General features: G+C 71.5%; 55 protein-coding genes and 1 pseudogene (1 of these 56 cut by a window edge). 37 read left to right on the forward strand and 19 right to left on the reverse strand.

What is annotated here, in order from left to right; all coding sequences use genetic code 11:
• Positions 1-182 precede the first annotated feature (182 nt).
• From ACFXPL_RS05165 to rpmB, 3 genes are read right to left on the reverse strand one after another with little or no spacing between them, the layout of a single operon-like run.
• Entirely contained in the window at positions 183-701 is a 519-nt protein-coding gene (locus ACFXPL_RS05165) for a hypothetical protein (RefSeq protein ID WP_384912689.1), read from the reverse strand.
• A gap of 45 nt (positions 702-746) precedes the next feature.
• On the reverse strand, positions 747-1,052 hold the full coding sequence (gene rpsN / locus ACFXPL_RS05170) for a 30S ribosomal protein S14 (RefSeq protein ID WP_384912692.1): 306 nt from the start codon (positions 1,050-1,052) through the stop codon (positions 747-749).
• A complete protein-coding gene (gene rpmB / locus ACFXPL_RS05175) occupies positions 1,052-1,288 on the reverse strand; it encodes a 50S ribosomal protein L28 (RefSeq protein ID WP_384912902.1) in 237 nt (78 codons plus the stop codon). Before rpmB ends, rpsN begins: the two co-directional genes overlap by 1 nt.
• Before the next feature lie 50 nt (positions 1,289-1,338).
• On the opposite strand from rpmB, the gene rpmG reads away from it, so the two are divergent.
• The 5 genes from rpmG (at position 1,339) to ACFXPL_RS05200 (ending at position 3,968) form a co-directional block, all read left to right on the forward strand.
• Entirely contained in the window at positions 1,339-1,503 is a 165-nt protein-coding gene (gene rpmG / locus ACFXPL_RS05180) for a 50S ribosomal protein L33 (RefSeq protein WP_384912695.1), read from the forward strand.
• Positions 1,504-1,593: 90 nt separating this feature from the next.
• Positions 1,594-1,857, forward strand: a complete 264-nt coding sequence (locus ACFXPL_RS05185; protein ID WP_384912698.1) for a type B 50S ribosomal protein L31 — start codon at positions 1,594-1,596, stop codon at positions 1,855-1,857.
• Positions 1,857-3,110, forward strand: coding sequence for a CobW family GTP-binding protein (locus ACFXPL_RS05190; protein WP_384912700.1), 1,254 nt, complete (start codon positions 1,857-1,859; stop codon positions 3,108-3,110). The genes ACFXPL_RS05185 and ACFXPL_RS05190 overlap by 1 nt, the downstream gene beginning before the upstream one ends.
• A gap of 83 nt (positions 3,111-3,193) precedes the next feature.
• Positions 3,194-3,385 carry a 30S ribosomal protein S18 gene (gene rpsR, locus ACFXPL_RS05195; RefSeq protein ID WP_384912905.1) on the forward strand — a complete coding sequence of 64 codons (192 nt, stop codon included), beginning with the start codon at positions 3,194-3,196 and terminating at the stop codon, positions 3,383-3,385.
• 340 nt (positions 3,386-3,725) lie between these two features.
• The gene (locus tag ACFXPL_RS05200) at positions 3,726-3,968 is read left to right on the forward strand and encodes a DUF397 domain-containing protein (protein ID WP_329822219.1); all 243 of its coding nucleotides are present in this window, start codon (positions 3,726-3,728) and stop codon (positions 3,966-3,968) included.
• A gap of 233 nt (positions 3,969-4,201) precedes the next feature.
• On the opposite strand, the gene ACFXPL_RS05205 is transcribed toward ACFXPL_RS05200, so the two are convergent.
• Positions 4,202-4,717 (reverse strand): ATP-binding protein, encoded by a 516-nt coding sequence (locus tag ACFXPL_RS05205; RefSeq protein WP_384912704.1) that lies wholly within the window; start codon positions 4,715-4,717, stop codon positions 4,202-4,204.
• Positions 4,718-5,034: 317 nt separating this feature from the next.
• Here ACFXPL_RS05205 and ACFXPL_RS05210 point away from each other — a divergent pair, with 317 nt between their 5' ends.
• The 5 genes from ACFXPL_RS05210 (at position 5,035) to ACFXPL_RS05230 (ending at position 10,161) form a co-directional block, all read left to right on the forward strand.
• Positions 5,035-5,916 (forward strand): helix-turn-helix domain-containing protein, encoded by an 882-nt coding sequence (locus ACFXPL_RS05210; RefSeq protein ID WP_384912707.1) that lies wholly within the window; start codon positions 5,035-5,037, stop codon positions 5,914-5,916.
• Between the two features lie 70 nt (positions 5,917-5,986).
• Positions 5,987-7,453, forward strand: a complete 1,467-nt coding sequence (locus ACFXPL_RS05215; RefSeq protein WP_384912710.1) for an aldehyde dehydrogenase family protein — start codon at positions 5,987-5,989, stop codon at positions 7,451-7,453.
• A 79-nt stretch (positions 7,454-7,532) separates the two neighbouring features.
• Positions 7,533-8,174, forward strand: coding sequence for a PadR family transcriptional regulator (locus ACFXPL_RS05220; protein ID WP_384912713.1), 642 nt, complete (start codon positions 7,533-7,535; stop codon positions 8,172-8,174).
• An 83-nt stretch (positions 8,175-8,257) separates the two neighbouring features.
• Positions 8,258-9,331 (forward strand): ATP-binding cassette domain-containing protein, encoded by a 1,074-nt coding sequence (locus tag ACFXPL_RS05225; RefSeq protein WP_384912716.1) that lies wholly within the window; start codon positions 8,258-8,260, stop codon positions 9,329-9,331.
• Complete coding sequence (locus ACFXPL_RS05230) at positions 9,328-10,161, forward strand: ABC transporter permease (protein ID WP_384912717.1); 834 nt, start codon at positions 9,328-9,330, stop codon at positions 10,159-10,161. Before ACFXPL_RS05225 ends, ACFXPL_RS05230 begins: the two co-directional genes overlap by 4 nt.
• 14 nt (positions 10,162-10,175) lie before the next feature.
• Here ACFXPL_RS05230 and ACFXPL_RS05235 read toward each other — a convergent pair whose 3' ends face one another.
• The 3 genes from ACFXPL_RS05235 to ACFXPL_RS05245 all read right to left on the reverse strand — a co-directional run bounded on the left by ACFXPL_RS05235 (position 10,176) and on the right by ACFXPL_RS05245 (position 13,515).
• The gene (locus ACFXPL_RS05235; RefSeq protein ID WP_384912720.1) at positions 10,176-11,612 is read right to left on the reverse strand and encodes a glutamate decarboxylase; all 1,437 of its coding nucleotides are present in this window, start codon (positions 11,610-11,612) and stop codon (positions 10,176-10,178) included.
• Positions 11,613-11,728: 116 nt separating this feature from the next.
• Positions 11,729-13,132: an ion channel protein gene (locus tag ACFXPL_RS05240; RefSeq protein ID WP_384912723.1), complete on the reverse strand. Its 1,404-nt coding sequence runs from the start codon at positions 13,130-13,132 to the stop codon at positions 11,729-11,731.
• Positions 13,133-13,143: 11 nt separating this feature from the next.
• On the reverse strand, positions 13,144-13,515 hold the full coding sequence (locus ACFXPL_RS05245; RefSeq protein ID WP_384912726.1) for a YbjQ family protein: 372 nt from the start codon (positions 13,513-13,515) through the stop codon (positions 13,144-13,146).
• Positions 13,516-13,717: 202 nt separating this feature from the next.
• Here ACFXPL_RS05245 and ACFXPL_RS05250 point away from each other — a divergent pair.
• A pseudogene (locus tag ACFXPL_RS05250) lies at positions 13,718-14,464 on the forward strand (DedA family protein); the annotation flags it as partial.
• A 728-nt stretch (positions 14,465-15,192) separates the two neighbouring features.
• Here ACFXPL_RS05250 and ACFXPL_RS05255 read toward each other — a convergent pair.
• Positions 15,193-16,884 (reverse strand): threonine/serine exporter ThrE family protein, encoded by a 1,692-nt coding sequence (locus ACFXPL_RS05255; protein WP_384912729.1) that lies wholly within the window; start codon positions 16,882-16,884, stop codon positions 15,193-15,195.
• A 307-nt stretch (positions 16,885-17,191) separates the two neighbouring features.
• Entirely contained in the window at positions 17,192-17,686 is a 495-nt protein-coding gene (locus ACFXPL_RS05260) for an inorganic diphosphatase (RefSeq protein ID WP_003968257.1), read from the reverse strand.
• 166 nt (positions 17,687-17,852) lie between these two features.
• On the opposite strand from ACFXPL_RS05260, the gene dacB reads away from it, so the two are divergent.
• From dacB to folE, 6 genes are all read left to right on the forward strand, one after another.
• Positions 17,853-19,319: a D-alanyl-D-alanine carboxypeptidase/D-alanyl-D-alanine-endopeptidase gene (dacB, locus tag ACFXPL_RS05265; RefSeq protein ID WP_384912732.1), complete on the forward strand. Its 1,467-nt coding sequence runs from the start codon at positions 17,853-17,855 to the stop codon at positions 19,317-19,319.
• Between the two features lie 95 nt (positions 19,320-19,414).
• Entirely contained in the window at positions 19,415-20,542 is a 1,128-nt protein-coding gene (locus ACFXPL_RS05270; protein WP_384912734.1) for a zinc-dependent metalloprotease, read from the forward strand.
• Between the two features lie 187 nt (positions 20,543-20,729).
• Positions 20,730-21,776 (forward strand): tRNA lysidine(34) synthetase TilS, encoded by a 1,047-nt coding sequence (gene tilS / locus ACFXPL_RS05275; protein ID WP_384912737.1) that lies wholly within the window; start codon positions 20,730-20,732, stop codon positions 21,774-21,776.
• A 93-nt stretch (positions 21,777-21,869) separates the two neighbouring features.
• Positions 21,870-22,430, forward strand: coding sequence for a hypoxanthine phosphoribosyltransferase (hpt, locus tag ACFXPL_RS05280; RefSeq protein WP_384912740.1), 561 nt, complete (start codon positions 21,870-21,872; stop codon positions 22,428-22,430).
• A 201-nt stretch (positions 22,431-22,631) separates the two neighbouring features.
• On the forward strand, positions 22,632-24,659 hold the full coding sequence (ftsH, locus tag ACFXPL_RS05285) for an ATP-dependent zinc metalloprotease FtsH (RefSeq protein ID WP_384912743.1): 2,028 nt from the start codon (positions 22,632-22,634) through the stop codon (positions 24,657-24,659).
• Positions 24,660-24,777: 118 nt separating this feature from the next.
• Entirely contained in the window at positions 24,778-25,383 is a 606-nt protein-coding gene (gene folE / locus ACFXPL_RS05290) for a GTP cyclohydrolase I FolE (RefSeq protein ID WP_384912746.1), read from the forward strand.
• A gap of 95 nt (positions 25,384-25,478) precedes the next feature.
• On the opposite strand, the gene ACFXPL_RS05295 is transcribed toward folE, so the two are convergent.
• The 6 genes from ACFXPL_RS05295 to ACFXPL_RS05320 all read right to left on the reverse strand — a co-directional run bounded on the left by ACFXPL_RS05295 (position 25,479) and on the right by ACFXPL_RS05320 (position 30,406).
• Positions 25,479-25,973 (reverse strand): DUF3180 domain-containing protein, encoded by a 495-nt coding sequence (locus tag ACFXPL_RS05295; protein ID WP_384912749.1) that lies wholly within the window; start codon positions 25,971-25,973, stop codon positions 25,479-25,481.
• 51 nt (positions 25,974-26,024) lie between these two features.
• On the reverse strand, positions 26,025-26,639 hold the full coding sequence (folK, locus tag ACFXPL_RS05300; protein ID WP_384912752.1) for a 2-amino-4-hydroxy-6-hydroxymethyldihydropteridine diphosphokinase: 615 nt from the start codon (positions 26,637-26,639) through the stop codon (positions 26,025-26,027).
• The gene (gene folB / locus ACFXPL_RS05305; RefSeq protein ID WP_329822203.1) at positions 26,636-26,995 is read right to left on the reverse strand and encodes a dihydroneopterin aldolase; all 360 of its coding nucleotides are present in this window, start codon (positions 26,993-26,995) and stop codon (positions 26,636-26,638) included. The genes folK and folB overlap by 4 nt, the downstream gene beginning before the upstream one ends.
• Positions 26,996-27,187: 192 nt before the next feature.
• The gene (locus tag ACFXPL_RS05310) at positions 27,188-27,676 is read right to left on the reverse strand and encodes a nuclear transport factor 2 family protein (RefSeq protein ID WP_384912908.1); all 489 of its coding nucleotides are present in this window, start codon (positions 27,674-27,676) and stop codon (positions 27,188-27,190) included.
• Between the two features lie 8 nt (positions 27,677-27,684).
• Positions 27,685-28,566, reverse strand: coding sequence for a dihydropteroate synthase (gene folP / locus ACFXPL_RS05315; protein WP_384912755.1), 882 nt, complete (start codon positions 28,564-28,566; stop codon positions 27,685-27,687).
• A gap of 49 nt (positions 28,567-28,615) precedes the next feature.
• A complete protein-coding gene (locus tag ACFXPL_RS05320; protein ID WP_384912909.1) occupies positions 28,616-30,406 on the reverse strand; it encodes a phosphatidylglycerol lysyltransferase domain-containing protein in 1,791 nt (596 codons plus the stop codon).
• 385 nt (positions 30,407-30,791) lie between these two features.
• On the opposite strand from ACFXPL_RS05320, the gene ACFXPL_RS05325 reads away from it, so the two are divergent.
• Positions 30,792-31,907, forward strand: a complete 1,116-nt coding sequence (locus ACFXPL_RS05325) for an alpha/beta hydrolase (RefSeq protein WP_384912758.1) — start codon at positions 30,792-30,794, stop codon at positions 31,905-31,907.
• Between the two features lie 108 nt (positions 31,908-32,015).
• Here the strand turns inward: ACFXPL_RS05325 and ACFXPL_RS05330 are convergent, their stop codons facing one another.
• Positions 32,016-33,200, reverse strand: a complete 1,185-nt coding sequence (locus ACFXPL_RS05330) for an ABC transporter ATP-binding protein (protein ID WP_384912761.1) — start codon at positions 33,198-33,200, stop codon at positions 32,016-32,018.
• A 152-nt stretch (positions 33,201-33,352) separates the two neighbouring features.
• On the opposite strand from ACFXPL_RS05330, the gene ACFXPL_RS05335 reads away from it, so the two are divergent.
• The 4 genes from ACFXPL_RS05335 to ACFXPL_RS05350 all read left to right on the forward strand — a co-directional run bounded on the left by ACFXPL_RS05335 (position 33,353) and on the right by ACFXPL_RS05350 (position 37,298).
• A complete protein-coding gene (locus ACFXPL_RS05335) occupies positions 33,353-34,045 on the forward strand; it encodes an ABC transporter permease (protein WP_384912763.1) in 693 nt (230 codons plus the stop codon).
• 2 nt (positions 34,046-34,047) lie between these two features.
• Positions 34,048-34,794: an ABC transporter permease gene (locus ACFXPL_RS05340; protein WP_384912912.1), complete on the forward strand. Its 747-nt coding sequence runs from the start codon at positions 34,048-34,050 to the stop codon at positions 34,792-34,794.
• Positions 34,795-34,954: 160 nt separating this feature from the next.
• Positions 34,955-35,944: an ABC transporter substrate-binding protein gene (locus ACFXPL_RS05345; RefSeq protein ID WP_384912766.1), complete on the forward strand. Its 990-nt coding sequence runs from the start codon at positions 34,955-34,957 to the stop codon at positions 35,942-35,944.
• A gap of 175 nt (positions 35,945-36,119) precedes the next feature.
• The gene (locus ACFXPL_RS05350) at positions 36,120-37,298 is read left to right on the forward strand and encodes a hypothetical protein (RefSeq protein ID WP_384912769.1); all 1,179 of its coding nucleotides are present in this window, start codon (positions 36,120-36,122) and stop codon (positions 37,296-37,298) included.
• A gap of 76 nt (positions 37,299-37,374) precedes the next feature.
• Here ACFXPL_RS05350 and ACFXPL_RS05355 read toward each other — a convergent pair whose 3' ends face one another.
• Both ACFXPL_RS05355 and ACFXPL_RS05360 read right to left on the reverse strand, forming a co-directional pair.
• On the reverse strand, positions 37,375-38,526 hold the full coding sequence (locus ACFXPL_RS05355; protein ID WP_384912772.1) for an NADH-quinone oxidoreductase subunit D: 1,152 nt from the start codon (positions 38,524-38,526) through the stop codon (positions 37,375-37,377).
• 154 nt (positions 38,527-38,680) lie between these two features.
• Positions 38,681-39,661 carry an SAM-dependent methyltransferase gene (locus tag ACFXPL_RS05360; protein ID WP_384912775.1) on the reverse strand — a complete coding sequence of 327 codons (981 nt, stop codon included), beginning with the start codon at positions 39,659-39,661 and terminating at the stop codon, positions 38,681-38,683.
• Positions 39,662-39,829: 168 nt separating this feature from the next.
• On the opposite strand from ACFXPL_RS05360, the gene ACFXPL_RS05365 reads away from it, so the two are divergent.
• From ACFXPL_RS05365 to ACFXPL_RS05425, 13 genes are all read left to right on the forward strand, one after another.
• The gene (locus ACFXPL_RS05365) at positions 39,830-41,029 is read left to right on the forward strand and encodes a sensor histidine kinase (protein WP_384912779.1); all 1,200 of its coding nucleotides are present in this window, start codon (positions 39,830-39,832) and stop codon (positions 41,027-41,029) included.
• A gap of 74 nt (positions 41,030-41,103) precedes the next feature.
• The gene (locus ACFXPL_RS05370) at positions 41,104-41,775 is read left to right on the forward strand and encodes a response regulator (protein WP_384912781.1); all 672 of its coding nucleotides are present in this window, start codon (positions 41,104-41,106) and stop codon (positions 41,773-41,775) included.
• Positions 41,776-41,780: 5 nt separating this feature from the next.
• Positions 41,781-42,383 (forward strand): AAA family ATPase, encoded by a 603-nt coding sequence (locus tag ACFXPL_RS05375; protein WP_384912784.1) that lies wholly within the window; start codon positions 41,781-41,783, stop codon positions 42,381-42,383.
• A gap of 291 nt (positions 42,384-42,674) precedes the next feature.
• Positions 42,675-43,628 carry a Rossmann-like and DUF2520 domain-containing protein gene (locus ACFXPL_RS05380; RefSeq protein ID WP_384912787.1) on the forward strand — a complete coding sequence of 318 codons (954 nt, stop codon included), beginning with the start codon at positions 42,675-42,677 and terminating at the stop codon, positions 43,626-43,628.
• Between the two features lie 173 nt (positions 43,629-43,801).
• Positions 43,802-44,839: a pantoate--beta-alanine ligase gene (panC, locus tag ACFXPL_RS05385; RefSeq protein ID WP_384912915.1), complete on the forward strand. Its 1,038-nt coding sequence runs from the start codon at positions 43,802-43,804 to the stop codon at positions 44,837-44,839.
• Entirely contained in the window at positions 44,836-46,734 is a 1,899-nt protein-coding gene (locus tag ACFXPL_RS05390; protein WP_384912790.1) for an L-aspartate oxidase, read from the forward strand. Before panC ends, ACFXPL_RS05390 begins: the two co-directional genes overlap by 4 nt.
• Before the next feature lie 2 nt (positions 46,735-46,736).
• A complete protein-coding gene (nadC, locus tag ACFXPL_RS05395) occupies positions 46,737-47,795 on the forward strand; it encodes a carboxylating nicotinate-nucleotide diphosphorylase (protein WP_384912793.1) in 1,059 nt (352 codons plus the stop codon).
• Positions 47,795-48,592 carry a type III pantothenate kinase gene (locus ACFXPL_RS05400; protein WP_384912796.1) on the forward strand — a complete coding sequence of 266 codons (798 nt, stop codon included), beginning with the start codon at positions 47,795-47,797 and terminating at the stop codon, positions 48,590-48,592. The genes nadC and ACFXPL_RS05400 overlap by 1 nt, the downstream gene beginning before the upstream one ends.
• Before the next feature lie 304 nt (positions 48,593-48,896).
• Positions 48,897-49,538, forward strand: a complete 642-nt coding sequence (locus ACFXPL_RS05405) for a hypothetical protein (protein ID WP_384912918.1) — start codon at positions 48,897-48,899, stop codon at positions 49,536-49,538.
• Between the two features lie 14 nt (positions 49,539-49,552).
• Positions 49,553-49,738, forward strand: coding sequence for a hypothetical protein (locus tag ACFXPL_RS05410; RefSeq protein WP_384912799.1), 186 nt, complete (start codon positions 49,553-49,555; stop codon positions 49,736-49,738).
• Between the two features lie 141 nt (positions 49,739-49,879).
• The gene (locus tag ACFXPL_RS05415) at positions 49,880-50,362 is read left to right on the forward strand and encodes a BlaI/MecI/CopY family transcriptional regulator (RefSeq protein WP_384912802.1); all 483 of its coding nucleotides are present in this window, start codon (positions 49,880-49,882) and stop codon (positions 50,360-50,362) included.
• Between the two features lie 9 nt (positions 50,363-50,371).
• A complete protein-coding gene (locus tag ACFXPL_RS05420; RefSeq protein WP_384912805.1) occupies positions 50,372-50,911 on the forward strand; it encodes an amino-acid N-acetyltransferase in 540 nt (179 codons plus the stop codon).
• Between the two features lie 143 nt (positions 50,912-51,054).
• The gene (locus ACFXPL_RS05425) at positions 51,055-51,390 is read left to right on the forward strand and encodes an Lsr2 family protein (RefSeq protein WP_384912808.1); all 336 of its coding nucleotides are present in this window, start codon (positions 51,055-51,057) and stop codon (positions 51,388-51,390) included.
• On the opposite strand, the gene ACFXPL_RS05430 is transcribed toward ACFXPL_RS05425, so the two are convergent.
• Entirely contained in the window at positions 51,369-52,109 is a 741-nt protein-coding gene (locus tag ACFXPL_RS05430) for an SCO3374 family protein (protein ID WP_384912810.1), read from the reverse strand. The two genes, ACFXPL_RS05425 and ACFXPL_RS05430, sit on opposite strands and share 22 nt — an antisense overlap.
• Before the next feature lie 434 nt (positions 52,110-52,543).
• Between ACFXPL_RS05430 and ACFXPL_RS05435 the strand changes: the two genes are divergently transcribed.
• Positions 52,544-55,066, forward strand: a complete 2,523-nt coding sequence (locus ACFXPL_RS05435; RefSeq protein WP_384912813.1) for an ATP-dependent Clp protease ATP-binding subunit — start codon at positions 52,544-52,546, stop codon at positions 55,064-55,066.
• A gap of 601 nt (positions 55,067-55,667) precedes the next feature.
• A protein-coding gene (locus tag ACFXPL_RS05440; protein ID WP_384912816.1) for a M23 family metallopeptidase crosses the window boundary here: on the forward strand, positions 55,668-55,928 show its 5' end (the start). The gene runs 408 nt beyond the window's last position; 261 of the gene's 669 nt are visible here — the first part of the coding sequence; its start codon is at positions 55,668-55,670; the stop codon falls past the right edge of the window.

The raw sequence follows: 55,928 nt of genomic DNA on the forward strand, positions 1-55,928 counted from the left end.
GTCCCCCGGGGGGACCGCGGCCCGCGCGCCGGAGCAGGGACCGTCGGCCTGACGAGGCAGCCGCGTCAGGAGCCGGCCACCCGCACAAACGTCAGCCGGTCAGCCGGTCGGAAGGCCAGTGGTCGGAAGGCCGGTCGGAAGGCCGGTCGGAAGGCCGGTCGGAAGGGCAGCCGGTCGGAACATCAGCCGGTCGGAAGATCCGTCGGCAGGCCCGACGGCAGCTCCGTCGGAAGACCGGTCGGCAGCGAGCCGGATTCCGCCTTCTTCAGCGTGTCCTTCTTGCCACCGGTCCAGGAGATCACCAGCGTCTTGCCGTCGTTGGACTCGATCGAGCCCATCGTGCGCTCGGTGTCGCCGTCGCCGCACTTCAGCGTGAACATCGGCGCGCCGCCCATGTCCTCCACCGCGCCCTGGCAGACGTGCTCGGCGGCCACGAGCGCGACCTTCCCCGAGGCGACGGCCAGGGCCACCGACTTGCCGTCCGTCAGCCCGGCCCACGACCCCTCGACGCTCGCGGCGTCCGCGCCGGAACCGGAGTCCGCCCCCGACTCCGAGGCGCTGCCGCCCGGCGCGGTGGCGCCGGCGTCCTTGCCCGCGTCGCCGCCGTCACTGTCGCCGCCGCACCCCGTGAGCGCGAGTGAGAGTGCGACGACGAGCCCGGCCGCGGCGGCGCTGGTTCGTACGAGCTTCTGCACGGTCATGTCCCCCTGGTCGTAGCCGGCCATGGGTGGCCGGACCGCGCCAAGCTACCAGGACGACTTGCGCACGCCCGGAAGGAATCCCGCGTGCGCCTGCTCGCGCAGCCGGACCCGGGAGAGGCCGAATTTCCGCAGGTGTCCGCGGGGCCGGCCGTCCACGCTGTCACGGTTCCTCACCCGGGTCGCGCTGGCGTCGCGCGGCTGACGTCGCAACTCGCTCTCCGCCGCGATCCTTTGTTCCAGCGTGGTGCCGGGGCGTCGCAGGATCTCCTTCAGTTCGGCGCGGCGTAGGGCGTGACGCTCGACGATCAGCTTGCGCCGCTCATTGCGGACGATCTTGCTCTTCTTCGCCATCAGACCTTCACCCCGCGGGTGCGGATCCGGGCGACGGCCGCCTCGATGCCGATCGTGTCGATGGTCTTGATCGCTTTCGTGGAGAGCGTGAGCCGGATGTACCTGCCCTCGCTCGGGAGCCAGTAGCGCTTGCGCTGGATGTTGGGGTCGAAGCGGCGGGAGGTGCGCCGGTGCGAATGGGAGATCTGATTGCCGAAGCCGGGTTCGGCCCCGGTGAGCAGGCAGTGGGCGGACAACGTCACACCTCTCTCTTTGAAAATGGAAACCATTTCCATATACTAGCCCCATGGCCCGCGACGAACTCCGCCCGATCATCAAACTCCGCTCCACCGCGGGGACCGGCTACACCTACGTCACCCGCAAGAACCGCCGTAACGACCCCGACCGCATGACGCTGCGCAAGTACGACCCGCTCCTGCGCCGGCACGTCGACTTCCGTGAAGAGCGCTGACACCGGCCTTCCTGCTGACACCGACCTTTCTGAAGAGCGCCGACACCCCCGCGCGGCGCGCCGACCATCACGACACGAGGACCGACTGAGATGAAGCCCGGAATCCACCCCGCGTACCGGCACGTCGTCTTCCGCGACAAGGCGGCCGACTTCGCCTTCCTGACCCGGTCGACCGCCGTCGGCGGCGGAAGAACGGTCGTATGGGAGGACGGCGACACCTACCCCGTGATCGACGTGGAGATCTCCTCCGCGAGCCACCCCTTCTACACGGGCACCGCCCGCGTCATGGACACCGCCGGCCGGGTCGAGCGCTTCGAGCGCCGTTACGGCCGAGGCCGTCCAGGGGCCCGCTGATGACGGCCGGGTCCCGCCTGCCCGTCGCGATCGTCGGCGGACTGCACAGCGAGGCGCGCAAGGCCGCCGTGCAGCGGCTGCTGGACACCGTGCCCGGCAGCGTCGCGCTCCATCACGACCTGTCGACGGCCGGACGCGGCACGGTCGTACGGACCGTCCGCGATGCCACCGGAACGCTGTCCCACGGGGACGCGCCCCTGGTCGACGACTGTGCCTGCTGCGCCCTGCGCGAAGATCTCGTACCGGAGCTGGAGCGTCTGGCGGACGCCGGGCCGACCCGGCTCGCGATCGTCGAACTCTGGGACTCCGTCGAGCCCCGGGCGATGGCGGAGGTGGTGGCCGCGCACGGCGAAGGGCTGGTCGTCACCTCGGTGATCACGGCGGTCGACCCCGCGCTGGTGCTGCCCTACCTCGGCAACGGCGACGACCTGGCGGACGCCGGGCTCGCCGCCGCGGCCTCGGACCGGCGGACCATCGCCGACACCTGGGCGCGGCAGGTCGAGTACGCGCCGGTGCTCGCCCTCGCCGACAACCCGCTGGCGGACGACGAGGACCGCGCGCTCCTCGCCCAGCTGCACCCGACGGCGCGGCGGGTACGGATCGGGGGAGACGCCACCGGTACCGAGAACGGTGGCCCCAGTGGCATTACCGGCATTACCGGCAGCACCGGCAGCACCAGCGGCACCGGACCCGGCGGGATCCCGGACACCGGCGCCGGGGCGCTCGCCGCCGTCGCCCTCGCCGGGTTCGACGTCGAGGCCGCCGCCGCCCGCCAGGACCCGGCCTGCGCCCTGCTGCCGCAGGAGGCCGACGACTGCGGCGTCGCCACCTACGTCTGGCACCGCCGCCGCCCCTTCCACCCCGGCCGGCTCTACGAGGCGCTGGAGGAGCTGTGCTGCGCGGCGGCCCGCAGCCGCGGCCGGTTCTGGCTCGCCGACCGGCCCGACACCCTGCTGGCCTGGGACGCCGCGGGCGGCGCGCTCTGCGTGGAGAGCGCGGGGCCCTGGCTCGCCTCGCTCTCCGACGCCGACTGGGAGGGAGTGCCGGCACTGCGCCGGGCCGCCGCCGCCCTGGACTGGGATCCACGCCACGGGGACCGCTGCCAGCACCTGGTCTTCGTCTCGCCCGCGCTGGACCGGGACGGGGTCGAGCGGCTGCTCGACTCCTGTCTGCTGACGGACGCCGAGTACAGCGCGGGCCCCGCCGCCTGGAAGCGCCTGCCGCCCGCCTTCGACACCCTCCTGGAGGTCTGACGGCCGGCCCCCGTCCGGCCTCTTCGTGTCCGTCCGCCCCGGGCCGGACGCACCGTGAGCCGCCCGCGCCCCGCTCCAACCCGCTGGACCGCGCGGGCATCACGTACATCGGCTACAAGGACACCGACCTGCTGCGGAAGTTCATCTCGGACCGGGGCAGGATCCGCGGCCGCCGTGTGACGCGGGTGAGCGCGCGGCAGCAGCGGCAGCTCTCCCGCGCGATCAAGAACGCCAGGGAGGCGGGGCTGCTGCCGTACCGCTCCGTACCGCGCTGACCAGGTGCGTTCCACGGAAACTCCCCCGAGACTCCCCCGGCCCACCGGCCGGGGGAGTCTCTTGTCCGTACCGGGGTAGCCGCCAGGAGCGACCCGGGCGCCGCGGACTGGACCAATATGTGGAGACTGGGCCGGAAAGGGATCCGGGGGGCCGGGTTTCGCGTCTCTCTCCGTAGAGCGGGGATTCACGTCTCCGCACGCGGGCGCGGGTATCCGGAAGGGTAGCTGTAACCAAGGCACCACCCCGCGTGCACGTGCATCTGCTCATGCATCGGCACATGAAACACAGCTATGATCCGAGACAGTTGACACCTGCACCTTGCAACTCGGGGAGCGACCTGTGCACCACGTGTACAACGGCATAGCGGCCACAGAGCTTCACGGAGTCGTCTGGCAGAAGAGCAGGCACAGCAACTCCCAGGGGTCCTGCGTGGAGTTCGCCAAGCTGCCCAGCGGTGATGTGGCGGTACGCAACTCACGCCACCCCGACGGGCCCGCGCTCGTCTACACCCTCGCCGAGATCGAGTCGATGCTCATCGGCGCCAAGGCGGGCGAGTTCGACCACCTCGTGGCGGGCGCCTGAGCGTATGGCTTGTTACCGACGGTCGCACCTCTGACCGACGGTGAGTCGCACTTCAGTGCGATGAGAACGCGCCAAACTTGGCTGGGTCATGGCCGGAAAATCATGGACAAGGTCCAGACCAATCGGTGCGCTCCGCAGGGAAAAGGGCCCGCCGACGACATGTTTCAGCCAGTCGGCAGGCCCGCGCCCTCAACGCTCGGTGAGCACCTGTTCAACGCCCTGTCATCACCGGGTCAGGCATCGGTTTGACAGGCCCGTTCGGCCTGCAGGTGGAACAGCGCCCAGACCACCTTGCCGTGCAGCGACCCGGCCAGCGGGTGCCACCCCCAGGTGTCGCTGAACGACTCCACCAGGAACAGCCCCCGGCCGGACTCCGCCGCGCAGTCCTCGTCCGCCTCCCGGGTCGCCGGGCTCGTGACGCTCGGGTCCCGCACCGCGCACACCAGCCGCGACGACCACCGCATCAGATGCAGTCGTACGGGGGGCTCGTGCGGCTCGCGCGGGGTGTCGGCCGGCAGGGCGTGCCGCAGCGCGTTCGTGACCAGCTCGGAGACGACCAGCGCGACATCGTCGAACCGCTCGCTCAGCTCCCACTGGGAGAGCGTGGTCCGGGTGAACTGCCGGGCCCCGCGCACCGCCTCGTACCGGGCCGGCAGGGCGCACGAGGCCGAGCCTGCCGCCCCTGCGGGATCGATCGGGGGAAGCCCTTGCCTTAAAGGCTCAAGCATGGTCGATCCATTCATCCCCATGCGAGCACTCCCGGGGTTCGCGGCCGTAGCGATACTGCGGGTGGTCAGCGGTGCAACACGTCACCGCGCGATCCAGTACGCAGGTGCGCGGGGCCCATGGTTCCGAATGCGTACGGCAGATGCAAGGGCAGATGCACGTGCACGTGCCCGCCTTCAACCTTCCCGTACCGGTTCTGGCGCATTTCTTCCTGTGACCAGTTTCGCCCTCTCCGCAAAGCCTTCTTATTTCCGTAATCGAATGAGTACGGGGCGAAGCGTTTTGATGGCAGAATCCGGCACTTGGAGTTCGGGGGGTGCTCCGAGGAGAACCACATGCGATGGGGAGGGTTGGAGACGTGACCGCAGCCGAATCGGGCGGTTCCGTGGTGCGGCGCATCCTGCTGGGCTCACAGCTGAGGCGGCTGCGCGAGTCGCGGGGCATCACACGTGAGGCCGCGGGCTACTCGATCCGCGCATCCGAGTCCAAGATCAGCCGTATGGAGTTGGGACGGGTGAGCTTCAAGGCCAGAGACATCGAGGACCTGCTGACTCTCTACGGGGTCGCCGAAGAGGGCGAGCGCGCTGCCCTGCTCGGCCTCGCCCGGGAGGCCAATGTCGCGGGATGGTGGCACAGCTTCGGCGATGTGCTGCCCGGCTGGTTCCAGACGTACATCGGTCTCGAAGGCGCCGCCTCCCTCATCCGTATCTACGAGGTGCAGTTCGTGCACGGGCTGCTCCAGACCGAGGCGTACGCGCACGCCGTCGTCACCCGCGGCCAGCCCGACGCGCCCTGCGCCGAGGTCGAGCGCCGGGTGGCCCTGCGGCTGGAGCGGCAGAAGGCCCTCGTCTCCGAACGCGCGCCCCGCTTCCACGCCGTACTCGACGAGGCGGCGCTGAGACGGCCCTACGGCGACCGCGCCGTCATGCAGGGGCAGCTCAAGCACCTCATCGAGGTCTCCGAGCAGCCGAACATCACGCTCCAGGTGATGCCGTTCAGCTTCGGCGGCCACGCCGGCGAGAGCGGCGCGTTCACCATGCTGAGCTTCCCCGAGTCCGACCTCTCCGACGTCGTCTTCCTTGAGCAGCTCACCAGCGCGCTCTATCTGGACAAGGGTGAGGAGGTCGCCCAGTACGAAAAGGTGATGGAACGGCTCCAGGCGGACAGCCCGGGTCCCGAAGAGAGCCGCGATGTCCTTCGCGGACTGCTCCAACTGATCTGACGACATCAGTACGATGACATCGCATCAGGAGTACGCACCCGTCGTAAGGGATCGCACCGTAAGGGATCGCATGTCCTACTTCACCGACCTGGCCCACCAGTACATCGACGGCGAGTGGCGGACCGGCAGCGGCTCGTGGGACATCATCGACTTCAACCCGTACAACGGGGAGAAGCTCGCCGCCATCACGGTCGCGACGGCCCAGGAGGTCGACGAGGCCTACCGCGCCGCCGAGCGCGCGCAGCGCCTGTGGGCCGCGACCAACCCGTACCGGCGCAGGCCGGTCTTCGAGCGGGTGCTCCGGCTGGTCGAGGAGCGCGAGGACGACATCGTCGAGGCGATCGTCGACGAACTGGGCGGTACCCGCCTCAAGGCGCGGTACGAGGTCAGCGCGGCCCGGGAGTTCCTGCGCGAGGCGATCCAGCTCTCGCTGCGCGCGGAGGGCCGGATCCTGCCCTCCCCGGTCGAGGGCAGGGAGAACCGCGTCTACCGGCTGCCGGTCGGCGTCGTCGGTGTGATCAGCCCCTTCAACTTCCCCTTCCTGATAACGATCAGGTCGGTGGCGCCCGCGCTCGCGCTCGGCAACGCCGTCGTGATCAAGCCGAACCAGAACGCGCCGGTCACCGGGGGCGGTCTGCTGGCCAAGCTCTTCGAGGACGCGGAGCTGCCCGCCGGACTGCTGAACGTCCTCGTGACGGACATCGCGGAGATCGGTGACGCGCTGATCGAGCACCCCGTCCCGAAGGTGATCTCGTTCGCGGGCTCGGACCGGGTCGGCCGCCATGTCGGCGCCGTCGCGGCCCGCCACTTCAAGCGGACCGTGCTCGAACTGAGCGGCAACAGCGCCCTCGTCGTCCTCGACGACCTCGACGAGGCCGGACTCGACCACGCGGTGGACGCGGCGGTCGCCAGCCGGTTCTCCTACCAGGGCCAGGTCTGCATGGCCGCCAACCGGATCCTGGTGGACCGGAGCGTCGAGGCGGCGTTCACCGAGAAGTTCGTGGCGCGCGTGTCGGCGCTCAGGACCGGCGATCCGCGCGATCCGGAGACCCAGATCGGCCCGGTCATCAACACCTTCCAGGCGGACGCCCTGACGGCGCTGGTCGACCAGGCGCTCGCGGAGGGCGCGACGGCGCTCGTACGGGGGCGCACGCGGGGCAATCTCGTGGAGCCGACCGTGCTGACCGGGCTGCCGGACGACTCGCCGCTGCTGGGCCAGGAGATCTTCGGCCCGGTGGCGCTGCTGATCCCGTTCGACGGGGAGGACGAGGCGGTACGGATCGCCAACAACACCCCGTACGGACTGAGCGGCGCCGTCCACACGGCGAACGTGGAGCGCGGTGTCTCGTTCGCGCAGCGGATCGTCACGGGCATGATGCACGTCAACGGCTCGACCGTGCAGGACGATCCCATGGTGGCCTTCGGCGGGGAGAAGTCCTCGGGGCTCGGCCGGCTCAACGGGGACGCGACGGTGGAGGCGTTCACCACGCAGAAGTGGATCTCGGTGCAGCACGGCCGTACGGAGTTCCCCCTCTGAACCGTCCCGGCGGCGGCCCGCGCGCGGCGGTGCCCCGGCCCGGCGGGGGCGCCGCGCTCCGGGGTCATAACCTGGGCGTATGTCAGCGATCCGTTTGCTCGTGCTCGCCGCGGTCCGCCAGCACGGGCGGGCGCACGGCTACCAGGTCCGCAACGACCTGGAGTACTGGGGCGCCCACGAGTGGTCCAACGCCAAGCCCGGCTCGATCTACCACGCGCTGAAGCAACTGGCGAAGCAGGGCGTCCTGCTGGCGCACGAGGTCGCGCCGAGCACGGCGGGCGGGCCGCCGCGCACGGAGTACGAGATCACGGACGCCGGCGAGGCGGAGTACTTCACGCTGCTGCGCTCCGCGCTGACCTCGTACGACCAGAAGATGGACATCCTGTCGGCCGGGCTCGGGTGCATGCTCGACCTGCCGCGCGCCGAGGTGGTCGAGCTGCTGAAGGAGCGGGTCCGAGCGATCGAGGCGTGGCGGGCGGCGGTGACCGAGACCTATGTGCCCGAGGAGGGTCCCGGGCAGCTCGGCCACATCGGCGAGATCATGAACTTCTGGGTCCACTCGGCGGACTCGGGCGCGGAGTGGACGCGGGGCCTGATCAAGCGGGTCGAGGGCGGTGCGTACACCTTCGCGGGGGAGGGCGAGCCCTTCGTGGGGGTGCTCGGCGAGGGCGAGGAGAACCCGTACGCGACGGGCGTCCCCGATGACGGGGACCGTCACTAATCAAGTTTGACTAACGGGATGGCCGGGGTTACTCTTCCGGCAAGTAGTCAAGTTTGCTTACTGGGGATGGGGGGCGAAGACCCTTGACCGACGCGACCGGTGTGACGGGTGCGGCCGATGCGATCGTGGTGGCGGGCGCGCGGAAGCGGTACGGAGAGAAGCGGGCCCTCGACGGGTTCGACCTGACGGTGGAACGCGGCACGGTGCACGGCGTGCTCGGGCCGAACGGAGCGGGCAAGACCACGGCCGTACGCGTCCTGACCACGCTGCTGAGGCCCGACGAGGGGCTGGTGCGGGTGGCCGGGTTCGACGTGAGGACCCACGGCCGCGACGTACGGCGCAGGATCGGGCTGCTGGGACAGCACGCGGCCCTCGACGAGGACCTGAGCGGCCGGCAGAACCTGGAGATGTTCGGACGCCTCCACCACCTCGGCGCCCGGCGCGCGGGGGAACGGGCCGACGGGATGCTGGAGCGGTTCGGCCTGGCGGACACCGGCCGCAAGCCCGTCAAGCGGTACAGCGGCGGCATGCGGCGCCGGCTCGATCTGGCCGCGTCCCTGATCACCGACCCGGAGGTGCTCTTCCTGGACGAACCGACGACCGGACTCGACCCGCGCGGCCGGGCGGAGGTGTGGAGCGCGGTGCGGTCGCTGGCGGGCGGCGGAACGACCGTACTGCTCACGACGCAGTACCTGGAGGAGGCCGACCAGCTCGCCGGCCGGATCTCGCTGGTGGACCACGGCCGGGTCGTCGAGGAGGGCACGCCGGACGAGCTGAAGGCCCGGATCGGCGGGGACCGGATCGATGTCGTCCTGAGCGACGCGGACCGGCTCGCGGACGGGGCGCGGCTGCTGGCCCGTACGGCCGGTACGGCGTCCGTCCGCACGGACACGGACCGGCGGCTGCTGAGCGCGCCCGTGACGGACCGGATGGCGGCGCTGGCCGAGACCGTACGGGCTCTGGAGGGGGAGGGGATCGAGGCGCGGGACATCGCGCTGCGCCGGCCGACGCTGGACGAGGTCTTCCTCCGGCTGACGGGCGAGGGCGAGGGCGAGGGCGGGGACGAGGACGAGGACGAACAGGGCTCGGGCCAGGGCCCCGGGCGGCGGTCGCCGGAGGGGCGGCGGCCTTCGGAGCGTACGGAGGTGTCGGCATGACGACGGTCACCCCCACGGCCCCCGTGGTCCCCCGAGGCGGCGGGATCCGCTGGGCGCTCACCGACTCCTGGACCATGAGCCGGCGCGAACTCGCCCGCTGGGCGCGCGGGCCAGTCCAGGTCGTCGTCGGGCTGGTCTTCCCGGTGATGCTGCTGCTGATGTTCGGCTTCCTGATCGGCGGCGGACGCGGGATCGAGGGGGAGTACCTCGCGTTCCTCGTCCCGGGGATGCTCGCCCTGACCATGGCCTTCGGACTGGAGTCGACGATGCTGGCCGTCACGCAGGACCTCAACAAGGGCGTGGTGGACCGGTTCCGTTCGATGCCGATGGCGTCGTCGGCGGTCCTGGTGGGCCGGAGCGTCGCCGACATGCTCCAGTCGACGCTCGGCCTGGCCGTGCTGATCGGCGCCGGGTACGCGATCGGCTGGCGTTGGCACGGCGGCCCCGCGGACTTCCTCGCCGCCGTCGGGCTGCTGCTCCTGTTCCGGTTCGCGATGCTGTGGCTCGGCATCCAGCTCGCCATGGTGGCGGGCCGTCCAGAGCTGGTGCAGGCGGTGCAGATCCTGGTCTGGCCGATCGGCTTCCTCTCCAACGCGATCGCGACGCCGGAGTCGATGCCCGGCCGGCTCGGCGCGGTCGTGGAGTGGAACCCGATGTCGGCGACGGCCACCGCCGTACGGGAGCTGCTCGGCGCTCCGGCCGCCCAGGGCGCCGCGGACGGCTCCTGGGCGGCGGACCACGCGGCGCTCCTGGCGGTCGGGTGGCCGGTGGTGCTGCTCGCGGTGTTCTTCCCACTGGCGGTGCGGAGGTTCGGCCGGCTCGACGGGTGAACAGTGGTCAGTGGTCAGTGGTGGAAGGCGGTGGCGGACGCCTTGTCGCGGTCCATGGGGTGCTCCTGCGCGCGCAGTTCGGGCAGCACCCGCTTCAGATCGGCCACCAGCATCGCGGCCAGGTCGGCCGAGAAGCCGTTGCGGCAGACCACCCGGAGCACGGACAGGTCCTCGCGATGGGCGGGGAAGGTGTACGCGGGCACCAGCCAGCCGTGTTCGCGCAGCCGCCGCGAGACGTCGAAGACGTCGAAGTTCGTCACACCGGGGGCGGTGGTGAAAGCGAACACGGGGAGTTGGTCCCCCCGGGTGAGCAGCCGGAAGTCGCCCAGCCGCTCGATGCGCGCGGCGAGGGTCGTGGCGATGTCCCGCGCGGTCTGCTGGACGGCCCGGTAGCCGCCCCTGCCGAGGCGCAGGAAGGTGTAGTACTGCGCGACGACCTGGGCGCCCGGCCGGGAGAAGTTCAGCGCGAAGGTGGGCATGTCGCCGCCCAGGTAGTTGACGCGGAAGACCAGCTCTTCGGGGAGTTCGGCGGGCGACCGCCACAGCGCCCAGCCGACACCCGGGTAGACCAGCCCGTACTTGTGCCCGGAGGTGTTGATGGAGGAGACGCGCGGCAGCCGGAAGTCCCAGATCAGGTCCTCGTCGAGGAAGGGCGCGATCATGGCGCCCGACGCCCCGTCGACATGGACGGGGACGTCGATCCCCGTACGTTCCTGGAGCGCGTCCAGCACCGCGCACAGCTCGGCGACCGGTTCGTACGAGCCGTCGAAGGTGGAGCCCAGGACGGTCACCACCCCGATGGTGTCCTCGTCGCAGAGGTCGGCGGCGGCCTGCGGATCGAGGTGGAAGCGGTCGCCCTCCATGGGCACCAGCCGCGCCTCCACCTCCCAGAAGGTGCAGAACTTCTCCCAGCAGACCTGGACGTTGACGCCCATGACCAGATTGGGCCGGGCGGTCGCCGGATAGCGCGCGGCGTTCCGCTTGGCCCAGCGGCGCTTGAGCGCCAGCCCGGCGAGCATGCACGCCTCGCTGGACCCGGTGGTCGAGCAGCCGACGGTGGTCGCCGGGTCCGGGGCGTTCCACAGGTCGGCGAGCATCGCGACACAGCGCCGCTCCAGTTCGGCGGTGCGCGGGTACTCGTCCTTGTCGATCATGTTCTTGTCCTGGCACTCCGCCATCAGCACCCCGGCCTGTGGCTCCATCCAGGTGGTGACGAAGGTCGCAAGGTTCAGCCGGGAGTTGCCGTCGAGCATCAGCTCGTCGTGGACGAGCTGGTAGGCGGTGTGCGGCGGCGTCGGGCCGTCGGGGAGCCGCTGGGTGGGCGGTGCCGAGGTCATCTCGCCGACGGGATCGGCCTCCCCGTAGAAGGGGTTGAGCGACAGCCGCCGCAGCTCGGCGCGGTCCTCCTCGGGTACGTCGGCCGCCCGGTCCGCGCCTTGGTGGAGTGGCATCGGCGAATCTCCTCGGGGTGGGTACGTGCGTCAGGCCCCCTCCGCGAGAATAAGGACGAAAGCCGCGTACCGCCCGCCGGGCGGGACGAGGGGTGGTCCGGCCGGCCGGACCCGGCTCACCGCAACGGCGTGCCGTCCTCGTGGAGCTGCATCCGCGGGCGGCCGGTGACCAGCAGCCAGGCGGGCAGCGTGGCCACGCAGAGCAGCGGCAGCACGGTGACGTCGGAGACCATGACCGCCGCGGTGAACAGGCTGAGCCAGCCCTGCCGGGTGACGGCTAGCAGGACCCCCAGGACGCCGCAGACCACCCCCACGGTCGGTTGGACCGCCGGTACGAGGGCGTGCGCGCACAGGCCGAGCGCGACCCCGACGAAGACGGCGGGGAAGATCCGGCCGCCCCGGAAGCCGCAGGCGGCGGCGGTGAGCAGGGCGGCCAGCTTCACCACCGTCATCAGCGCGAACGAACCGGCCGACCAGCCGTCAGGGTCGCTCGCCAGGGTCTTCACCTCGTCCAGCCCCTTGAAGAGCGTGAGAGGCCCGCCGAGTGCCCCCAGCAGCCCCAGCACCAGCCCGCCGGCGGCCAGGGCGAGCACGGGGTGCCCGATCCGCCGGAAGAAGGCGTGGACGTACGGGAAGGCGCGTACCGCCGTCATGCCCAGCGCGGCGGCGAGCGGGGCGATCACCAAGGCGGCCAGAAGGTCGCTCCAGTGGGTGCCCGGGTAGGGCGGCAGGTCCAGGTCGAAGGTGGGACGCGAGATCAGTACGGTGGTCAGCCCGCCCGCGCCGGCCGCGATCAGCGGGCCGAACAGCTTGTCCCAGAGCGAGCCGGGGCCCGTCCGCGCGGCCAGCGTCTCGGTGAGGACCAGCGCGGCGGCCACGGGGGTGCCGAAGAGCGCCCCGATGGTGCCCGCCGCGCCGAGGGAGACCCAGAGCGCGGCCGGGGCGCGCGGCGCCACCTTGCGGCCGAGCCAGTACGCCAGGGCGATGTTGGCGGCGGTGATCGGGTTCTCCGGGCCGAGGCTCACCCCGCCGGCCAGCGCGAGCCCCGTGACGACCAGCAGCCCCGGCAGGACCCCGGGCGCCAGCGGTGCGTCGACCAGTCCCGTGGTCGCCGGGTCGGGGCCGGCGTGCCCGTACACCCGCCGGACGACGACCCCCACCGCCAGCCCGGTCGCCGTGAGGATCACGATCATCCAGAGCGCCGAGTACCGCCCGATGCCGAGGGCGTCGGGCAGTGTCCCCCACAGCACGTTCTTGAGCTGGTCGGCGGCCTCGCTCACCCCCAGCAGCACCAGCGCCGAGACCACCCCGACGACCAGGGACGGCACGACCAGGGGCAGCAGGGCGCGGGCGGAGAGGGACGTGGGCGGGGCGGGGCGGGAGGACTGGCCGGGGGGCTTGCCGGTGCTGGATGCGGATCCGGGGGCGGGTCCGGGGCCTGGTCGCGGTTCGGGTCCGGGTTCGGGTTCGGGTCGCGGTTCGGGTTCGGGGTCCGGGGACGGCGGGGGGCCGCTGGCCATGCGCCCTCCGCCTACGTCTCGATCTCGCTGATCACGACGGCTGTGCCGTACGCGCACACCTCCGTCCCGACGTCCGCCGCCTCCGACACGTCGAACCGCATCATCAGGACGGCGTTGGCGCCCCGCGCGCGGGCCTGCTCGACGAGGCGGTTCATCGCCTGGTTACGGGTCTCCACGAGCGTCTTCGTGAGCCCCTTCAGCTCGCCGCCGATCATCGACTTGAGCCCGGCGCCGATCTGGCTGCCGAGGTGGCGCGAGCGGACCGTGAGCCCGAAGACCTCGCCGATCACCTTCTGTACCTGGTGTCCGGGCACGTCGTTCGTGGTGACGACCAGGATGTCCGTCCCGGGGCCCTGGCCGCCGCCGTACTCCTCGATGCCCATCGCGCGTACCGCCTTCCGTCCCGGTCCCCGTGCGCTCCCGTGTCAGGCACAGCTTTGTCCCCCTCTGCCCGGTGTGCATCCCGAGCGCATACGCGGGAGGGTGGGTGGAACCTGGGGGAGCGCCGGTCCGTTGATAGCTTGTGCGCGGCCGACCACGCCGAATCGACGATCGACCGACCAAAGACTCAGGAGTCCGGAAACCGTGACCACCCTTGCTCTCGGACCAAGCTGGCTGGACCCGGACTATCTGATCGGGACCTTCGGGCTGATCGGTGTCCTGGTCATCGTCTTCGCCGAGTCCGGTCTCCTCATCGGCTTCTTCCTGCCCGGTGACTCGCTGCTCTTCACCACGGGCCTGCTGGTCACCGCCGGCACCCTGAAGACTCCGCTCTGGATCGTCTGCGGACTGATCGTGCTCGCCGCGATCGCCGGTGACCAGGTCGGATATCTCTTCGGCCGGAAGGTCGGGCCCGCGCTCTTCAAGCGCCCGGACTCCAAGCTCTTCAAGCAGGAGAACGTGGAGAAGGCGCACGACTTCTTCGAGAAGTACGGCCCCAAGTCGCTGGTCCTGGCCCGGTTCGTGCCTGTTGTCCGTACGTTCACGCCGATCATCGCCGGTGTGAGCCGGATGAACTACCGCTCGTTCATCACCTTCAACATCATCGGCGGCGTCCTCTGGGGCGCGGGCGTCACGCTGCTGGGCGCGGCGCTCGGCAAGATCGCCTTCGTGCACGAGCACATCGAGATGATCCTCATCCTGATCGTGGTGATCTCGGTCCTGCCGATCGTGATCGAGATCCTGCGCGCACGCTCGCACTCCAAGAAGTCGGCCGGCCAGGAGCCCGCGGTCGACGACGGCCTGGTCGGCCCCGGTACGGCGGCCATGGAGGGGCACGGCGTCCCCGTCGCCTCCGGTGCGCCCGCCCCCGGTGCGCCCGGTGCGGAGACGATGCGGTTCCCGAAGATCACCGGCGACTCCGGCCCGGACGGCGCGCTCCAGGCTCCGGGTGGCTACGGCCAGGCTCCCGGTCCGTATCAGGAGGCCGGCGCGTACCAGGAGACCGGTGGCTACCAGGCCCAGGGTGGCTACGGCCAGGCCCCCGGCCCGTACCAGGCCCCCGGCGCCCAGCAGAACCCCAACCCGTACCAGCAGCCGGGCGGATACCAGCAGCAGGGCGGATACCAGGGCTCCGGCGGGTACCAGGGCCACCAGAACCAGAATCAGAACCCGCAGGCGCAGGCGCCCCAGAGCCCCAACCCGTACCAGCAGGGTCAGCAGTGGCAGCAAGGACCGCAGGGGCAGCAGGGCGGTTACGGCCAGGCCCCCGGCCCGTACCAGGCCGACCCCGGTGCCTACCAGGCTCCCGGCCCGTACCAGGCGCCTCACCCGCACCGGGGGCCCGGCGCGCCCGACGACGCGCCTGACGGTCCCGACGACCCGCAGGGCCGGCACGGTCGGCACGGCAGGCACTGACACTCCCGCCCTGGGCCCCGGCCCCTCGCTCAGCCCCGCACCGGAACGGAACGGTGCGGGGCTGAGCCGTGTCTGCCAGTCCGCGCGGAGGCCCCATATTTTCCGGGGAGCCTGGCAGCGGTGGCAGCGTTACCGGCGAGTCCTCCGGGGACGGACACTGTTGGCCGGTCCGGTCCGGTCACGTCCTGGTTGCCGTTGCAGTACTAGAAGCCGCGCGTCCGCTTGGCCGCGCGGCGGCTCGACGCCCGTCCGGAGCCGGGCACCCTGAGGAACAGCCGGGAGATCTCCCCTCCCAGGTTCACCCCCACCGCGATCGCCAGCGCCAGCGCCACCGCCTGGGAGAGGAAGGCGAGCCCGCGGTCCAGCTCGTTCTGCGCGAAGCCCAGCAGCCCGAAGTACGTCGCGGAACCCGGCAGCAGCGGCCCGATCGCCGCCGTGACGTACGGCAGCGCCGAGGCGAACTGGTAGCGCGAGAAGAGCTGCCCGAACAGGCCCACCACCCCTGCCGCGACCGCCGTGGCGGCCACCGGCGAGATCCGGCCGATGTCGTGCATCGCCGCGTAGACGACCCAGGCGATGCCGCCGTTGAGCGACACCATCAGCACGGTGGAACGTTCCTGCTGGAGCAGGATCGCGAAGGCGACACTCAGCGTCACCGCCGCCAGGGTCTGCGCCACCGGCCGTACGTCCGCGTGCAGCGCCGCCTCCGGGTTGAGCTGGGCGTGGAGCTGGACCCCCAGGTAGAGCACGAGGAGGACGCCGACGACGATCGCGATGAAGAAGTACATGACCTCCAGCAGCCGCGCCCCCGCCGTGATGTAGTAGCCCGTCAGGCCGTCCTGCACCCCGGCCACCAGCGCCCGCCCCGGCAGCAGCGCGAAGAGCCCACCGGTGATGACCGCCGAGGGGCGGCCCTCCCAGGAGAGATGCGGCCCCAGCAGCGTCAGCGCCACCCCCATCGCGGCGGGCGGCATCGCCGCCACCACGAACTGGTAGAACTCCGGCAGCCCGCGCCCCGCGCACAGCCACGCCAGCCGGTCGCCCAGCATCGCGCCGAGCGCCGCGACCACGAACACCAGCACACTGCCGCCGACCAGCACCGAGGCCGAACCGGCCAGCAGCCCGCTCGCCGCGGTCAGCACCCAGCCGGGGTACGGGTGCCGGTTACGGCGGATCTCCGCGAGCCGCCGGTACGCCTCTTCCAGCGTGGTGTCCGTGTCCTCGGTGGTGATGTCGTCGATGAGCGTGTAGACGGCGGACAGCCGGGTGTAGTCGGTGCCCCGCCGCCGTACCGTCCTGCTGGCCGTCACCGGGTCGTCCACCAGCGACGGCTGATGGGAGATCGACAGCAGGGTGAAGGTGACGGTCGGCTCGCAGCGGTCGAGCCCGTACGCCCGGCTCACCGCGAACATCGCGGCCTCGACGTCCTCGGCGCCCTCACCGCCCGCGAGCAGCAACTCGCCGATACGCAGGGTCAGGTCCAGGACGCGCGGGACGGCGGGCCCCTGGTCGTCGTGGCGCTGCACGATGTCCGGTACGGGACGGTCCCCGACCGGCATCCGCAGCAGCGTCCGCATCCGGTCCTGCCAGGGCGCCTCCTTGCTCAGCGCGAACCGCGGCACGCCGCGCGCGGGCGTGAACGCCGAGCCCGCCCCGGCGCCCGCCCCCTGGCCGGTCCCCGCCGGCACGCGGGCGCCGTCCGGCAGATCGAAGGCGGACCCTTCCGGCTCGGGCGGCGGCTCCGTACTGGTCCCGTCGGGGAGCGCGAACTCCGACGTCGGATGGTCGTCCTCGGGGAGCGGGGGCTGTTCCACCCCGAGCGGTGGGGAGAAGGCGCTGCGTGCCTCGTCCGACGGAGGCTTTCGGTCCTCGGACCAGTCCGGCTCGGCCACCACGGTCTGCGTCCTCACTCCCTGTCGTGCCACTCGTTGTCGTATCGCTGGTGTCTCGTACCCGCTGGTGTCTCGTACCCGCTCGTCTTCGTACCCGCTCGTCGCCGTGCCACGTGTCCCCGGCGGGTGGTCCCCGGCACACGGCCGCCGCCACACGGTCCCCGGCGGTACGCCTCTTCACGCGCGCCGTCCGCTCAGTATGTGCACGGGAAAGGGACGGGCACACGCGGACGGGCGGCGCACCCACGAGGGGTACGCCGCCCGTCGTCCGCCCGGCGGCCTTCCGCCGGTCACACGGGTGAGCCGCGCGTCAGTGCGCGCCGCCCTGCGCCTCCAGGCGCTTGTACGAGGCCTCGATCTCGGCCTCGGCCTCGGCGCGGCCGACCCAGTCGGCGCCCTCGACGGACTTGCCGGGCTCCAGGTCCTTGTAGACCTCGAAGAAGTGCTGGATCTCCAGGCGGTCGAACTCCGAGACGTGGTGGATGTCGCGCAGATGCTCCACCCGGGGGTCGGAGGCGGGGACGCACAGCAGTTTGTCGTCGCCGCCGGCCTCGTCCGTCATCCGGAACATGCCGATGGCGCGGCACTTGATGAGACACCCGGGGAAGGTCGGCTCGTCCAGGATGACCAGCGCGTCCAGCGGGTCGCCGTCCTCGCCCAGGGTGTTCTCGACGAATCCGTAGTCCGCGGGGTAGCTGGTCGAGGTGAAGAGACGACGGTCAAGGCGGATCCGACCGGTCTCGTGGTCCACCTCGTACTTGTTCCGCGAACCCTTAGGGATCTCGATGGTGACGTCGAACTCCACGGGTGGCTCCTCCATGATCAACACAATGTCCGGGTGATGCTGCTGTTGCCGTCCCCATGCCCCGGCCTGACAGGCCGTTACTGGCCGGGGTGCCATGCTCGGGGCGAGGCGCAGTGGTTAAGTGTCCCCCACGCAGCAGTGTGGTCGCGAAAGGGGCTGGTCAGCCGTGGTTGAGCCGAAAGCGTGGCAGGTCACGGCGGGTTCCGCCGCGCTCGGCCTCACCCTCGCCGCCGTGGCGGTGGTGGCGGCGGGCCCCTGGGACTCCGGTCAGCGTAAGGCCGAGCGGGAGTGGGCGGTCGCACAGAACCGCGCGGGTGGCGCACATCACGATCCGTCCGCGCCGCGCACGCCCGCGCCCGCCCCCAGCGCCGCCGGAGTGCTCCGCGCGCTCACCGCCCCGGACACCCCGCGTACCGGAGCCACGCCCGGAGGAAAGGCACCCGCCGACCTCGGCCGGACACTCGGCGCGCTGCTCGACGCGGAGGCGCTCGGCCCGTCCCGTACGGCGTCCGTCGTCGACACGGCCACCGGCGAGGTCCTGTACGGCAAGGGCGCCGCCACCCCGATGACCCCGGCCTCCACCGTCAAGATCGCCACCATGGTCGCCGCGCTCTCCGCGCTCGGCGCCGACCACCGCATCGCCACCACCGTCATGGCCACCCCTGACCAGCGGAAACTCACCCTGGTCGGCGGCGGCGACGCCACCCTCGACCGGAAACGGCTGGCCGCCCTGGCCGGCGACGCCGCCCGCGCGCTGCGCGACAGCGGCATCACCACGGTCGAACTGCGCTACGACACATCCCTCTACTCGGGCCCCCGGGAACACCCCATCGGCCCCAACGACAACATCGCCCCCGTGGTCCCCCTGATGGCCGGACAAGGGCGGCTCGACGCGTCCACGACCGGCCCCGCGCCGCGCAGCGGCAACCCCGCAGGCGACGCCGCCCGTACCTTCGCCCATCTGCTGCGCGAACGCGGCGTACGCACCACCGAGCCCCCCTCCGCGGGCAGACCCGCCAAAGGCGCGGAACCGCTCGCGCGCACCTACTCCGCACCCCTGGCCGACCTGGTCGAACGCGCACTGACCGAGAGCGACAACGACATCGCGGAATCCCTCGCCCGGCAGACCGCCGTCGCCGGCGGCGAACCGGCGAGCTTCGCGGGCGCGGGCCGGGCCGTCACGGCGCAGCTCGCCAAGCTCCGACTGCCCCTCAAGGGGACACGCTTCGCCGACGGCAGCGGACTGAACCGCAAGGACAAGGCCAGCGCCGCCCTGCTGACCGCCCTGCTCACCCGCGCCGCCGACCCCGGCCACCCGGAGCTGCGCCCCGTCCTCACCGGCCTGCCCGTCGCCGGGTTCACCGGCACCCTCCGCAGCAGGTACGGGGACGCCGCGCCCGCCACCGGGCTCATCCGGGCCAAGACCGGCACGCTCACCGGCGTGGACACCCTGGCCGGCACCGTCGTCGACGGCGAGGGCCGGCTCCTGGCCTTCGCCTTCCTGGCCGGTGCGACGAAAGCCCCCGACACCGCCCGGACGGCCCTGGACCGGCTCTCCGCCGCCCTGGTCCCGCGCACGGCCTCCGCACCGCCTCCCGCACCGGTCCCGGCCAGGGGCTCCGCCGCCCCCTGACCGGGGGACCGGCCGTCCCCTAGGGGGCGAACCAGGGGAAGAACCGGGCGCCCCACACCTCACCGCACTCCGGGCCGAGCACGTACGGTTGACGCATGACGAGCATCGGTGGTGCAGAGATGGTCGACTGGAACCTCGCGGTGGCGACCGCGACCCGCCTCGCGCGGCCGGGACCCGAGGTCACCCGCGACGAGGCGCGCGAGATCGTCGCCGAGCTGCGGCGGCACGCCAAGGCGGCGGAGGACCACGTCCGCGGTTACACGAAAATGATCCCCGAGGGACACGAGCCACCGGACACCCCGGTCCTGGTCGTCGACCGCGCGGGCTGGGTCAAGGCCAACGTGGCCGGCTTCCGCGAGCTGCTGAAGCCCCTGTTCGAGAAGATGCAGGAGCGCCGCCCGGGCGGCGCCGGAGGCGCCGTCATCGGCGCGGTCGGCGGCAAGGTCACCGGCGTCGAGGTGGGGATGCTGCTCTCCTTCATGTCGTCCCGGGTCCTCGGCCAGTACGAGACCTTCGCCCCCGCCACCCGCGACCTTCCGGCAGCCGCCGACGGCGGCCGGCTGCTGCTCGTCGCCCCCAACATCGTCCACGTCGAACGGGAACTGGACGTCGACCCCCACGACTTCAGGCTCTGGGTCGCGCTCCACGAGGAGACCCACCGCACGCAGTTCACCGGCGTGCCCTGGCTGCGCGACCACCTCCAGGGCGAGATCCAGTCGTTCCTCGACCAGACCGACGTCGACCCGATGACCGTCGTCGAGCGGCTGCGCGAAGCCGCCCAGTCCCTCGCGGGCGGACGCCCCGAGGGCGAGCGGGACGAGGACGGCAGGAGCATCGTCGAGCTGGTGCAGACCCCGGAACAGCGCGAGATCCTGGGCCGGCTCACCGCCGTGATGTCCCTCCTGGAGGGCCACGCCGACTTCGTCATGGACGGCGTCGGACCGCAGGTCGTCCCCTCCGTCGCCGAGATCCGCGAGAAGTTCCAGCAGCGCAGGGCCCGCGGTGCCAGCCGCCTCGACCTCGCGCTGCGCAAGCTGCTCGGCCTCGACGCCAAGCTCCGCCAGTACCGCGACGGCGAGCGGTTCGTGAGCGCCGTGGTCGACCAGGTCGGGATGGACGGCTTCAACCGCGTCTGGACCTCGCCGAACACCCTCCCCACCAAGGCGGAGATCGCCAAACCGGCGGACTGGGTCGCGCGGGTGCACCGCAAGGCGGATTCATGAGCGGAAGCTGACGTCTGGCAGGAGGACGCCTCAGGTATCACCCATCCGAGGGACCGTGGGTGAGGGATAGGCGTGCAATGCTCGGGTAATGGCTCGGTTCTGTCACCATCGACGCACTCTGAGTGACGCTCTCCGTCCGTTATCCGACCGAGGCACCCCCCAAATAACATCACGAAGGGCACCGGATATGGGTCCCCATCCTGCGGTCGCGGCGATACGCCTGGCGGTCCGCCGCGTACTCCACGAGGTCCTCACCGACCACGCCGAACTCCTCTCCGCCACCTCGCACCCCCCCGCCGCCACTCCCCACGGCGCCGACGGGCTCCCGCTCGTCCTCGTCGCCTGCTCCGGCGGCGCCGACTCCATGGCGCTCGCGTCCGCCCTCGCCTTCGAGGCGCCCAAGCTCTCCGTACGGGCGGGCGCCGTCACCGTCGACCACGGCCTCCAGGCAGGCTCCGACCTCCGCGCCGCCGACGTCGTCGCCCGGCTCGGCGCCATGCGCCTCGACCCCGTCGAATCCGTCGCCGTCACCGTAGGGCGCGACGGAGGGCCCGAGGCCGCCGCCAGGGACGCGCGCTACGCCGCCCTCGACGCCGCGGCCGAACGCCACCGCGCCGCCGCCGTCCTCCTCGGCCACACCCGCGACGACCAGGCCGAGACGGTCCTCCTCGGCCTCGCCAGAGGATCCGGCACCCGCTCCCTGTCCGGCATGGCGGCCGTCTCGGGGGCGGCCGGACGCTACCGGCGCCCCTTCCTCCAGCTCGACCGGCAGACCGCCCGCAAGGCCTGCCTGGTCCAGTCCATCCCCGTCTGGGACGACCCCCACAACGCCGACCCCGCCTACACCCGCTCACGGCTGCGCCACGAAGGGCTGCCGGCCCTGGAGAAAGCTCTCGGCAAGGGCGTCGTCGAGGCCCTGGCCCGTACGGCACAGCTCTCCCGCGACGACGCCGACGCCCTCGACGCCTGGGCCGCCGACGCGGAGGCGACCGTACGGGACGAGACGGGGCAACTCGCCTGCCCCAGGCTGTACGCGCTGCCGCCCGCGGTCCGCCGCCGGGTGCTGCGCCGGGCCGTCATCGCCGCGGGCGCCCCCGCCGGTTCGCTGTTCGCCCGTCACATCGAAGAGGTCGACCGCCTGATCACGGGCTGGCGCGGCCAGGGAGCCATCAATCTGCCCGGCCGCGTGGAGGCCAGGAGGCAGGGTGGCAGACTGGTCATCCGGCAGGGCTGAAGCGCTGATGCACTACGGCTGTGTCTCCCGGGCCGCCAGGACGTGTTCGAGCAGTCCCGTCCGGCCCCGGACCGCTGGCCGACAACGAAAGTGATGCGGGTGGACGACAAGGACATGGGCAACGACCTCCAGTCGGTGCTCATCACCAAGGAAGAGATCGACGCGAAGCTGGCCGAACTGGCCGCGAAGATCGACGCGGAATACGCAGGCAAGGATCTGCTTCTCGTCGGTGTCCTCAAGGGCGCCGTGATGGTCATGGCGGACCTGGCGCGCGCCCTGTCCACCCCGCTGACGATGGACTGGATGGCCGTCTCCTCGTACGGGGCGGGCACCCAGTCCTCGGGCGTGGTCCGGATCCTCAAGGACCTGGACACGGACATCAAGGGCAAGCACGTCCTGATCGTCGAGGACATCATCGACTCGGGGCTGACCCTGTCGTGGCTGCTGTCCAACCTCGGTTCGCGGGAGCCGGCCTCCCTTGAGGTCTGCACCCTGCTCCGTAAGCCGGATGCCGCAAAGGTCGCGATCGACGTCAAATGGATCGGCTTCGACATTCCCAATGAGTTCGTCGTCGGATATGGGCTGGATTACGCGGAGAAGTACCGCAACATTCCATTCGTCGGCACCCTCGCACCGCATGTCTACGGGGGTTAGCCCAGGACCTGGGCCGGGGCGCGGCGACCACCGCCGGGAACCTCAGCCCGGCTCGCGCCGTTGGAGCAGGGGAAGACGGGTTCGTCAGCCGTCCCGTGCGGTCGCGGGCCATGATGCTGGGGTACCTTCCCAGGAACAGTCTTTTCTCACAGCAGCATTTACCTACGGGCAGGAGGGACGGGGCGACTTCGCTCCGTATGGATGGACGTGAAGCGATACTTCCGTGGGCCGGTCATGTGGATCGTGCTGGCCGTCCTCGCCGTGGTCGTGTTGATGCAGGTCGTCGGCTCGTCGGGCGGCTACAAGACGGTGGACACCGGTGAGGTAGTCCAGGCGATCGACAAGAACCAGGCCGAGCAGGTCAAACTGACCACCGGCGACGACCAGATCATCAAGGTCGACCTCAAGGACGGCCTGAAGGTCAAGGGCAGCGACAAGATCCAGGCCAGCTACATCGGCAATCAGGGATCCTCGCTGGCCGCAACGCTCCAAACGAAGTTCCAGAACGGTGACATCACCAAGGGCTATACGGTCTCGCCTTCGAAGCAGAGCCCGTTCCTCTCGGTGCTGTTCTCGCTGCTGCCCTTCGTGCTGATCGTCGTGGTCTTCCTGTTCCTGATGAATCAGATGCAGGGCGGCGGATCCCGCGTCATGCAGTTCGGGAAGTCCAAGGCCAAGCTCATCACCAAGGACACCCCGAAGACGACCTTCGCCGATGTGGCCGGGTCGGACGAGGCGGTCGAGGAACTCCACGAGATCAAGGAATTCCTCCAGGAGCCCGCGAAGTTCCAGGCCGTCGGCGCCAAGATCCCGAAGGGTGTGCTGCTCTACGGCCCGCCCGGTACGGGCAAGACGCTGCTCGCCCGCGCCGTCGCCGGCGAGGCCGGGGTGCCGTTCTACTCGATCTCCGGCTCCGACTTCGTCGAGATGTTCGTCGGTGTCGGCGCCTCCCGGGTGCGCGACCTCTTCGAGCAGGCCAAGGCGAACGCCCCGGCGATCGTCTTCGTCGACGAGATCGACGCCGTCGGCCGACACCGCGGCGCGGGCCTCGGTGGCGGACACGACGAGCGCGAGCAGACGCTGAACCAGCTCCTGGTGGAGATGGACGGCTTCGACGTGAAGGGCGGCGTCATCCTGATCGCCGCCACCAACCGGCCGGACATCCTCGACCCTGCGCTGCTGCGCCCGGGCCGGTTCGACCGGCAGATCGCCGTCGACCGCCCGGACATGCAAGGCCGTCTGGAGATCCTCAAGGTCCACCAGAAGGGCAAGCCGGTCGCCCCGGACGTCGACTTGGGCGCCGTCGCCCGTCGTACGCCCGGCTTCACCGGCGCGGACCTGGCGAACGTGCTGAACGAGGCCGCGCTCCTGACGGCGCGCGGTGACGGGAAGCTCGTCGACAACCACGCCCTGGACGAGGCGATCGACCGCGTCGTGGCGGGTCCGCAGAAGCGGACCCGGATCATGTCCGAGAAGGAAAAGAAGATCACCGCGTACCACGAGGGCGGTCACGCCCTGGTCGCCGCGGCGTCTCCGAACTCCGACCCGGTGCACAAGATCACCATCCTGTCCCGCGGTCGGGCCCTGGGCTACACCATGGTCCTGCCCGACGAGGACAAGTACTCGACCACGCGCAACGAGATGCTCGACCAGCTCGCCTACATGATGGGCGGACGCGCGGCGGAGGAACTGGTCTTCCACGACCCGACCACCGGCGCTGCCAACGACATCGAGAAGGCCACGACCACGGCGCGGGCCATGGTCACGCAGTACGGCATGACCGAGCGGCTCGGAGCGATCAAGTTCGGCGGCGACAACACCGAACCGTTCCTCGGCCGGGAGATGGCGCATCAGCGCGACTACTCGGAAGAGGTCGCCGCGCTGGTCGACGAAGAGGTCAAGAAGCTCATCGAGACCGCGCACAACGAGGCGTGGGAGATCCTGGTCGAGAACCGTGACGTACTCGACAATCTGGTCCTGGCGCTCCTGGAGAAGGAGACGCTCAACAAGGAGCAGATCGCGGAGGTCTTCTCGACCATCGTGAAGCGTCCGGCCCGTCCGGCGTGGACCGGCTCCTCGCGTCGTACTCCCTCGACGCGTCCGCCGGTGCTCTCGCCCAAGGAGCTGGCGCTGACCAACGGCGCGGCCGGCGCCAACGGCGGGCTCCCGTCCGTGACGTCCGGCGAGACGCCCACCGAGGCGGTTCCCGAGGACCGTCCGGAGAGCTGACAGCGGGCCGGGTCCCGTCCGAGGGCCCGGAATGGATGCCGCGTCTCCCAGGTTTTAGCCTGTGGGGGCGCGGCATTCGTATGCCCGCGGACGAGAACGGCACAGGAACGAGGCACACATGACCGACCCGGTGACGCTGGACGGGGAGAGCCCGATCCGCGAATTCGACGAGAAGCGGGCCGAGAATGCCGTGCGCGAGCTGCTGATCGCGGTCGGGGAGGACCCGGACCGCGAGGGGCTCCGGGCGACGCCTGGCCGGGTGGCGCGCGCGTACAAGGAGATATTCGCCGGGCTGTGGCAGAACCCCGAGGACGTGCTCACGACGACGTTCGACCTGGGCCACGACGAAATGGTCATGGTGAAGGACATCGAAGTGACCTCGACGTGTGAACACCATCTGGTCCCGTTCGTCGGGGTCGCGCACGTCGGCTACATCCCGTCCACGGACGGCAAGATCACCGGGCTGTCGAAGCTGGCCCGCCTCGTGGACGTCTACGCCCGCAGGCCGCAGGTCCAGGAGCGGCTGACGACGCAGATCGCCGAGTCCGTGATGGAGATCCTGGAGCCGCGCGGGGTGATCGTGGTCATCGAGTGCGAGCACATGTGCATGTCGATGCGCGGCGTACGGAAGCCCGGGGCGAAGACCATCACCTCGGCCGTACGCGGCCAGCTCCGCGATCCGGCGACCCGCGCGGAAGCGATGAGCCTGATCCTGGCCCGCTGAGCGCTCCGCCGGACGTCCGGCGGAGCACGCTCGGGGCCTGTACGGAGACGCCGCCGTCCTGCGCGCCGCCCGGCGGCCGCTCGGGCGGCCGGGGGTCAGGCGGGGCCGGCCGGGGCCGCGCCGTTCTTGTTGTCGTTGCCGTCCTCGGGGAGCTTGCAGACCCGCTCCAGGAAGAACGCCGCGACGATCACCGCGACGCCCGCCAGTACGGAGAAGCCCGCGTAGATGGCCTGGTCGCGGCGGGCGGGGATGTCGAGGGAGCCGAGCAGGAAGACGCCCGTACCGCCGTACATGCCGGAGACCAGGGCCGCCACCAGCGCGCTCGCCTGGCCGAAGACCACGGCGCGCGCCGCCATCAGCGGATCCACGCCCTGTGCGCCGGGGCGGCGCTCCCGCTGGGCCTTGAGCCGGGAGCGCAGCGAAAGAGCCGTGGCGGCGAGGACCGCGGCGATCGCGGCGAGCACGATGGGTGCCGCGAGCGGCACGCTCGGCAGGGTCCCGAACGCGTCCCAGAGGCGCGCGGCGGCCCAGGAGAGCACGCCGGCCACCACGAACAGGCCGGCGAGGACGCCGATCCGCAACTGCTTCACCGAGTAAGCCGCCCTTCACACCTCGCCGTACCGATCCGCAGAGCCTAACGACTATTCGGGCAGGCGCAGTTCCAGGTCGGACCGGGACCGTACGCCGTCCTGTCCGACATCCGTCAGCAGCTCCGCCACCGGGCCGCGGCCCGGGACCCGCGCCTCCGGATCCACGTCGTGCCACGGGGCGAGTACGAAGGCGCGCTGGTGGGCCCGGGGATGCGGGAGGGTGAGCTGCGGGTCGTCGGAGACGACGTCCGCGTACGCCAGGATGTCCACGTCGATCGTGCGCGGCCCCCAGCGCTCGTCACGGACCCGGTCGAAGGCTTCCTCGATGGCCTGGCCGCGCTCCAGCAGCGAGGACGGCGGCAGCGTCGTCCTGATGACCACCACCGCGTTGTAGTACGACGGCTGCGTGCCGGGGTCGACGCCCCAGGGCTCCGTCTCGTACACCGGGGAGACGGCCTTGACCCGGACGCCGGGGGTGTCCTCCAGGGCGTCGATGGCGCCCTGGAGGGTCTCCAGCCGGTTCCCGAGGTTGGAGCCGAGGGCGACCACGGCCCGCTGCGGGTTGGACAGCGTGCTGTCCGCGGCGTCCACCTGGGCCACCACGGAGGCGGGCACCGGCTGGACCGTGGGGTCGCTCTGCGGCCCGTTCGATGAAGACAGACTCATACTCGGCTCCGGGTGATGGTGATGGTCACATCGTCAAAGGGCACGGTGATCGGGGCGTCCGGTTTGTGCACGACGACCTCGACCTCCTGGACGCCGTCGTGTTTCAGGCAGCTCCGGGCGATGCGCTCCGCCAGCGTCTCGATCAGGTTGACGGGCTCTCCCTGGACGACCTCCACGACCTCCTCCGCCACGATGCCGTAATGGACGGTCTTCGCCAGGTCGTCGTCGGCCGCCGCGGGGCGGGTGTCCAGGCCGAGCACCAGGTCCACGATGAAGGTCTGGCCCTCCTCGCGCTCCCGGGGGAAGACGCCATGGTGCCCGCGGGCCTTGAGGCCGCGCAGCGCGACACGATCCACGCGAATCACTCCTGCTGTCGTTTGTCGTCGGGGCACACGGTCGCGAGCGGGGGCGGCTCGGTGCCCACATTTGAATCTACCTGCGGGCACCGACAGTGCTGTCCCGCGGGGTGACGGGGAGCGCGCCGCGCGACTGGTAGCCGCCCCTACCCGCCGGTTCTTCCCGCCAATCCACACAGACCGATTACCCGGTCACGCGGGTGGCACGTCGTCCGCTTCCCCGTCCTCCTCGCCGGTTTCGGTCAGTACGGGGGAACCGTGGTGCGACCAGAGCTTCCACCCCTGCGGCGTGCGCCGGAACACGTTCGTCGCGACGACGAGCTGCCCGACCAGCGGCCCCAGCTCGCCGCCCGACTCGGCGGGCCCACCGCTGAGGATGTTCTCCGTGCAGGTCACCAGCGCGGTGTCGGCGTTGACGGAGACCGCGACGTCGGTGAGGAAGAACTGGATGTACTCGGTGTGCGCCATGATCAGGGCGTACGAGCGCAGCACCTCGCCGCGTCCGCTCAGCACCGGCCAGCCCGGGTGGACGCAGGAGACGCCGGAGTCCTCGCCGTCCAGCCAGAGCCCCGACAGGGTCTCCAGGTCACCGCGCTCCATCGCCTCGTAGAACGTGGTGTTGGCCCGCTCGACCCGGTCGCCGTCCGTCGGCCCGCTGTCGTCCGGCGCGCCGCTCTCCATCCGGGCGGTCACCGGGCTCCCTCGACCGGGCCGCGGGCGCCTTCGACGGCGCGCGCCACCCGTACCGCGTCGGCCGTCGCGCGTACCTCGTGGACCCGGACCGCCCAGGCGCCCTGGTGGGCGGCGATCGCGGAGACCGCCGCGGTGGCCGCGTCGCGCTCGCGGGCGGGCGGCGGGGAGTTCTCGCCGCCCGCGAGGACGTGGCCGAGGAACCGCTTGCGGGAGGCCGCGACCAGCAGTGGCCGGCCCAGGGCGCGCAGCTCGGTGAGGTGGGCGAGGAGTTCCAGGTCGTGCCCGGCCTGCTTGGCGAAGCCGAGGCCGGGGTCGACGACGAGGCGTTCGGGGGCGATACCGCCGGCGATCACGGCGTCCATCCGGTCGCGCAGTTCGGCGACGACCTCGGCGACGACGTCCGCGTAGACCGCGCGGCTGTTCATGGCCTGGCTGAAACCGCGCCAGTGCATCACGACGAACGGCACCCCCGCGGCGGCCACGGCGGGCACCATCGCCGGGTCGGCGAGCCCGCCGCTGACATCGTTGACCAGGGCCGCGCCCGCGGCGACGGCCTGCTCGGCGACGACGGCGCGCATGGTGTCGACGGAGACGGTGACGCCCTCGGACGCCAGGCCACGCACGACGGGGACGACACGCCGCAGCTCCTCGTCCTCGTCGACCCGTGTCGCGCCGGGCCGCGTCGACTCGCCGCCGACGTCGACCAGGTCGGCGCCCGCGCCGACGAGGTCGAGGCCGCGTTTGACGGCGGCCGTGGTGTCGAACCAGCGACCGCCGTCGGAGAAGGAGTCCGGCGTCACATTGATGACCCCCATGACCGCACACCGGTCCCACCCCGGCAGCCCCTGAACCGTGCCCCGCCCGCGCAACGTACTCATATGCCCCACCCTAGGTGTTCTGCCGGTCCGCGGGCCTGGTGGGGAAGGTCTACGCCGTACGGACCCCGGGGTCGGACGGGGCGGTGGCGCGGCCCGCGTGGTCGTCGATCCCGCCGGGGCGCCTGGTGCGGCCCGGGCGGCGCAGGGGGAGCGGGAGCGACAGGGTGACGAAGCCCTCCGCCTGCATCGCGGCGAAGCCGATCCGGGGCAGGTCGCCGCTGGAGCGGAAGACCACGTAACGCGGCTCCCAGCGGGGCTGGAACTTGGCGTTGAAGCGGTACAGCGACTCGATCTGGAACCAGCGCGAGAGGAAGACCAGCAGGCCGCGCCAGCCGCGCAGCACGGGGCCCGCGCCCAGCCGTTCGCCGCGGGCGAGGGCCGAGCGGAACATCGCGAAGTTGAGCGAGACGCGCACCACCCCGAGCGCGGGCGCGGCGTGCAGCGCGGCGACGATCAGCAGTTCGTTCATGCCCGGGTCGGCGCCACGGTCGCGGCGCATCAGGTCCAGGGACATTCCGTCCGTCCCCCACGGGACGAAGTGGAGGACGGCCTTCAGGTCGCCGTACGGGCCGGGCTCGGCCTCGCCCGGCTTGTGCGCGGTGGCGACCACGGAATCGCCGTCGGCGGGGTCACCGATGCGGCCGAGCGCCATGGAGAAGCCGCGCTCCGTGTCCGTGCCGCGCCAGTCGTCGGCGGCGTCGCGGATCCGTGCCAGCTCTCCCTCGGAGAGGTCACGGACGCGGCGTACCCGGGTTTCGTAGCCGGCCCGCTCGATGCGCGTCACCATTTGGCGTACGTTGCGCATCGCACGGCCGCGCAGGGAGAAATCCGGCACGTCCACCACCGCTTCGTCGCCCAGCTCCAGCGCGTCGAGCCCCGTCTCGCGGGTCCAGACCTCGCCGCCGGTCTCGCTGCACCCCATCACCGCGGGGGTCCAGGAGTGGGCCTTCGCCTCGTCCATGAAGCGTTCGATGGCGCCGGGCCACGCCTCCACGTCGCCGATGGGGTCGCCGCTGGCGAGCATCACCCCGGAGACGACGCGGTAGCAGATGGCCGCCTTGCCGCTGGGCGAGAAGACCACGCCCTTGTCGCGGCGGAGCGCGAAGTGGCCCAGCGAGTCGCGGCCGCCGTGCCGGTCGAGCAGGGCGCGCAGCCGCCGCTCGTCCTCCTCGGTGAGCCGCGCGACCGGGTGTTCGGGGCGGAAGGCGAGGTAGACGGTGGTGAGCGCGGTGAGGAGGCCGAGGGAGCCGAGGGAGTAGCCGACGGTGCCGCTGACGATCCCCTTGTAGTCGATGGGGCCGTCGAAGCCGAACAGGCCGTACAGCACATGTTCGAGCCGTTCGGACAGGCCGGGGTTACCGATGGTCCTGTGCGGGTGGACGCTGACGATGACCAGGCCGAGCCCGATGGATCCCGCGCCCATGAGGACGAAGTTCGCCAGCGCCCGCCAGCGGCTGCGCGGGTCGGGCAGGGCGGCGAACTCCCCGCGGTGGCGCACCAGCAGGGCGAGCAGGCCCAGGGAGAGCAGAGCGCCGATGACCGAGTGCCGGTAGGCGAACTGCGCCACGGTGCCGGCCGGCAGCAGGAACACGGCGGCCCGCCACGCCCGGCGCTTGCGCCGTTTGAGCCCGTGCGCGAGCAGCAGCAGGAGTACGCCGGCGCTCAGCGACAGCGCGGCGGCGAAGGGACCGAGCGCCCCCGGCAGTACCTCCGCGAAGGAGTGCATCCGGCTGTGGCGGAAGCGCGGGAAGACGCCCGCGGCGATGTCGACGAGACCGATGAGGGCGCAGGCCGTACCGACGAGCGAGGGGACCGACTCCGGGCGCGGACCGCGGAGCAGGCGGCGTACCGGGGACGGCGGCCGGTGCGCGGACGTACCGGAACGACCCGAGGCGTCGGAACGACTTGCCGTGCCGGGACGGGCCGGACTGCCGGAACGGGCCGACGCGTCGGAACGGGCTGATGGGCCGGAACGGGCTGATGGGCCGGAGTGCGGTGACCTGTCGGAGTGCGTTCCGGGGGACTGCCCTGTCCTCTCCGGAACCGATCCTGATTTATCCCCATCTACCGTCACAGACATCGCTTCCCGTGGCTCCGCGAGAGAGTGAGTGCCCGAGTCCGCTTCTTCTTCGCGGGCCGGACATTTTGCGCCCTCTAGGACGGGGCTTTCAGGGGGAGGGTTCCTCTGCATCCGGGAAAATCTCACGGAAGAAAGCTCGGTCGACATGGGTCTCACCAGTCGTAAAGTCCTGGCCTTGGCCGTCCTGCTGGCTGTTCTCCTCTTCGTCGCGACCATCTGGCTCTGGCCGCGGCTGTCGCGGCGTACGGCGCGTGCCGTGCTCGGCAGGATCGGCCTCACGTTCGCCACCCAGGTGGCGATCTTCGCCGCGGTGGGTCTGGTGGCCAACCAGTACTTTCTCTTCTACGGCACCTGGGGCGATCTCTTCGGCCAGGAGCAGGAGCTGGGTTCCGTCGTCGGCCAGGCGGCGGCGGACGGCAGGCACGTGACGGTCATGGACACGCAGCGGACAGCGGTTCCCGGTGGGGGCCGGCCGGCGACGGCGGGGCAGATCCAGAAGGTCGCCGTCGCGGGAGAGGCCTCCGGAATCGACTCCACGGCGTACGTCTATCTGCCGCCCGAGTACTTCCAGCGGCAGTTCGCGCGGCAGACCTTCCCGGCCGCCGTGGTGCTCACCGGCTACCCGGGGGTGGCCGAGAACCTGATCAAGGGCCTGAACTACCCGTCGACGGCCTGGCGGCTCGCCCGGCGCGGCGCGATGCAGCCGATGATCCTCGTGATGCTGCGGCCCACCGTGGCGCCACCGCGCGACACCGAGTGCGTGGACGTCCCCGGCGGCCCCCAGACCGAGACGTTCCTCGGCAAGGACGTGCCCCTGGCCGTGTCGAAGACGTACCGCGTCAAGACCTCGCCCCGTAACTGGGGCATCATCGGCAACTCGACGGGCGGCTACTGCGCGCTGAAGATCGCCATGCACCACCCGGAGCGGTACTCGGTGGGCGCCGGGCTCTCCGCGTACTACAAGGCGGCGGAGGACCCGACGACCGGCGACCTCTTCCACGGCGACCAGAAGCTGCGCAACCGGGCCGACCTGCTGTGGAGCCTGGACCACGGGCGCCAGGGCGACTCGTCGCTGCTCGTCACCAGCTCCAGGAAGGGCGAGCGGAACCTCAAGTCCACCGAGCAGTTCATCGAGAAGGTCAAGGCGCCCGCACAGGTGTCGTCGATCATCCTCAAGAGCGGCGCGCACAACTTCAACACCTGGCGCCGGGAGATCCCGCCGGCCCTGGAGTGGATGTCGAGCAGGCTCAGCGCGAACTGAACAGAACAGAACTGAACAGAACTGAACCGAACTGGACTGGACTGAACAGGGCCGCACGGCCGGGCGACGTGGCGATCGGCCGGCCGTACGGACGGCCTCTCCGGCCTCTCAGGGCGCGACGAGCTTGCTCACGGTCTCCAGCTCGACGTCCGTACGGGCGATGGCCTGCGCGTCCGCGTCGATCGACCGGCGCAGTGCCTCGTGCAGCCGCGCCGGGGTGAGGACCCCGAGGAACCGCCCGGTCTCCTCCCGGTCGATGACCGCTATCCAGCCGGCGTCGTGCTGGAGCATCGTGGCGAACGCCTGCTTGAGCGAGGCGCCGACCGGAAGCCACGCCTCCATCCGGCGTGCGTGCTCCCTTACGGTCCCCGCGGCGCCGGCCGCCGTGGCGGCCCGGTCGGCGGAGAGCCAGCCGTGGAGATTGTCGTCGGAGTCCAGGACGACGGCCCAGCGCGCGCCCTCCTTGACGAGCTTCGCCGCGGCGCGCGCGAGGGGGTCGTCGAGGTGGACGACGGGCGGCTGTTCGAGGTCGCCCTCCTCGATGGGGGTGACGGAGAGCCGCTTCAGGCCGCGGTCCGCGCCGACGAAGTCGGCGACGTACGGGGTGGCCGGGGTGCCGAGCACCGCCGCGGGGGCGTCGAACTGCTCGATCCTGCCGTGCCCGTAGACGGCGATGCGGTCGCCGAGGCGGACGGCCTCCTCGATGTCGTGCGTGACGAACAGCACGGTCTTGCGTACGGCCGCCTGGAGCTTGAGGAACTCGCTCTGGAGGTGGTCGCGTACGACGGGGTCGACCGCGCCGAACGGCTCGTCCATCAGCAGGACGGGCGGGTCGGCGGCGAGGGCGCGGGCCACCCCGACGCGCTGGCGCTGGCCGCCGGAGAGCTGCTCGGGGTAGCGGTCGCCGTAGACGGACGGGTCCAGGCCGACGAGATCGAGGAGTTCGGCGGCGCGTGCCCGGCCCTTCGCGCGCTGCCAGCCGAGGAGGTGCGGGACGGTCGCGGTGTTCTCCAGGACCGTCTTGTGCGGGAAGAGGCCGACCTGCTGGATGACATAGCCGATACGGCGCCGGAGGCTGACCGGATCGATCGCGGCTATGTCCTCCCCGTCGAGGAATATCCGCCCCTCCGAGGGTTCGATGAGGCGGTTGACCATTTTCATGGTGGTGGTCTTGCCACAGCCGGAAGGTCCGACGAGCGTGACCAGTTCGCCTTCGGAGACCTCGAAGGAGAGGTCGTCCACAGCGGTGGTGCCGTCCGGGTACCGCTTGGTGACGTGCTCGAATCGGATCATGGTTCCCCATTGTGCGGCGCGTTGTGTGAAGGCAATGTTGCTGGAATGTGGCGGACTTCCGCGAATGTCAGAGGTCGGGGATAGGGTCGCCCGAGTAGGAGGTCGTGGAGGTCGGCGCGTGTGTGCGCGGCCGGACGGGGGAGGCGGGGTGGATGGGTACGCGAGGATGCCTGGCGGCGAACGACTGGATCTGCGGGGAATATCTTCACTCCCGTAGCCAGGAGCTGATCGACGCCACGGTCCAGCACGTGTGGATCACGGCGGTCTCGGTCGCCATAGGACTGCTGGTCGCATTTCCGCTCGCGCTGCTCGCGCGGAGCAGGCCCGCATTCACCGCCCCCGTACTGGGCCTGACGACCCTGCTCTACACGATTCCCTCGCTCGCGATGTTCTCGCTGCTGCTGCCGGTCTTCGGGCTCTCCGCAGGTCTGGTGATCACGGGTCTCGTGCTCTATTCGCTGACCATTCTCGTACGGAACATCATGGCGGGTCTGGCATCGGTGCCGGAAGAGGCCAGGGAGGCCGCCCGCGGGATGGGGTACGGGCCGGGGCGGCTGCTCTGGGAGGTCGAGCTGCCGCTCGCGCTGCCCGCGCTCATGGCCGGTCTGCGGATCGCCACGGTGTCGACGGTCGCGCTGACGACGGTCGGTTCGATCGTGGGGCGTGGCGGGCTCGGCAATCTCATCGACGACGCGTTGCAGAGCTTCTTCAAGGCGCAGGTGCTGACGGCGTCCGTGCTGTGCGTGCTGCTGGCCGTCGTGGCCGACCTGCTGCTGCTCGGGGTCCAGCGCGCGCTGACGCCCTGGACCCGCGTACGTACGCGCGCGGCGAAGGCGGTGGGATGACCATGGGGTTTCTCGGGGACGCGTGGAGCTGGCTGACGACCGGCGCCAACTGGTCGGGCGACGGCGGGGTGTGGCAGCGGCTGGAGGAGCACATCGTCGTCAGCGGGGTCTCGATGGCGCTCGCCTGCGCGATAGCCCTGCCCCTGGCGCTCTTCCTGGGACACATAGGCAAGGGGGGCGCGCTCGCGATCAACATCTCCAACGTGGGGCGGGCGGTCCCCGTCTTCGCCGTGCTCGCGCTCTTCATGGTCTCTCCGCTGCGCAACTCGGGCTCGGTGCCCACGATCATCGCGCTGGTGCTCTTCGCGGTGCCGCCCCTGCTCACCAACGCCTATGTGGGCATGCGCGGCGTGGACCCGGCGGTGGTGGAGGCGGCGCGGGGCATGGGGATGTCAGGGCGCCAGGTCTTCCTCCGCGTGGAGCTGCCCCTCGCGTACCCGATGATCATGACCGGCCTGCGGTCGGCCGCCGTCCAGGTGGTGGCCACCGCCACCATCGCGGCGATGGTGGGCCAGGGCGGGCTGGGCCGGATCATCACCGCCGGGTTCAACACGTACGACACCGGGCAGGTGGTCGCGGGCGCGCTGCTCGTCGCGCTGCTGGCACTGCTCGTCGAGGGCGTGCTGGTGGCGCTGGACCGGGTGATCGACCCGGCGCCGTCCCTCGCCGAGGTTCCCGCCGACGGTGGGGAGCCCGCCCGTACGACCGCCCGTGCCACGACGAACGACCGTGTGAAGACGACCGTGTGACAGCGACCGAGTGCGCAACACGACAGCGACCGTGTGACAGCGATCTTGTGGCGACGACCGTGTGGCGACGACCGTGTGCGACACCCCCTGACGACGACCGTGTGACGACGACCCGTGTGATCACGACAGGCTTTTTCTGCTTCTTTGGAGAGTGGACATCATGAGCAAGACCTCGCGTTTCGCGGGCGCGGTACTCGCGGTGGCGGCGCTGAGCGTGTCGCTCGCCGCGTGCGGCGGCGACAGCCTGGAGAAGGACAAGGGCGGTGCGGACTCCGGATCCGGTTCGGCTTCCGGATCGGGCGGGAAGGGCTCGCTGGTCGTCGGCGCCGCGGCCTTCACGGAGTCCAAGGTGCTGGCGGAGCTGTACGCCCAGGTGCTGGGCGGCGCCGGATACTCCACGTCCGTCACGACCGTGAAGAACCGTGAGCTGTACGAACCGTCCCTGGAGAAGGGCGAGATCGACGTGGTGCCCGAGTACGCCGCGACGATCACCGAATTCCTCAACGCCAAGGTCAACGGGGCCAAGACGGCGCAGGAGAAGCCCCTCGCCACCAGCGACGTCACGGCGACGGTCGCCGAGCTGACGAAGCTCGCCGAGCCGCGCGGGCTGAAGGTGCTGCCCGCCGGGCAGGCCGTCGACCAGAATGCCTTCGCCGTCAGCAAGGAATTCGCCGAGAAGAACAACCTCAAGACGCTTTCCGATCTTGGAAAATCCAAGATCAAAGTCAAGATCGCGGCAGGCGACGAGTGCGAGGTGCGGCCCTTCTGTGCCCCGGGCCTCAAGAAGACCTACGGTATTGATGTAGCGGGCATCGACCCCAAGGGAGTCGGTACGCCGCAGTCCAAGCAGGCGGTCAAGGACGGCGTGGACCAGATGGCGCTCAGCTCCACCACCGACGGCACCCTCGACAGTTACGGACTCGTGGTGCTGGAGGACGACAAGAAGCTCCAGAACGCGGACAACGTACTGCCGGTGGTCAATGCCAAGGACGCCGGTTCGCAGGAGATAGCCGATGCCCTCGGCAAGCTGACGGACACCCTGACGACCGCGGATCTCGCGCAGTTGAACCTCAAGGTCGACGCCGAGCGCGCCAAGCCCGAGGACGTGGCCAAGGAGTATCTGGAGTCCAAAGGTCTGGTCAAGAAGTAGCCGAAGAGCGCCGCGCGAACGGTAAACGGACGGTAAGTCGCGGCAGGCAAAACGGAGTTCTGTAGAGGAAACAGGAGACGACAGGGAGGGATGGGGGAGCGGAGTCGGCAACAGGCCGGGAAAGATTGTCCGACCGGTTCCCCAATCGGCGTCCACGCACGGTAAATTTCAGGCCATGCCACGTGGACGCCACCGCCATTCCCCACCCCTCCACAAGCTTCTGCCGCCGACGGCGGTCGCCGGAGCCGCGGTTCTCTGCGCTGCGGGCTCCTGGCTGTTCGCGGATCCTCTGGTGCTCCGCGGGCTGATCGCGGCGACGGCCGCCGCCGCGGTCAGCGGCGCCGTCTTCATGCGGAGCTGGGACCGGAACGCGGGCCACCGGGTCGCCGAGCTGACACGCGGCCGGGAGAGCGACCACTGGAAGACCGAGGAGCGCATAGCCGAACTGGAAGCCGACGTCGAGGAGTCGCGCGAGCTGCGCGCCAAGCTGGACGCCAAACTCCGCTCCAAGCGGATCGAACTGGCGGGCCTGCGCGGCGAGCACGCCGCGCTGCTGCGCCGGTACGCCACGGCGGAGACCGAGCGGGCGACCGCGCTGGAGGGGCGGCGTCAGCTCGCCCTGGAGGCGGCGGCCGAACCCAAGGCGCTGACCGCCGCGAGCGGCGGGCCGGCCAAGGCCGCGTACGTCGGAGCGGCGCGCGCCCTCGACGAGCTGACGCGCAACGGCGTGACCCAGCAGGTGAAACGGACGGTCGAGGCCGCCCGTGCCCGCGATCTCGCGGAGCGGGCCGCGGAGGCGGAGGAGCCGCAGGGGAAGCACGCGGCGGCCGTCGGCGCGGAGCAGCACAGCCGCCCGTCGTCCGCCTCCTCCGCCCCTTCCGCCCCTTCCGCCCCTCCCGTACCGATGGCGTCCGCGATCGCCCCGTACTCCCCGGCGGGCCGGCCTGGACGCCGCCCCGAGGGAGGTTTCGACTTCTTCGGCGCCCAGTGCGCCCACGTCCTGGAAACGCGGAACGGCGCCCAGGACGGCGCCCAGGACGACGCCCAGGATGGCACCCACGAGAGGGAGACGCCGGCGGCTCAGGAGAGCACGGGCCCGCGGGACGCGGCGGACCCGTCGGATGGTTCGGGTGTCTCGGATCCGGCGCGGGCTCAGGCCGCCGCCGCGCCCGTACCCCTGGACCGGCTGGCGCGCGTCGCGCGCGAGGACCTGGCCGACGTCGTCGGCGAAGAGGCGCTCGCCGAGCGGCACAGGGCCGAGGAGCGAGGGGTCGGTCAGGTCATCGACCTGACCGCGCACGACGTGACGGAGCAGCTCCCCCTCGGCGAGCTGCGCGGCGCCGTCAGCTCGTAACGCCGCACCCGGCACACCGCGCACAGGTTCGGGAGCGCGTCCGGACCTGTGCGCGGGGCGTTCTCCGCAGGGCCGTCTACTTGTCGATGTCGCCGACGACGAAGAACAGCGACCCCAGGATCGCCACCATGTCGGCGACCTGCGTCCCGGGCAGCAGTTCGGTCAGCGCCTGGATGTTGTTGTACGAGGCGGAGCGGAGCTTCAGCCGGTACGGAGTCTTCTCGCCCTTCGACACCAGGTAGTAGCCGTTGATGCCGAGCGGGTTCTCCGTCCAGGCGTACGTGTGCCCCTCCGGCGCCTTCAGGACCTTGGGCAGCCGCTGGTTGACCGGCCCCGGCGGCAGCTCCGCGAGCCGGTCCAGACAGGCGTCGGCCAGCGCCAGCGCGTTGTGCGTCTGCTCCAGCAGGCATTCGAAACGGGCCAGGCAGTCGCCGTCCTCGCGGGTCACCACCGTGAGCACGTCCGCCAGCTCCCCGTACGCGAGGTACGGCTCGTCGCGCCGCAGGTCGAAGTCGACCCCGGAGGCGCGGGCGATCGGCCCCGACACCCCGTACGCGTGCACCGCCTCCCGCGACAGCACCCCGACGCCGCGCGTACGCCCCCGGAAGATCTCGTTGCCGAGGACCAGCCGGTCGTACACGTCCATCCGCGAGCGCACCTCGGCGATCGCGTGCCTGGCCCGGCCCGGCCACCCGGCGGGCAGGTCCTCCTTGAGGCCGCCGACCCGGTTGAACATGTAGTGCATCCGGCCGCCGGAGACCTCCTCCATCACGGCCTGCAGCTCCTCGCGCTCCCGGAACGCGTGGAACATCGGGGTGATCCCGCCCAGTTCGAGGGGGTACGAGCCGAGGAACATCAGGTGGTTGAGGACCCGGTTCAGCTCGGCGAGCAGCGTTCTCGTCCAGACGGCGCGCTCGGGGACCTCCATGCCGAGCATCCGCTCGACGGCCATCACCACACCCAGCTCGTTGGAGAACGCCGACAGCCAGTCGTGGCGGTTGGCGAGCATCACGATCTGCCGGTAGTCGCGGGCCTCGAACAGCTTCTCCGCGCCCCGGTGCATATAGCCGATCACCGGCTCCGCGTCCCGGATCACCTCGCCGTCGAGCACCAGGCGCAGCCGGAGCACCCCGTGGGTGGAAGGGTGCTGCGGACCGATATTGAGCACCATGTCGGTGCTCTCCGCCGCGCCGCCGATGCCGACCGTCGTCCGGGTGGTCTCCGTCATGGGCGACAGTCTCTCAGAGGCGCGCGGACGGACCGCGAACCCCCTGGACCGACCCCGTACCCCGACATCGCAGGTCCCCAGGTCCCAGGTCCCCAGGCCCGCGTCCCGGGCCGCCCGACTCCCCGTCCCAGGCCCCCCGTTCCCGGACCGCAGGTCACAGGTCCGCCGACGCCCACAGGTCCCGCAGGCTGATCCCGGCCGGCTGCGTCAGCCAGCCGAAGTCCCCTAGGCCGCCGCGCGCCGTCAGCTCCGCCGCCTCACCGGCCTCCGCGAGCGCCCGTACGTACGCCGCCGGGTCCGAGGCCGCCAGTGTGAGCGGCGGGCGCGCCCCGCGCACGCCCAGCCGGTGCAGCGCCTCGCGCTGGCCGAGGAGTCCGGCACCGGGCAGCGGCCCCGCGTCCGCGCACGCGTCCAGCGCCACATGCGCGGTGAGGTCGCGGGTCCCGTCCGGTACGGGGGCCACCTCCCGGCCCGCCCGGAAACCGGTGAGCGTGCCGAACGGCGGCCGGGCGTCCCGTACGTGCGCGTAGTCCACGGCGACCGCGAGCCCCCGCTCCAGGGTGGAGACCGCCGCCGCCCACGCCTCGTCGCGCGGGCGGCCGATCTCCGCCCGGGTGCCCGGCCCGGCCGGCGGCCACCAGCGGGCGAGCCACCGCGCGTCGGCGCCCTCGACGGGTCCGCCCAGCTCCTCGGAGCCGTCCGGCCGTACGAGGACGTACCGTACGACCCCCTCGGGATCCGTCTCGGCGATGTCGAGCGGCACGTTGTCCAGCCACTCGTTCGCGAAGAGAAGCCCGACGGTCCCGGCAGGCGGCTCCGCGCACCACTCCACGCGCGGATCGAGCCCCGGCGGGCGCGGGGCGCGTTCCACGGCGTACGGGCGCACCCTCAGCCCCTCCGGAACCGCCGCCAGCACGCCGGTCAGCAGCTCTCCCCGGCCCGCGCCGACATCGACGAGCGCCACCTCGTCGCGGCCGAGCAGCCGCGCCGTCCGCACCAGCAGCCGGGCGACGGCCCCGGCGAAGAGCGGGGAGGCGTGCACCGAGGTACGGAAGTGGCCCGCGGGGCCCTCGGGCCGCAGATAGAAGCCGCCGGGACCGTACAGCGCGGCCTCGGCCGCCGTACGCCAGCTCACCGGCCCGGAACCGGGCCCGCCGCTTCGCGTCTCCCGCGACTTACACGTCTCACCCGTCACGTCATCCGTCACGGGGCCAAGTCTCCACCTTGGGGAGTAGGCTTCCGCCGACCGGATCGATCCTCCGGTTGACCCCTCAGGCTTATCCGCTTCCCTACGCTGGGTTACGTGCAGCGCTTCTACGACTTTCTCCGACGACACCCGACGGGCGTCGACAGCTTCTGGGCTGTCCTCCTCTTCGGGATCTCGCTGTTGTGGGCGGTCCAGGAGAACATCGGCGTCGAACCACGGCTGATCGCCATCGTCCTGACCGTCCCGCTGTGTGTGGCGGTGGCGCTGCGGCGGCACGTGCCCGAGTACATGCTGCTGCTGGTGGCGGCCGTAGGTGTCGCGCAGCTCGCGCTGAACGTGCACGTCAGCCCGGCCGACTTCGCGATGCTGGTGGTCATCTACACCGTCGCCGCGCGCGGCGGACGGCGCTGGGCCCCCCGGTTCGCGCTGGCCGGCGGCGTGCTCGCCGCGCCGCTGTCGCAGCTCCGCTGGCCGGTGGACGAAGCGGGCCTCACGGGGCAGATCTTCTTCACCGCCGTACTGGTCGTGCCGTTCGTGCTGGCCTGGGTGCTGGGCGACTCGATGCGGACCCGCAGCGCCTACTTCGCGCAGTTGGAGGAGCGGGCCACCCGCCTGGAGAAGGAGCGCGAGGCGCAGGCCAAGGTGGCGGTCGCCGCCGAGCGCGCCAGGATCGCCCGCGAACTGCACGATGTCGTGGCGCACAACGTGTCGGTCATGGTGGTCCAGGCTGACGGTGCCGCCTACGTCCTGGATGCCGCGCCCGACCAGGCCAAACAGGCCCTGGAGACCATTTCGACCACCGGGCGGCAGGCGCTCGCGGAGATGCGCAGACTGCTGGGCGTGCTGCGGACCGGCGACGGCAAGGAGACCGGGGAGTACGTTCCGCAGCCGGACGTCGGGCAGATCGAGGACCTGGTCGAGAAGGTACGGGAGGCGGGCCTGGCCGTGGACTTCAAGATCGAGGGCACCCCGAGGCCGCTGCCCAGCGGCGTGGAGCTGACCGCGTACCGCATCGTGCAGGAGGCCCTCACGAACTCGCGCAAGCACGGCGGCCCGGACGTCGGCGCCAGCGTCCGGCTCGTCTACTTCGACGACGGGCTCGGCCTGCTCGTCGAGGACGACGGCCGGGGTGCGGCGCACGAACTGTACGAGGACGGCGGCGCCGACGGGCGCGGCCACGGGATGATCGGCATGCGGGAGCGGGTCGGCATGGTCGGCGGCACGCTGGACGCGGGCCCGCGCCCGGGCGGCGGCTTCCGGATCAGCGCGCTGCTTCCTTTGAAGGCGGCGCATTAGGCGCTGTTCCTCCGGCCCCTCCGCCCCACCGTCCTCCGCCCCACTGCTGGCCCCTACCGGACAAGGAACCCCCGATGTCGATCCGCGTGATGCTCGTCGACGACCAGATGCTGCTGCGGACAGGTTTCCGTATGGTGCTGGCCGCGCAACCGGACATGGATGTCGTCGCGGAGGCCGGGGACGGTGCGGAGGCGATCGAGAACCTGCGCTCCACCTCCGTCGACGTCGTGCTGATGGACGTACGGATGCCCAGACTGGACGGCGTCGAGGCGACCCGCAGGATCTGCGCGGCGCCCGACGCCCCGAAGGTCCTCATCCTGACCACCTTCGACCTCGACGAGTACGCGTTCTCCGGGCTCAAGGCCGGGGCCAGCGGCTTCATGCTGAAGGACGTGCCCCCGGCCGAGCTGCTGAACGCGATCCGCGCGGTGCACAGCGGCGACGCGGTCGTCGCGCCGTCCACGACACGCCGCCTCCTCGACCGCTTCGCGCCGATGCTGCCCAGCAGCGGCAAGCCGCAGCACAAGGAGCTGGCCCGGCTGACCGACCGGGAGCGCGAGGTCATGATGCTGGTCGCGCAGGGGCTGTCGAACGGTGAGGTCGCCGGGCGGCTGGTGCTCTCCGAGGCGACCGTGAAGACACACGTCGGCCGCATCCTCACCAAGCTCGGGCTGCGCGACCGGGTCCAGGTGGTCGTCCTCGCCTACGAGACGGGGATGGTCAGGGCGGGCGGCGGGGCGGGCTGATCCGGATGCTGCTGTGGCTCAACGGACCGTTCGGGGGCGGCAAGACCCAGACGGCCTTCGAGATCCACCGGCGGCTGCCGGGCAGCGTCGTCTGCGACCCTGAGCACGTCGGCTTCGGCCTGCACCGGATGCTGCCGCCCGCGCTGCGCGACGACTTCCAGGATCTGCCCGCGTGGCGGCAGGGCGTGTACGAGATGCTCGACATGGCCCTCCGGCAACACGAGGGCACGGTGATCGCGCCGATGACCCTGGTCGACGCCGGCTACTTCGACGAGATCGTCGGCCGGCTGCGTGAGCACGGCCACGACGTACGGCACTTCGCGCTGCTGGCCGAACGCGCCACCGTACTGCGGCGGCTGACCGAGCGCGGCTGGGGACGGGGGCTGCAACGTGAGAGCTTCGCCGTCAGGAAGCTGGACCACTGCCTGGAGGCGCTGGCCGCGCCGAGGTTCGCCGAGCATCTGCGCACCGACCGGCTGACGCTCCCTCAGGTCGCGGACCGCGTCGCCGCGTCCGCCGGGCTGCGGCTCGCGCCGAACACGTACGGACGGCGGCGTCACCGGCTGCGGCAGCTCCGGGTCGGGCTGAGCCACATCCGCTTCGACTGACGTCGGCGCGGCGGGCCCGCTCGGCGCGGCAGGCCAGCGCCCGGCACGGCGAGCGTGCTCCGCCGCCGCCCGGCCGGTACGACCGCGGGACGGTACGCGTGAGCGGCCCTCCCACGGCCGACAGGGCGTCACGCTCATGAACCGACGACGGCCCGCCCCGGGCCAGGCGCGGCAGGCCTGTGGATACCGCCCACAGCCTGTGGACAACTCGGGTGTGGGTGCGAAACGCTGGCGTAGCATGGCGAGAAATCGTCCGGTACCCCCTGCGGACTGGAACGGAAGGCCCCTCGCGTGAACGCATCAGCTCAAGAGTCCTTCGACCCCCGGGACCGCCCCGCCCGGCTCACGGTCGGCGTCGTCGGCGCGGGCCGGGTCGGACCGGCGCTCGCGGCGTCGCTCCAGCTCGCCGGTCACCGCCCCGTCGCCGTCTCGGGTGTCTCGGACGCCTCCGTACGCAGGGCGGGCGCCCTGCTCCCCGACGTCCCGCTGGTCACCCCCGCCGAGGTGCTGGCCCGCGCCGAGCTGGTCCTGCTGACCGTCCCCGACGACGCCCTGCCCGGACTGGTCGAGGGGCTGGCCGAGACCGGCGCCGTACGGCCGGGACAGCTCCTCGTGCACGCCTCGGGGCGGTACGGCACCCAGGTCCTCGACCCCGCCCTGCGGGCCGGCGCCCTGCCGCTCGCCCTGCACCCCGCGATGACCTTCACCGGCACCTCCGTGGACGTCCAGCGGCTGGCCGGCTGCTCCTTCGGGGTCACCGCGCCCGAGGAGCTGCGGCTGGCCGCCGAGGCGCTGGTCATCGAGATGGGCGGCGAACCCGAGTGGATCGCGGAGGAGTCCCGCCCGCTCTACCACGCGGCACTCGCCCTGGGCGCGAACCACCTGGTCACCCTGGTGGCGCAGTCCATGGAACTCCTCCGCGCCGCCGGGGTCACCGCCCCCGACCGGATGCTCGGACCGCTGCTCGGCGCCGCCCTGGACAACGCGCTGCGCTCCGGCGACGCCGCCCTGACAGGACCCGTGGCGCGCGGCGACGCGGGCACGGTCGCGGCGCATGTCGCGGAGCTGCGCGCACACGCGCCCGGCGCCGTCGCCGGCTACCTCGCGATGGCCCGTACGACCGCGGACCGGGCGCTGGCGCACGGGCTGCTCAAGCCGGAGCTGGCGGAGGACCTGCTCGACGTGCTCGCGGGCGGCGACGGCCCCGGGGACACCCGCGGCGGCGGTGCCGGAGGCACCCGATGAGCCTGATCAGCCCGGCCGGACCGACGACCGCGGAGACCGGACCCGCCGCGGAGGCCGGACCCACGACGGTGAAGACCGGACCGACGACCGCGGAGACCGGACCCGCCGCGGAGGCCGGACCCACGACGGTGAAGACCGGAGAGACGACCGCGGAGACCGGAGAGACGGACCCCATGAGCTTCGAACTCGCCGCCACGCGCGCGGACCTCGACCGCCTCCTGGACCGGCGCGCCCCCGGTGCCCGGATCGGCGTCCTGTTGACGATGGGGGCGCTCCACGAAGGCCACGCGACGCTCGTACGCGCCGCCCGCACCCGGGTCGGCCCGCAGGGCCTGGTCGTGGTCACCGTCTTCGTCAACCCGCTCCAGTTCGGCGCGGGGGAGGACCTGGACCGCTATCCGCGCACCCTTGAGGCCGACCTCAAGGTCGCGCGGGAGGCCGGCGCCGATGTCGTCTTCGCGCCGGCCGCCGACGAGGTCTACCCCGGCGGCGCCCCGCAGATCACCCTCTCCGCGGGCCCCATGGGCGAGCACTTCGAAGGCGCCTCACGCCCCGGCCACTTCGACGGCATGCTCACGGTCGTCGCCAAGCTCCTCCACCTCACCCGCGCCGACGTCACCTTCTTCGGCCTCAAGGACGCCCAACAGCTCGCCCTGGTCCGCCGGATGGCCCGCGACCTGAACTTCCCGGTCGAGATCGTCGGCGTACCGACGGTCCGCGAGGACGACGGCCTCGCGCTCTCCAGCCGTAACCGCTACCTGTCCGTGCCCGAGCGCCGTACCGCCCTGGCGCTCTCCCGCGCCCTGTTCGCCGCCCGCGACCGGCTCGCTGCCCAGCACGCGCTGCGCGCCCGCGCCGCGTCCGCCCCGGCGCCCGGTGCCCGCGCCGCCCGGCTCTCCGCCCTCGGTGAGCCGCGCCTCGCCGCCGACGCCCACGCGGTGGCCGCCGCCAGGACCCCGGACGCCGTGGCCCCCGCGCCGGGCCGCCCCTGCGGGGCGGACGCCGTACGGGCCGCGGCCCATGGCGTCCTCGACGAGGCCGCGCGCGCCGTACCGCCGCTGGACCTCGACTATCTCGCCCTCGTGGACCCCGCCGACTTCACCGAGGTCGCCGACGGCCACACCGGTGAGGCGGTCCTCGTCGTCGCCGCGAAGGTCGGCGCCACCCGGCTGATCGACAACATCCCCCTGACCTTCGGAGCCCCCCAGTGACCGGACGCCCGACCGGAACCGGAATACGGCTGACCGCCCCCGCCCCCGGCTGGGCCGTCGACGCCGATGTCGTCGTGGTCGGCTCCGGCGTCGCCGGACTCACCACCGCCCTGCGCTGCACCGCGGCCGGCCTCCGTACCGTCGTCGTCACCAAGGCCCGGCTGGACGACGGCTCCACCCGCTGGGCGCAGGGCGGCATAGCCGCCGCCCTCGGCGAGGGGGACACCCCCGAGCAGCACCTCGACGACACGCTCGTCGCGGGCGCCGGACTCTGCGACGAGGAGGCGGTCCGCACCCTCGTCACGGAGGGCCCGGCCGCCGTACGCCGCCTCATCGCCACCGGCGCGCACTTCGACACCTCGGACGCCGGCGAACTGCTCCTCACCCGGGAGGGCGGCCACCACCGCCGCCGCATCACCCACGCGGGCGGCGACGCCACCGGTGCGGAGATCTCCCGCGCCCTGGTCGAGGCCGTCCGCGAGGCCGCGCTCCACACCGTCGAGAACGCGCTCGTCCTGGACCTCCTGACGGACGAACAGGGCCGTACGTCGGGCGTCACCCTCCATGTCATGGGCGAGGGGCAGCACGACGGCGTCGGCGCCGTCCACGCCCCCGCCGTGGTCCTCGCCACCGGCGGCATGGGCCAGGTCTTCTCCGCGACGACCAACCCCCCGGTCTCCACCGGCGACGGCGTGGCGCTGGCGCTGCGCGCGGGCGCGGAGGTCTCCGACCTGGAGTTCGTGCAGTTCCACCCGACGGTGCTGTTCCTCGGCGCCGGGGCAGAGGGCCAGCAGCCGCTGGTCTCGGAGGCGGTACGGGGCGAGGGCGCCCATCTGGTCGACGCCGGCGGCGTCCGCTTCATGCTCGACCAGCACGAACTGGCGGAGCTGGCCCCCCGCGACATCGTCGCCAAGGCGATCACCCGGCGGATGCTGGAGCAGGGCGCCCAGCACATGTATCTCGACGCGCGCCACTTCGGCGCCGAGATGTGGGAGACCCGCTTCCCGACGATCCTCGCCGCCTGCCGCTCCCACGGGATCGACCCGGTGACGGAGCCGATCCCGGTGGCCCCCGCCGCCCACTACGCCTCCGGGGGGATCCGTACGGACCTGCGCGGCCGTACGACGGTCCCGGGCCTGTACGCGAGCGGCGAGGCCGCCTGCACGGGGGTCCACGGAGCCAACCGGCTGGCCTCCAACTCCCTCCTGGAGGGCCTGGTCTTCGCGGAGCGCATCGCCGCCGACATCGCGGACGGGGCCGCGGGCGCCGCGCCGACCCGGCGCGACCCCACCGAGGCCGCCGCCGTACCGGTCGAACCGGCCGGCACGCTCCATCTCCCGCTCATCGCCCCCGAGGCCCGCGCCGGCATCCAGCGCGTCATGTCGCAGGGCGCCGGCGTGCTCCGGTCCGCCGCGAGCCTCGAAGCCGCCGCGGAGGCTCTGGAGGCGGTGTTCCAGCACGCCCTGACCCCCGACGCCGACCACGACCACGACGCCGACCACGACGCCGGCGACGTCGCAGAAGCGGAACCGCCCGCCGGATCCCTCGGCAAGGCCGCCGTCCCAGGCGTCGACGCCTGGGAGACGACGAACCTCCTCTGTGTCGCGCGCGTCCTGGTCGCCACCGCCCTGGAGCGCGCGGAGACCCGCGGCTGCCACTGGCGCGAGGACCTGCCCGAGCGCGACGACACCGACTGGCGCGCCCATCTCGTCGTCCGGCTCGCCTCCGACCGCGGACTGGTGCTGCGCCGTACCGCGACGGCCGCCTTCCCTCCCGTCGACCCCCCGTACGTCCCCGCCGACCCCCCTTACGCAGCCCCGTCCGGCGCCGCCCCCGCCGTCGTCCCGGATTCCGACGTACCCCCACGTCCAGTCAACGCCCCCAGGGAGCCGTAACCGTGAGCACGCCCGAAGACAGTCCGCGCCCCGAGCCCGTGGACGTACCGCTCATCCAGATCGGCGCCCCCGCCGGGGCCGGCGCCGGCGCCGGCGGCTGCGGTGACCACTGCGGCTGCGGCGACGAGGACGGATACGACCCCGCGGACCTGGAGTGCGGACTCGACCCCGCCCTCGCCCAGCTTCTCGCCGACGCCGGTCTCGACCCCGTCCAGGTCGAGGACATCGCCCATGTCGCCATCGAGGAGGACCTCGACCGCGGCGTGGACGTGACGACCCTCGCGACCGTCCCCGAGGACGCCGTCGCCACCGCCGACTTCACCGCCCGCGAGAGCGGCACGGTCGCCGGGCTGCACATTGCCGAGGCGGTGCTCTCCCTCGTCTGCACGGAGGAGTTCGAGGTCGAGCGGCACGTCCTGGACGGTGACCGAGTCGAGGCCGGCCAGAGGCTGCTCAGCGTCACCACCCGCACCCGCGATCTGCTCACCGCCGAGCGCAGCGCGCTCAACCTGCTGTGCCGGCTGTCCGGCGTGGCGACCGCCACGCGCGCGTGGGCCGACGCACTCGAAGGCACCGGCGCCAAGGTCCGCGACACCCGCAAGACCACGCCGGGGCTGCGCGCCCTGGAGAAGTACGCGGTGAGGTGCGGCGGTGGCGTCAACCACCGGATGTCGCTCTCCGACGCCGCCCTGGTCAAGGACAACCACGTCGTCGCCGCGGGCGGCGTCGCCGAGGCGTTCAAGGCCGTACGGGCCACCCTGGAGGAGCTGGGCACGCCCGACCTGGCGGTCGAGGTGGAGGTGGACACCCTGCACCAGGTACGCGAAGTCCTGGACGCCGGCGCCGATCTGATCCTCCTGGACAACTTCACCCCGGCCGAGACCGCCGAGGCCGTCGGGATCGTCGCGGGCCGCGCGGTCCTGGAGTCCTCGGGCCGGCTCACCCTCGACAACGCCCGCGCGTACGCGGACACGGGCGTCGACTTCCTCGCCGTCGGCGCGCTGACGCACTCCTCCCCGATCCTCGACATCGGCCTGGACCTGCGCGAGGTCGGCGTCTGATGCTGCTCACCATCGACGTGGGCAACACCCACACCGTCCTCGGCCTGTTCGACGGCGAGGAGATCGTCGAGCACTGGCGCATCTCCACGGACGCGCGCCGCACCGCCGACGAACTCGCCGTCCTCCTCCAGGGCCTGATGGGCATGCACCCGCTCCTCGGCGACGAACTGGGCGACGGCATCGAGGGCATCGCGATCTGCTCGACGGTCCCCTCCGTCCTGCACGAGCTGCGCGAGGTGACCCGCCGCTACTACGGCGACGTGCCCGCCGTCCTCGTGGAGCCCGGCATCAAGACGGGCGTGCCGATCCTGATGGACAACCCCAAGGAGGTCGGCGCCGACCGCATCATCAACGCGGTCGCGGCGGTCGAGCTGTACGGCGGCCCCGCGATCGTCGTCGACTTCGGTACGGCGACCACCTTCGACGCGGTCAGCGTGCGCGGCGAGTACACGGGCGGGGTCATCGCCCCGGGCATCGAGATCTCGGTCGAGGCACTGGGCGTCAAGGGCGCGCAGCTCCGCAAGATCGAGCTGGCCCGGCCGCGCAGCGTGATCGGCAAGAACACCGTCGAGGCGATGCAGTCGGGCATCCTGTACGGCTTCGCCGGCCAGGTCGACGGCGTGGTGTCGCGCATGGCGCGCGAGCTGTCCGACGACCCGGAAGAGGTGACGGTCATCGCGACCGGCGGCCTCGCGCCGATGGTCCTGGGCGAGGCGTCCGTGATCGACGAGCACGAGCCGTGGCTGACCCTGATCGGCCTGCGCCTGGTGTACGAGCGCAACGTCTCCCGTATGTGAGCCGCTTCCCGTGGGCGCGGTTCTGCCCGCCAGGCGCTGACCGCGCCCACGGGCGGGTCCCTCCGGCTCCCGGCCCCGCTGGGCCGCGCCGCCCCCGTCCGGGCTTGTGAGCCACCCTCACGGGCCTGGAAGGGGGCGTTGCGCGCGGGGCCTCCCCCTGCGCGCAACGCCCGCGCAGGGGCGCTCACGCGCCCACCCGTGCCGTCCGGCATTCGGGCGCGCCCGAAGTGGGATATTAAGCGGATTTTGTCCCTTTGGCGCGTACTGTCGCCCCATGCCCACGCCCTACGGATCCCGCGGCGGCATGGCGTTCGGCGCTGACGAGCTGTGTGTGCTCCGACGTGCCCTCGCCACCGCCCTTCACCCCGTCCCGCTCCCGCGCGAACACGTCCAGGAATGCCTGCGGCTCGCCGAGTCCGTGGACGAGGCGGTACGCGAGGCGGGGCGGATGCGGGCGTTCCTCGTCGCGGACCTGGCCCGGTACCGCCAGGCGCTGCCCGGCTCCGTCACCGGCTATCTCGAACTGCTCCAGGACGCCCTGGCCACCGGCTACCCGCCGGGCCCCGACGACCTCGCCGCGCTGCGCGCCCTGCGGGCCAACCCGGCCGCCGCGGCCCTGCTCGACCACTGCCGGCGGCTCGCCGAGCGCTCCGTACGGTCCCGCTTCGCGGGACTGGGCGCCGATCGCCGTACGGTCCCGGCGGCCCCCGCGCCCCGTACCCGGCTCCTCGCGCTGCCCGGCGGCCGGGCAGCCGACGAACCGGCGCGCGAGCCCCGTAAGCCTTCCAGGCCCGCCGAGCCCGCCGAGCCCGCCGAGCCCGCGCGGCCCCGCGAGCCCGCGGAGCCGCACCGCCCCGCGCCGGACAAGCCGATGCCCAAGCCGTCCGAGGTCTTTCCGCCCCGCCGCCGACCCGCGCCCCCGCCGGAACGGCTCGCCGCCGGATAGCTACTCTGGACGGCATGGACTACGTCTCCGCGCTGCTGCCCCCCGTGGTCATGGCCACGTTCTTCACCCTCCTGGTCAGGACGATCGTCAAGAGCCAGGGCGGCCCCAACAAGGCCAAGGAGGACGCGGCGGTCGACGCGGCCCTGGCCCGGGCGGAGGCCGCCGGTCACGGCGCCGCCCCGGAAGCGCACCGCGCCTGAGGGCCCCGGCCGCACGCGGGACATCGCGCGCGACATCCGGACCACGTGCGGATGTACGGACGTACGACTGAAACCCAGTCGTACGTCCTTTTTGTTACGTCAATAACCGGCCATTCGGACATCTCGCACTATGGTGGCGGGGTGCCCCGTCAATTGGGAGACCTGGAAGACGCCGTCATGACACGCGTCTGGCAATGGAACCGTCCGGTCACCGTCCGGGAAGTCCTCGAAGACCTTCAGCGGGAACGGTCCATCGCCTACACCACCGTCATGACCGTAATGGACAATCTCCATCAGAAGGGCTGGGTACGCCGGGAAGTGGACGGCCGCGCCTATCGATATACGGCGGTCTCCACCCGTGCCGCCTACGCGGCGGCGCTCATGAACGAAGCCTGGTCGAAGAGTGACAACCCGGCCGCCGCTCTCGTCGCCTTCTTCGGCATGATGTCGGCCGAGCAGCGCCAGGCCCTTGAGGACGCCGTGCGTATGGTCCGTGTGAACGATCCGGACGTCCCGGTGGTCCCGGAACCCGCCGCGGCCCCCGTCGAAGTGCCCGAAGGTGCCCAAGCCCCGGAGGGCCGGGCGGGAGAGGGCGCCGACGGGGGTTCCGGGGCGGGGCGATAGCGTCCGGTCATGCCCTCAGTGCCACCCGTTCCCAATGCCGAAGCGAATGCCCTCACCGTCCGGCGGGCCAGGACCAGGGATGTACCGGCGATCCGGCGTCTCGTCGACCCTTACGTGAGCGAAGGCATCCTGCTCGACAAAGCGCCGGTGACGCTTTACGAGGACATCCAGGAGTTCTGGGTCGCGGAACGCGACGCGGACGCGAGCGTCATCGGCTGCGGCGCCTTGCACGTGATGTGGGAGGACCTCGCCGAAGTGCGCACACTCGCCGTTGATCCCGCGGTCAAGGGGGCCGGCGCCGGACATCTTCTGCTGGACAAGTTGCTGGAGACGGCCCGCTGGCTCGGAGTGAGCCGGGTATTCTGCCTGACCTTCGAAGTCGAGTTCTTCACGAAGCGGGGCTTCGAGGAGATCGGTGAGACCCCGGTCGGCCGAGATGTCTACCGAGAGCTGCTGCGTTCCTATGACGAGGGTGTTGCCGAGTTCCTCGGTCTCGAACGGGTGAAGCCGAACACCTTGGGCAACAGCCGGATGCTTCTGCATCTGTGACCGTCCGACTCCGCAGCGCTCTATGTCCGAATCGCGCACGTTTCCCGTCCTGTTGCGCCTGTGAACCTCTCCCGGGGGTTTGTGTTTTCCCGAGAAAAGCGGTTTCCTTTCCGCGTACTGCATTTTCGATGAAAGGAAATCCGGTGGCACAGAAGGTTCAGGTCCTTCTTGTCGATGACCTCGACGGTGGCGAGGCGGACGAGACAGTGACGTTCGCTCTGGATGGCAAGACCTACGAGATCGACCTCACCACGGCCAATGCGGACAAGCTGCGGGGCCTCCTCGATCCGTACACCAAGGGTGGCCGGCGTACCGGTGGCCGCGCCGCGGGCAGCCGTGGCAAGGGCCGTGCGGCGGCCGGTGGCAACAAGGACACCGCCGAAATCCGCAAGTGGGCGAAGGAGAACGGCTACAGCGTCAACGACCGCGGCCGTGTTCCCGCCGAGATCCGTGAAGCCTACGAGAAGGCCAACGGCTGAGTATTCGCACGGAACACATTTCCGCGCAGCAAGCGGGCCCGGTGGCACTCGGTGGCCGCCGCGTCCACAAGTCGTACGAGATCGGGGGCACCCCCACCACTGCCCCCGTTACCGTCCCCCCGTCCGGAGAGTGCGAGCGTCGGCAGCGTCGGTTCCACCTCACGTCCGGGCTCGGGGGGCCGCAGCCACACGGCGGTCCCCTGCGGGGCGCCGCCCGCCCGCCGCGGGGGAGCGGCACTCCGTACGGCACCTCGTACGGCACTCCGTACGGTCAGGAGGCCGGCCGCCTGCGTGACGGCCGGTACGGGAGCGGTCATCCGTCCGCCCGCGCCGAGCGCCGACAGCCCCAGGGCGATACCGCGCCAGTCCAGCCAGTCGAGCAGGCCGGGCAGCTCGTCCGCGCTCCCCTCGGCCACCAGCAGCCGGACCAGGCCGCCGCATCCGCTGAGCGCCACCGGACCGCACCCCGGGCCGATGCGCCGCAGCAGCGCGTCGCCCGCGTCGGCCGGCAGCTCCAGCACGTCGAAGCGGACCCCGGTGAGCAGCCCGAGCGGCGGCCCGGGCACCGTCGGCCAGCCGAGCCCGTCCTCGTACCATTCCCCGTGCCACTCCGTGCGGCACTCCTCGTGCCGTCGCGGACGGGCACCCGGCCCGCGCGCGTGCCTCGGGCCGCGGCCGTCGTCGGACGGTGTGCGGGGCGGTGGGACAGTCGGAGCCATACCCCGGGCAACTCCGTGTCCGCACCCGAAGTTACGCTGAGTGCGCGCCCCGTCGCTCACGGTCCCCGATCGAGGGGCGTGCGGGCGCGTGAGGGAGCGCAAGGGTGTTCGCCCGTAGCTGAGGGAATCGGGGCGCGCCGCATGGACTGTCGGTGCGAGCGGGTAAGACATTCCTAGTGGGAAGGGGCGACACGCGGTTCCGGGCGTCTCGCGTTCGCCATCGGCGTAGTGCTGCGTGGGGTATCTGCCTGGCCTGCGGGAACATCGTCTCCCACCATCAGGTTGAAGCTGTTGTCCGGCGTTCGGGGCTGGGAGCCTGGGACAAGGTAGTCGGCAGTTGGAATGAGCGGTCCCCGCTTGCGGGACTAAGCTGCGGAAGGACAGGGAGGGGACCGACCCCTTTACTGCCTGACCGCTCTGAGGAGCGATTAACGATGTTCGAGAGGTTCACCGACCGCGCGCGGCGGGTTGTCGTCCTGGCTCAGGAAGAAGCCCGGATGCTCAACCACAACTACATCGGCACCGAGCACATCCTCCTGGGCCTGATCCACGAGGGTGAGGGTGTCGCCGCTAAGGCCCTGGAGAGCCTCGGGATTTCGCTCGAGGCGGTCCGCCAGCAGGTGGAGGAGATCATCGGCCAGGGCCAGCAGGCCCCGTCCGGGCACATCCCCTTCACCCCCCGTGCCAAGAAGGTCCTGGAGCTGTCGCTCCGCGAGGCCCTTCAGCTCGGCCACAACTACATCGGCACCGAGCACATCCTGCTCGGCCTGATCCGCGAGGGCGAGGGCGTCGCCGCCCAGGTCCTCGTGAAGCTGGGCGCCGATCTCAACCGGGTGCGGCAGCAGGTCATCCAGTTGCTCTCCGGCTACCAGGGCAAGGAGGCCGCCACAGCGGGCGGTCCTGCCGAGGGCACGCCCTCCACGTCCCTGGTCCTCGACCAGTTCGGCCGGAACCTCACCCAGGCCGCCCGCGAATCCAAACTCGACCCGGTCATCGGGCGCGAGAAGGAGATCGAGCGGGTCATGCAGGTGCTGTCCCGCCGTACGAAGAACAACCCGGTCCTCATCGGCGAGCCCGGCGTCGGCAAGACGGCGGTCGTCGAGGGACTGGCCCAAGCCATCGTCAAGGGCGAGGTGCCCGAGACCCTCAAGGACAAGCACCTCTACACCCTCGACCTCGGCGCGCTCGTCGCGGGCTCCCGCTACCGCGGTGACTTCGAGGAGCGCCTGAAGAAGGTCCTGAAGGAGATCCGCACCCGCGGCGACATCATCCTGTTCATCGACGAGCTGCACACCCTCGTGGGTGCCGGCGCGGCCGAGGGCGCGATCGACGCCGCCAGCATCCTCAAGCCGATGCTGGCCCGCGGTGAGCTTCAGACCATCGGTGCGACGACGCTCGACGAGTACCGCAAGCACCTGGAGAAGGACGCGGCGCTGGAGCGCCGCTTCCAGCCGATCCAGGTCGCGGAGCCGTCGCTGCCGCACACGATCGAGATCCTGAAGGGCCTGCGCGACCGTTACGAGGCGCACCACCGCGTGTCCATCACGGACTCCGCGCTGGTCGCCGCCGCGACGCTCGCCGACCGCTACATCTCGGACCGCTTCCTGCCGGACAAGGCGATCGACCTGATCGACGAGGCCGGCTCCCGGATGCGCATCCGCCGGATGACCGCGCCGCCGGACCTCCGCGAGTTCGACGAGAAGATCGCCGGAGTCCGCCGCGACAAGGAGTCGGCCATCGACTCCCAGGACTTCGAGAAGGCCGCCTCTCTCCGCGACAAGGAGAAGCAGCTCCTCGCCGCGAAGACCAAGCGGGAGAAGGAGTGGAAGGCCGGCGACATGGACGTCGTCGCCGAGGTGGACGAAGACCTGATCGCCGAGGTCCTGGCGACGGCCACGGGCATCCCGGTCTTCAAGCTCACGGAAGAGGAGTCCTCCCGGCTGCTCCGCATGGAGGACGAGCTGCACAAGCGCGTCATCGGCCAGAAGGACGCCATCAAGGCGCTCTCGCAGGCGATCCGCCGTACGCGAGCGGGTCTGAAGGACCCGAAGCGCCCCGGCGGCTCGTTCATCTTCGCCGGTCCGTCCGGTGTCGGTAAGACCGAGCTGTCCAAGACGCTCGCCGAATTCCTCTTCGGTGACGAGGACGCGCTGATCGCTCTCGACATGTCGGAGTTCAGCGAGAAGCACACGGTTTCCCGTCTCTTCGGTTCTCCCCCCGGTTACGTGGGATACGAAGAGGGCGGCCAGCTCACCGAGAAGGTCCGCAGGAAGCCGTTCTCCGTCGTTCTCTTCGACGAGGTCGAGAAGGCCCACCCCGATATCTTCAATTCCCTTCTCCAGATCCTGGAGGACGGTCGCCTGACCGACTCCCAGGGCCGGGTCGTGGACTTCAAGAACACGGTCATCATCATGACGACCAACCTCGGGACGCGGGACATCTCGAAGGGCTTCAACCTGGGCTTCGCGGCGCAGGGCGACACGAAGACGAACTACGAGCGGATGAAGAACAAGGTCAACGAAGAGCTGAAGCAGCACTTCCGCCCCGAGTTCCTCAACCGTGTCGACGACACGGTCGTCTTCCACCAGCTCACCGAGGAAGACATCATCCAGATCGTCGACCTCATGGTGGACAAGGTGGACGAGCGCCTCAAGGACCGCGACATGGGCCTTGAGCTGAGCCCGAACGCCAAGTCGCTCCTCGCGAAGAAGGGCTACGACCCGGTCCTGGGCGCCCGGCCGCTGCGCCGGACGATCCAGCGGGAGATCGAGGACATCCTCTCCGAGAAGATCCTCTTCGGTGAGCTGCGCCCCGGTCACATCGTGGTCGTGGACACGGAGGGTGAGGGTGAGGCGAAGAAGTTCACCTTCCGCGGCGAGGAGAAGTCCCCGCTCCCGGACGCCCCCCCGATCGAGCAGGCGGCGGGCGGCGGCCCGAACCTGACGAAGGAGGCGTGACGCGCCACTCGCGCGTGTGACGCTGCTGGCCTGAGCGCCTGAAGGGGCTGCCCCGGACCGTGAGAAACGGTCCGGGGCAGCCCCTTTTCGCGCGGGCCACGTGGGGGCGGTCAGGCGGTCGCCGAGGGCTTCGGTGCCGAGGTGGTTGCCGCCGCCGCGTGCGGGCTGGTGGTGACAGCGGCGCGGAGCGCGCGCTTCCGGGGGGTCCAGCCCTGAGCGCGCGCTTCCGGGTGTGGTCCGGCCCGCGGACCGGGGCGGTGCGCGGTTCTCCCGCCGTGGGGGCACGGTGGCGCGGGCCGGGGCTTTGGTCCTGAAACGGACAGTCGTTCTACCCGGTGGCCGTGACAAGGCGCACAGGCGTTTTCGGCGCTACTAGACGGAATAGTGCGGAAGCTGCCGGTTCGACAGGAAGGCCAGGCTGTGGGGGGCCTGTGCCATGGGCGGGACGGGCGGGGCGTCAAGAGGCCGAGGGCCACCTCCGGCGCTACGACGAGATGTCGTAGATGGGGTGTTTTGGGATGTGGGTGGGTCCGGGTTACCAAGGTGAGGCCAGCCCGGTGCGTGAGTGCCGGGACCATTCTTGCCCGGAGGTTCATCCCGTATGTCGCAGCGCAACCTGTCCCGTCTGTCCCGCCCGTCCGCCCTTCGTGCCCGTGCCGGCGTTCTGGCTGCCGGAGTCGGAGTGACGATGGTGGCCGGGGCCGGGGCCGCGTTCGCCGCGACCAGCGGTGACGCCCACGCGAGCCCGGTCGGCTCCTCCGCCACGGCCGCCGCGCACCAGCAGGCCGCCGTCCAGGCCAAGGCCGCCGGCGCCGAGCAGAGCAAGGCCGCGGCGAGCGCCAAGAAGGCCGCCGCCTGGACC

The sequence above is a fragment of the Streptomyces sp. NPDC059092 genome (assembly GCF_042756365.1).
GTDB lineage: Bacteria > Actinomycetota > Actinomycetes > Streptomycetales > Streptomycetaceae > Streptomyces.

Coding starts and splice junctions, on each gene's coding strand:
- ACFXPL_RS05165 (WP_384912689.1), bottom strand. CDS start 701: ATGACCGTGCAGAAGCTCGTACGAACCAGCGCCGCCGCGGCCGGGCTC.
- rpsN (WP_384912692.1), bottom strand. CDS start 1,052: ATGGCGAAGAAGAGCAAGATCGTCCGCAATGAGCGGCGCAAGCTGATC.
- rpmG (WP_384912695.1), top strand. CDS start 1,339: ATGGCCCGCGACGAACTCCGCCCGATCATCAAACTCCGCTCCACCGCG.
- ACFXPL_RS05185 (WP_384912698.1), top strand. CDS start 1,594: ATGAAGCCCGGAATCCACCCCGCGTACCGGCACGTCGTCTTCCGCGAC.
- ACFXPL_RS05190 (WP_384912700.1), top strand. CDS start 1,857: ATGACGGCCGGGTCCCGCCTGCCCGTCGCGATCGTCGGCGGACTGCAC.
- ACFXPL_RS05205 (WP_384912704.1), bottom strand. CDS start 4,717: ATGGGGATGAATGGATCGACCATGCTTGAGCCTTTAAGGCAAGGGCTT.
- ACFXPL_RS05210 (WP_384912707.1), top strand. CDS start 5,035: ATGGGGAGGGTTGGAGACGTGACCGCAGCCGAATCGGGCGGTTCCGTG.
- ACFXPL_RS05215 (WP_384912710.1), top strand. CDS start 5,987: ATGTCCTACTTCACCGACCTGGCCCACCAGTACATCGACGGCGAGTGG.
- ACFXPL_RS05220 (WP_384912713.1), top strand. CDS start 7,533: ATGTCAGCGATCCGTTTGCTCGTGCTCGCCGCGGTCCGCCAGCACGGG.
- ACFXPL_RS05230 (WP_384912717.1), top strand. CDS start 9,328: ATGACGACGGTCACCCCCACGGCCCCCGTGGTCCCCCGAGGCGGCGGG.
- ACFXPL_RS05235 (WP_384912720.1), bottom strand. CDS start 11,612: ATGCCACTCCACCAAGGCGCGGACCGGGCGGCCGACGTACCCGAGGAG.
- ACFXPL_RS05240 (WP_384912723.1), bottom strand. CDS start 13,132: ATGGCCAGCGGCCCCCCGCCGTCCCCGGACCCCGAACCCGAACCGCGA.
- ACFXPL_RS05245 (WP_384912726.1), bottom strand. CDS start 13,515: ATGGGCATCGAGGAGTACGGCGGCGGCCAGGGCCCCGGGACGGACATC.
- ACFXPL_RS05270 (WP_384912734.1), top strand. CDS start 19,415: ATGACGAGCATCGGTGGTGCAGAGATGGTCGACTGGAACCTCGCGGTG.
- tilS (WP_384912737.1), top strand. CDS start 20,730: ATGGGTCCCCATCCTGCGGTCGCGGCGATACGCCTGGCGGTCCGCCGC.
- hpt (WP_384912740.1), top strand. CDS start 21,870: ATGCGGGTGGACGACAAGGACATGGGCAACGACCTCCAGTCGGTGCTC.
- ftsH (WP_384912743.1), top strand. CDS start 22,632: ATGGACGTGAAGCGATACTTCCGTGGGCCGGTCATGTGGATCGTGCTG.
- folE (WP_384912746.1), top strand. CDS start 24,778: ATGACCGACCCGGTGACGCTGGACGGGGAGAGCCCGATCCGCGAATTC.
- folK (WP_384912752.1), bottom strand. CDS start 26,639: ATGAGTCTGTCTTCATCGAACGGGCCGCAGAGCGACCCCACGGTCCAG.
- ACFXPL_RS05310 (WP_384912908.1), bottom strand. CDS start 27,676: ATGGAGAGCGGCGCGCCGGACGACAGCGGGCCGACGGACGGCGACCGG.
- folP (WP_384912755.1), bottom strand. CDS start 28,566: ATGAGTACGTTGCGCGGGCGGGGCACGGTTCAGGGGCTGCCGGGGTGG.
- ACFXPL_RS05325 (WP_384912758.1), top strand. CDS start 30,792: ATGGGTCTCACCAGTCGTAAAGTCCTGGCCTTGGCCGTCCTGCTGGCT.
- ACFXPL_RS05330 (WP_384912761.1), bottom strand. CDS start 33,200: ATGATCCGATTCGAGCACGTCACCAAGCGGTACCCGGACGGCACCACC.
- ACFXPL_RS05335 (WP_384912763.1), top strand. CDS start 33,353: ATGGGTACGCGAGGATGCCTGGCGGCGAACGACTGGATCTGCGGGGAA.
- ACFXPL_RS05340 (WP_384912912.1), top strand. CDS start 34,048: ATGGGGTTTCTCGGGGACGCGTGGAGCTGGCTGACGACCGGCGCCAAC.
- ACFXPL_RS05345 (WP_384912766.1), top strand. CDS start 34,955: ATGAGCAAGACCTCGCGTTTCGCGGGCGCGGTACTCGCGGTGGCGGCG.
- ACFXPL_RS05350 (WP_384912769.1), top strand. CDS start 36,120: ATGCCACGTGGACGCCACCGCCATTCCCCACCCCTCCACAAGCTTCTG.
- ACFXPL_RS05355 (WP_384912772.1), bottom strand. CDS start 38,526: ATGACGGAGACCACCCGGACGACGGTCGGCATCGGCGGCGCGGCGGAG.
- ACFXPL_RS05370 (WP_384912781.1), top strand. CDS start 41,104: ATGTCGATCCGCGTGATGCTCGTCGACGACCAGATGCTGCTGCGGACA.
- ACFXPL_RS05375 (WP_384912784.1), top strand. CDS start 41,781: ATGCTGCTGTGGCTCAACGGACCGTTCGGGGGCGGCAAGACCCAGACG.
- panC (WP_384912915.1), top strand. CDS start 43,802: ATGAGCTTCGAACTCGCCGCCACGCGCGCGGACCTCGACCGCCTCCTG.
- ACFXPL_RS05400 (WP_384912796.1), top strand. CDS start 47,795: ATGCTGCTCACCATCGACGTGGGCAACACCCACACCGTCCTCGGCCTG.
- ACFXPL_RS05405 (WP_384912918.1), top strand. CDS start 48,897: ATGGCGTTCGGCGCTGACGAGCTGTGTGTGCTCCGACGTGCCCTCGCC.
- ACFXPL_RS05410 (WP_384912799.1), top strand. CDS start 49,553: ATGGACTACGTCTCCGCGCTGCTGCCCCCCGTGGTCATGGCCACGTTC.
- ACFXPL_RS05420 (WP_384912805.1), top strand. CDS start 50,372: ATGCCCTCAGTGCCACCCGTTCCCAATGCCGAAGCGAATGCCCTCACC.
- ACFXPL_RS05430 (WP_384912810.1), bottom strand. CDS start 52,109: ATGGCTCCGACTGTCCCACCGCCCCGCACACCGTCCGACGACGGCCGC.
- ACFXPL_RS05435 (WP_384912813.1), top strand. CDS start 52,544: ATGTTCGAGAGGTTCACCGACCGCGCGCGGCGGGTTGTCGTCCTGGCT.